49 protein-coding genes and 2 tRNA genes (1 of these 51 running past the window's edge) are annotated in these 57,671 nt (G+C 60.9%); 46 read left to right on the forward strand and 5 right to left on the reverse strand.

Annotated elements, in window-relative coordinates; translation table 11 throughout:
* The first annotated feature begins 347 nt into the window (after positions 1-347).
* Positions 348-2,924, forward strand: coding sequence for a leucine--tRNA ligase (leuS, locus tag NBH09_RS03515; RefSeq protein WP_250787070.1), 2,577 nt, complete (start codon positions 348-350; stop codon positions 2,922-2,924).
* A 104-nt stretch (positions 2,925-3,028) separates the two neighbouring features.
* On the opposite strand, the gene NBH09_RS03520 is transcribed toward leuS, so the two are convergent.
* Positions 3,029-3,601 carry a hypothetical protein gene (locus NBH09_RS03520; protein ID WP_250787071.1) on the reverse strand — a complete coding sequence of 191 codons (573 nt, stop codon included), beginning with the start codon at positions 3,599-3,601 and terminating at the stop codon, positions 3,029-3,031.
* A 369-nt stretch (positions 3,602-3,970) separates the two neighbouring features.
* On the opposite strand from NBH09_RS03520, the gene rimP reads away from it, so the two are divergent.
* From rimP to ffh, 25 genes are all read left to right on the forward strand, one after another.
* Positions 3,971-4,465 carry a ribosome maturation factor RimP gene (gene rimP, locus NBH09_RS03525; RefSeq protein WP_250787072.1) on the forward strand — a complete coding sequence of 165 codons (495 nt, stop codon included), beginning with the start codon at positions 3,971-3,973 and terminating at the stop codon, positions 4,463-4,465.
* Between the two features lies 1 nt (position 4,466).
* The gene (nusA, locus tag NBH09_RS03530; RefSeq protein WP_118080522.1) at positions 4,467-5,714 is read left to right on the forward strand and encodes a transcription termination factor NusA; all 1,248 of its coding nucleotides are present in this window, start codon (positions 4,467-4,469) and stop codon (positions 5,712-5,714) included.
* Between the two features lie 91 nt (positions 5,715-5,805).
* Positions 5,806-8,520 carry a translation initiation factor IF-2 gene (gene infB / locus NBH09_RS03535; RefSeq protein WP_250787073.1) on the forward strand — a complete coding sequence of 905 codons (2,715 nt, stop codon included), beginning with the start codon at positions 5,806-5,808 and terminating at the stop codon, positions 8,518-8,520.
* A gap of 11 nt (positions 8,521-8,531) precedes the next feature.
* A complete protein-coding gene (gene rbfA, locus NBH09_RS03540) occupies positions 8,532-8,942 on the forward strand; it encodes a 30S ribosome-binding factor RbfA (RefSeq protein WP_250787074.1) in 411 nt (136 codons plus the stop codon).
* Positions 8,935-9,978, forward strand: coding sequence for a DHH family phosphoesterase (locus tag NBH09_RS03545; protein WP_117746005.1), 1,044 nt, complete (start codon positions 8,935-8,937; stop codon positions 9,976-9,978). The genes rbfA and NBH09_RS03545 overlap by 8 nt, the downstream gene beginning before the upstream one ends.
* 15 nt (positions 9,979-9,993) lie before the next feature.
* Positions 9,994-10,926 carry a tRNA pseudouridine(55) synthase TruB gene (truB, locus tag NBH09_RS03550; protein WP_250787075.1) on the forward strand — a complete coding sequence of 311 codons (933 nt, stop codon included), beginning with the start codon at positions 9,994-9,996 and terminating at the stop codon, positions 10,924-10,926.
* A complete protein-coding gene (ribF, locus tag NBH09_RS03555) occupies positions 10,923-11,930 on the forward strand; it encodes a riboflavin biosynthesis protein RibF (RefSeq protein ID WP_250787076.1) in 1,008 nt (335 codons plus the stop codon). The genes truB and ribF overlap by 4 nt, the downstream gene beginning before the upstream one ends.
* The gene (dnaG, locus tag NBH09_RS03560; RefSeq protein ID WP_161116075.1) at positions 11,923-14,031 is read left to right on the forward strand and encodes a DNA primase; all 2,109 of its coding nucleotides are present in this window, start codon (positions 11,923-11,925) and stop codon (positions 14,029-14,031) included. The genes ribF and dnaG overlap by 8 nt, the downstream gene beginning before the upstream one ends.
* 110 nt (positions 14,032-14,141) lie before the next feature.
* On the forward strand, positions 14,142-15,491 hold the full coding sequence (gene rpoD, locus NBH09_RS03565) for an RNA polymerase sigma factor RpoD (RefSeq protein ID WP_055286388.1): 1,350 nt from the start codon (positions 14,142-14,144) through the stop codon (positions 15,489-15,491).
* 188 nt (positions 15,492-15,679) lie between these two features.
* A tRNA-Asn gene (locus tag NBH09_RS03570) sits at positions 15,680-15,754 on the forward strand.
* 33 nt (positions 15,755-15,787) lie between these two features.
* A tRNA-Asn gene (locus tag NBH09_RS03575) sits at positions 15,788-15,862 on the forward strand.
* A gap of 195 nt (positions 15,863-16,057) precedes the next feature.
* On the forward strand, positions 16,058-16,414 hold the full coding sequence (locus NBH09_RS03580; RefSeq protein ID WP_022093773.1) for an Asp23/Gls24 family envelope stress response protein: 357 nt from the start codon (positions 16,058-16,060) through the stop codon (positions 16,412-16,414).
* Between the two features lie 27 nt (positions 16,415-16,441).
* A complete protein-coding gene (locus NBH09_RS03585) occupies positions 16,442-18,103 on the forward strand; it encodes a DAK2 domain-containing protein (RefSeq protein WP_006234030.1) in 1,662 nt (553 codons plus the stop codon).
* Between the two features lie 9 nt (positions 18,104-18,112).
* On the forward strand, positions 18,113-20,290 hold the full coding sequence (recG, locus tag NBH09_RS03590) for an ATP-dependent DNA helicase RecG (RefSeq protein ID WP_250787077.1): 2,178 nt from the start codon (positions 18,113-18,115) through the stop codon (positions 20,288-20,290).
* Positions 20,287-20,943 carry a 16S rRNA (guanine(966)-N(2))-methyltransferase RsmD gene (gene rsmD, locus NBH09_RS03595; protein WP_250787078.1) on the forward strand — a complete coding sequence of 219 codons (657 nt, stop codon included), beginning with the start codon at positions 20,287-20,289 and terminating at the stop codon, positions 20,941-20,943. The genes recG and rsmD overlap by 4 nt, the downstream gene beginning before the upstream one ends.
* Positions 20,936-21,433, forward strand: a complete 498-nt coding sequence (coaD, locus tag NBH09_RS03600) for a pantetheine-phosphate adenylyltransferase (RefSeq protein ID WP_250787079.1) — start codon at positions 20,936-20,938, stop codon at positions 21,431-21,433. Before rsmD ends, coaD begins: the two co-directional genes overlap by 8 nt.
* A 68-nt stretch (positions 21,434-21,501) precedes the next feature.
* Entirely contained in the window at positions 21,502-21,999 is a 498-nt protein-coding gene (locus NBH09_RS03605; RefSeq protein ID WP_040358176.1) for an ATP synthase subunit B family protein, read from the forward strand.
* Positions 21,999-22,553: a YceD family protein gene (locus NBH09_RS03610; protein ID WP_117837204.1), complete on the forward strand. Its 555-nt coding sequence runs from the start codon at positions 21,999-22,001 to the stop codon at positions 22,551-22,553. Before NBH09_RS03605 ends, NBH09_RS03610 begins: the two co-directional genes overlap by 1 nt.
* Positions 22,554-22,617: 64 nt before the next feature.
* Positions 22,618-22,797 carry a 50S ribosomal protein L32 gene (gene rpmF / locus NBH09_RS03615; protein WP_250787080.1) on the forward strand — a complete coding sequence of 60 codons (180 nt, stop codon included), beginning with the start codon at positions 22,618-22,620 and terminating at the stop codon, positions 22,795-22,797.
* Between the two features lie 87 nt (positions 22,798-22,884).
* Entirely contained in the window at positions 22,885-23,904 is a 1,020-nt protein-coding gene (gene plsX, locus NBH09_RS03620; protein ID WP_250787081.1) for a phosphate acyltransferase PlsX, read from the forward strand.
* Positions 23,905-24,028: 124 nt separating this feature from the next.
* Positions 24,029-24,271, forward strand: coding sequence for an acyl carrier protein (locus NBH09_RS03625; protein ID WP_055286398.1), 243 nt, complete (start codon positions 24,029-24,031; stop codon positions 24,269-24,271).
* 3 nt (positions 24,272-24,274) lie between these two features.
* On the forward strand, positions 24,275-25,000 hold the full coding sequence (gene rnc / locus NBH09_RS03630) for a ribonuclease III (RefSeq protein WP_195503185.1): 726 nt from the start codon (positions 24,275-24,277) through the stop codon (positions 24,998-25,000).
* Positions 25,001-25,010: 10 nt separating this feature from the next.
* Positions 25,011-28,547: a chromosome segregation protein SMC gene (gene smc, locus NBH09_RS03635; RefSeq protein ID WP_250787082.1), complete on the forward strand. Its 3,537-nt coding sequence runs from the start codon at positions 25,011-25,013 to the stop codon at positions 28,545-28,547.
* On the forward strand, positions 28,547-29,464 hold the full coding sequence (gene ftsY, locus NBH09_RS03640) for a signal recognition particle-docking protein FtsY (RefSeq protein WP_154515458.1): 918 nt from the start codon (positions 28,547-28,549) through the stop codon (positions 29,462-29,464). The genes smc and ftsY overlap by 1 nt, the downstream gene beginning before the upstream one ends.
* 10 nt (positions 29,465-29,474) lie before the next feature.
* Positions 29,475-30,950, forward strand: a complete 1,476-nt coding sequence (gene ffh, locus NBH09_RS03645) for a signal recognition particle protein (protein ID WP_250787083.1) — start codon at positions 29,475-29,477, stop codon at positions 30,948-30,950.
* A 114-nt stretch (positions 30,951-31,064) separates the two neighbouring features.
* Here the strand turns inward: ffh and NBH09_RS03650 are convergent, their stop codons facing one another.
* Positions 31,065-31,829, reverse strand: coding sequence for a DUF134 domain-containing protein (locus NBH09_RS03650; protein ID WP_250787084.1), 765 nt, complete (start codon positions 31,827-31,829; stop codon positions 31,065-31,067).
* Between the two features lie 166 nt (positions 31,830-31,995).
* On the opposite strand from NBH09_RS03650, the gene thyA reads away from it, so the two are divergent.
* From thyA to NBH09_RS03670, 4 genes are all read left to right on the forward strand, one after another.
* On the forward strand, positions 31,996-32,844 hold the full coding sequence (gene thyA / locus NBH09_RS03655; RefSeq protein WP_138374835.1) for a thymidylate synthase: 849 nt from the start codon (positions 31,996-31,998) through the stop codon (positions 32,842-32,844).
* A 9-nt stretch (positions 32,845-32,853) separates the two neighbouring features.
* Complete coding sequence (locus NBH09_RS03660; protein ID WP_250787085.1) at positions 32,854-33,372, forward strand: dihydrofolate reductase; 519 nt, start codon at positions 32,854-32,856, stop codon at positions 33,370-33,372.
* A gap of 109 nt (positions 33,373-33,481) precedes the next feature.
* Positions 33,482-34,396: a TrmH family RNA methyltransferase gene (locus NBH09_RS03665; protein WP_152068073.1), complete on the forward strand. Its 915-nt coding sequence runs from the start codon at positions 33,482-33,484 to the stop codon at positions 34,394-34,396.
* A 125-nt stretch (positions 34,397-34,521) separates the two neighbouring features.
* On the forward strand, positions 34,522-35,871 hold the full coding sequence (locus NBH09_RS03670) for an MATE family efflux transporter (protein WP_250787086.1): 1,350 nt from the start codon (positions 34,522-34,524) through the stop codon (positions 35,869-35,871).
* Positions 35,872-35,893: 22 nt separating this feature from the next.
* Here the strand turns inward: NBH09_RS03670 and NBH09_RS03675 are convergent, their stop codons facing one another.
* A complete protein-coding gene (locus NBH09_RS03675) occupies positions 35,894-36,379 on the reverse strand; it encodes a cob(I)yrinic acid a,c-diamide adenosyltransferase (protein ID WP_250787087.1) in 486 nt (161 codons plus the stop codon).
* 92 nt (positions 36,380-36,471) lie between these two features.
* Between NBH09_RS03675 and ftsH the strand changes: the two genes are divergently transcribed.
* Together ftsH and NBH09_RS03685 are read left to right on the forward strand one after the other, a co-directional pair.
* Positions 36,472-38,364, forward strand: coding sequence for an ATP-dependent zinc metalloprotease FtsH (gene ftsH / locus NBH09_RS03680; RefSeq protein WP_195245805.1), 1,893 nt, complete (start codon positions 36,472-36,474; stop codon positions 38,362-38,364).
* 75 nt (positions 38,365-38,439) lie between these two features.
* Positions 38,440-38,892 (forward strand): 2-thiouracil desulfurase family protein, encoded by a 453-nt coding sequence (locus NBH09_RS03685; protein ID WP_250787088.1) that lies wholly within the window; start codon positions 38,440-38,442, stop codon positions 38,890-38,892.
* Positions 38,893-39,022: 130 nt separating this feature from the next.
* On the opposite strand, the gene NBH09_RS03690 is transcribed toward NBH09_RS03685, so the two are convergent.
* The gene (locus NBH09_RS03690) at positions 39,023-40,111 is read right to left on the reverse strand and encodes an iron-containing alcohol dehydrogenase family protein (RefSeq protein ID WP_250787089.1); all 1,089 of its coding nucleotides are present in this window, start codon (positions 40,109-40,111) and stop codon (positions 39,023-39,025) included.
* 510 nt (positions 40,112-40,621) lie between these two features.
* On the opposite strand from NBH09_RS03690, the gene ileS reads away from it, so the two are divergent.
* From ileS to NBH09_RS03745, 11 genes are all read left to right on the forward strand, one after another.
* Positions 40,622-43,402, forward strand: coding sequence for an isoleucine--tRNA ligase (ileS, locus tag NBH09_RS03695; RefSeq protein WP_284703094.1), 2,781 nt, complete (start codon positions 40,622-40,624; stop codon positions 43,400-43,402).
* A 289-nt stretch (positions 43,403-43,691) separates the two neighbouring features.
* On the forward strand, positions 43,692-44,219 hold the full coding sequence (gene lspA, locus NBH09_RS03700) for a signal peptidase II (protein WP_250787091.1): 528 nt from the start codon (positions 43,692-43,694) through the stop codon (positions 44,217-44,219).
* Positions 44,219-45,232 (forward strand): RluA family pseudouridine synthase, encoded by a 1,014-nt coding sequence (locus NBH09_RS03705; protein ID WP_250787092.1) that lies wholly within the window; start codon positions 44,219-44,221, stop codon positions 45,230-45,232. The genes lspA and NBH09_RS03705 overlap by 1 nt, the downstream gene beginning before the upstream one ends.
* A gap of 82 nt (positions 45,233-45,314) precedes the next feature.
* Positions 45,315-46,610, forward strand: a complete 1,296-nt coding sequence (locus NBH09_RS03710) for a glycosyltransferase family 2 protein (protein WP_250787093.1) — start codon at positions 45,315-45,317, stop codon at positions 46,608-46,610.
* An 81-nt stretch (positions 46,611-46,691) separates the two neighbouring features.
* Complete coding sequence (locus NBH09_RS03715) at positions 46,692-47,114, forward strand: prepilin peptidase (protein WP_161144951.1); 423 nt, start codon at positions 46,692-46,694, stop codon at positions 47,112-47,114.
* Positions 47,115-47,145: 31 nt separating this feature from the next.
* Positions 47,146-48,393 (forward strand): deoxyguanosinetriphosphate triphosphohydrolase family protein, encoded by a 1,248-nt coding sequence (locus NBH09_RS03720; RefSeq protein WP_250787094.1) that lies wholly within the window; start codon positions 47,146-47,148, stop codon positions 48,391-48,393.
* Positions 48,394-48,453: 60 nt separating this feature from the next.
* Positions 48,454-49,803, forward strand: a complete 1,350-nt coding sequence (locus NBH09_RS03725; protein WP_152068063.1) for a replication-associated recombination protein A — start codon at positions 48,454-48,456, stop codon at positions 49,801-49,803.
* A 100-nt stretch (positions 49,804-49,903) separates the two neighbouring features.
* Positions 49,904-50,494, forward strand: a complete 591-nt coding sequence (locus NBH09_RS03730) for a hypothetical protein (RefSeq protein ID WP_161160184.1) — start codon at positions 49,904-49,906, stop codon at positions 50,492-50,494.
* Entirely contained in the window at positions 50,487-50,864 is a 378-nt protein-coding gene (locus NBH09_RS03735; RefSeq protein WP_022094590.1) for a hypothetical protein, read from the forward strand. The genes NBH09_RS03730 and NBH09_RS03735 overlap by 8 nt, the downstream gene beginning before the upstream one ends.
* A gap of 1 nt (position 50,865) precedes the next feature.
* A complete protein-coding gene (locus NBH09_RS03740; protein ID WP_118237452.1) occupies positions 50,866-51,657 on the forward strand; it encodes an RNA polymerase sigma factor SigF in 792 nt (263 codons plus the stop codon).
* A complete protein-coding gene (locus tag NBH09_RS03745) occupies positions 51,654-53,066 on the forward strand; it encodes an AI-2E family transporter (RefSeq protein ID WP_118237450.1) in 1,413 nt (470 codons plus the stop codon). The genes NBH09_RS03740 and NBH09_RS03745 overlap by 4 nt, the downstream gene beginning before the upstream one ends.
* Before the next feature lie 6 nt (positions 53,067-53,072).
* Here the strand turns inward: NBH09_RS03745 and NBH09_RS03750 are convergent, their stop codons facing one another.
* Entirely contained in the window at positions 53,073-53,312 is a 240-nt protein-coding gene (locus tag NBH09_RS03750) for a hypothetical protein (protein ID WP_250787095.1), read from the reverse strand.
* 194 nt (positions 53,313-53,506) lie between these two features.
* Here NBH09_RS03750 and alaS point away from each other — a divergent pair, with 194 nt between their 5' ends.
* The 3 genes in view from alaS to mltG are tightly spaced (at most 17 nt apart) and all read left to right on the forward strand, a layout consistent with a single transcriptional unit that may run on beyond the window.
* Complete coding sequence (gene alaS, locus NBH09_RS03755) at positions 53,507-56,164, forward strand: alanine--tRNA ligase (protein WP_250787096.1); 2,658 nt, start codon at positions 53,507-53,509, stop codon at positions 56,162-56,164.
* 17 nt (positions 56,165-56,181) lie between these two features.
* Positions 56,182-56,610, forward strand: coding sequence for a Holliday junction resolvase RuvX (ruvX, locus tag NBH09_RS03760; RefSeq protein WP_035138185.1), 429 nt, complete (start codon positions 56,182-56,184; stop codon positions 56,608-56,610).
* On the forward strand, positions 56,603-57,671 hold the 5' portion of the coding sequence (gene mltG, locus NBH09_RS03765) for an endolytic transglycosylase MltG (protein WP_250787097.1). Its footprint extends 365 nt past the window's final position; the window shows 1,069 of its 1,434 coding nt (coding positions 1-1,069); the start codon lies at positions 56,603-56,605; its stop codon lies off the right edge, out of view. The genes ruvX and mltG overlap by 8 nt, the downstream gene beginning before the upstream one ends.

Here is a 57,671-nt window from a genome sequence, read left to right on the forward strand (position 1 = left end):
GACATGCCGTCCTCCGATCTCCCGGGGCCGACCGATCCGGCCCTCAGGGTATCGGGTTCCCACATTCATCCGTACATGTGCGGATGAATGTGGGAGGTGTTCGGATAAAGTCGATAATCAAGGCGTTATTTAGATAAAGCGAGATGCCCGCAAGTCGCAGGCATCTCGCTTGTTGTATTTGCTATTATCAGTCGAGTCAACCTTAGGGTCGGGCGGCTTAGCTTTGTTCGCTACAAGTTCCGCACGCAAAGAAGAGCACTAAATGTGCTCTTCGTCTTGCGCAGGACTGTCCGCAGTAGCGAATAAAGCTAAGCCGACCGACCCCAGCTAAGATTAAAGGAGCTGATATGTGCGATTGCACAGATCATAAGGACGAGATTCCTGCCTACGACGCGCAGGCCATTGAGTCCAAGTGGATGAAGGCCTGGGAGGACTCCAACCTCTTTGCCGTCGACACCGACGACAGTAAGCCCAAGAAGTACGTGCTCGAGATGTTCCCGTATCCGTCGGGCGACCTGCACATGGGCCACGCTCGCAACTATACCATTGGCGATGCCATGGCCCGTCAGGCCCGCATGCGCGGCTACGACGTGCTGCATCCCATCGGCTTTGACGCCTTTGGTCTGCCTGCCGAGAACGCCGCCATCAAGCACAATACGCAGGCTGCCGCCTGGACGTATAAGAATATGGACCAGGCGCTCGCCACGATGAAGCGCATGGGCTTCTCCTACGATCTGGATCGCATGGTCAAGACCTGCAGCCCCGACTACTACCGCTGGGGTCAGTGGATCTTTGAGAAGCTGTGGGAAAAGGGCCTGGTCTACCGCAAGAAGAACCCGGTCAACTGGTGCCCCAACTGCAAGACCGTTCTGGCCAACGAGCAGGTCACCGAGGGCAAGTGCTGGCGCTGCGGCACCGAGCCCGAGAAGCGCGATCTTGAGCAGTGGTACTTCAAGATTACCGAGTACTCCCAGGAGCTGCTCGACGATCTGGAGAAGCTCCCCGGCTGGCCTGAGCGCGTCAAGCAGATGCAGGCCAACTGGATTGGCCGCTCCGAGGGCGCCGAGGTCGACTTTACCCTGTGCGACCAGGATGGCGAGCCCATCGAGGGCGACGAGGGCAAGATCACCGTCTTCACCACGCGTGCCGATACGCTCTTTGGCGTCTCCTTCTTTGTCCTGGCTCCCGAGTACGCCCGTCTGCACGAGCTCGTCGAGGGCACGGAGTACGAGGAGGCCGTGACCAAGATCGTCGAGGACTCCAAGCATATCTCTGCCGTCGAGCGCGCCCAGGGCGCTCTCGAGAAGCACGGTGCCTTTACCGGACGCTACGTGGTGAACCCCGTCAACGGCGAGAAGGTCCCCGTGTGGGTTGCCGATTATGTCGTTGCCGACTACGGCACCGGCGCCGTCATGGCCGTTCCCTGCGGCGACCAGCGCGACTTTGAGTTTGCCCGCAAGTACGACCTGCCGATCGTGCCGATTATCCTGGACGATGACGATCGCGCTGTCGTCGAGGCCAGCGGCGAGACCATCGATACCTTCCATGCCGAGACCGTCGACTGGGATTGCGCCCACGCTGCCGAGGGTACGCTGGTCCAGTCCGGCAAGTACACTGGCATGCGCGGCGGTAAGCACTCCGAGGGTGAGGCTGCCATCGTGGCCGACCTCGAGGCCATGGGCTGCGGCCGTCGCAAGGTCGAGTTCCGCCTGCGCGACTGGCTCATCAGCCGCCAGCGCTATTGGGGCAACCCCATCCCGGCCATCCACTGCGAGCACTGCGGTATTGTGCCCGTGCCCGAGGATCAACTGCCGGTGACGCTGCCCGAGAACCTGGACCTGGGCGCCGGCGAGACCCTCGCCGAGTGCAAGGACTTCTACGAGACCACTTGCCCGGTCTGCGGTCGCCCGGCCAAGCGCGAGACCGATACCATGGACACCTTCACCTGCTCCAGCTGGTATTACCTGCGCTATACCGACCCGCACAACACCGAGCTGCCCTTCTCCCGCGAGGCCGCCGACCGTTGGATGCCCGTCGATAACTACATCGGCGGCATCGAGCACGCCATTCTTCACCTGCTCTACAGCCGCTTCTTTACCAAGGCGCTGCGCGACCTGGGCCTGCTGAGCGTGGACGAGCCCTTCACCAACCTGCTGTGCCAGGGCATGGTCAAGGACGAGAACGGCGACACCATGTCCAAGTCTAAGGGCAATGTGGTGCCCCCGAGCTCGGTTATCGAGCCCTACGGCGCCGACACCATGCGTCTGGCGATCCTGTTTATCGCCCCGCCCGAGAAGGACTTCGACTGGGATCCCAAGGCCGTCGAGGGCGCCAACCGCTTTATTAAGCGCGCCTGGCGTATCGTGTGGCAGCTCGTCCAGTCGGGTGACGCCAACGTAGCCTTCGACAAGTCCGTGCTCGACGAGACCGCGATGAAGCTCTACCGCGAGCGTCACCGCACCATTGCCAAGTGCACCGAGGACTTCGATCGCGGCCAGTTCAACACCGCCATCTCGGCCGTCATGGAGCTCGTCAACGCGGCGAGCGCCTACCTCAACGCCACCGAGGGCGCTGAGCGTGACAAGGCTCTGTGCTACGGCGTGGCCAAGGACATCGTGAGCGTCCTGGCGCCCATCTGCCCGTTCTGGGCCGACGAGCTGTGGCACGAGGCCCTCGGCTGTGAGGGCAACGCCTACACCGCCGCCTGGCCCGAGTTCGACCTGGCCGAGTCCATCGAGGACACGGTGCAGATCGTCGTCCAGGTACTCGGCAAGGTCCGTGGCCGCATCGACGTGCCCCGCGATGCCTCCAACGAGGAAATGCAGGCTGCCGCCGAGGCTGCTGTCGCCAAGTGGACCGAGGGCAAGACGGTCGTCAAGGCTATCTGTGTACCCGGCAAGCTGGTCAACCTGGTGGTTAAGTAATCACTGCGAGCATAACTGACGCATAAAAGACGAGGGGCGATTCGGTTGGGTCGTCCCTCGTTTAGCGCTGTGTGTATTGTTTGGCTGGTGCCTAGCGCCACCCTCTACGGAATGTGCACCAGGTCCCTAAAGTAGACATTGCCCGTCTGCTCCTCAAACATCCAGATGTTGAGGTAGATGTCGTTGAGGTCGTTGTTCACGTCAAAGTCCGGGTCGTCGAAGGTGCCTACAAAGGTGAGCATCGCGGTCGCTTCTGCGCCTGCGGCGACGGGCTGGCGCATGCGCACGTCGCGGACGACACCGTTGACGTAGGCATAAGCATCAACATCGCCAAACATCATGTCGACATCGGTGTTGTTTGTCACCGCAAAGACCAACACGGCGTCGCCGTAGCCATCTGTGTCCTTGCCCACGCAGGTAACATGGACGTTCTCGTCTGCCTCTAGGTCGATGGGGAACTGTTCTTGAGGGTCGGGATCCAAACCCTGGGGGTCGACGATGTCTTCGTCTATTTTGTCGAAACGCTCCGAAGGCGTCGTTTTCTCGATGGCTTTGGTGCTGCCAAGATCCGGCTCACATGGTCTAGTTTTACCATCGATGTTGCTACAGCCCGTCAGAGCGAACGAGCAGGCAGTGACGACGAGCGCGGTTGCGCAGAGGGTGCCTAGGCGTTTCATGGTGACTCCTTGCCGTAGAGGATTTGGAAGGTTGTGCGGTCAATGCGTGCGGCAGGCTTTCTCGCTACAGTATGCCTCTCAGCTCCAGTCTGACCGGTGTGTGCTCAGGGATGGAATGCCCAGAGGGCCCGATTCGACCGGTGCGCTGGGACGCATGGCCCGTTTTGAGGCTTTTGGGGAGCACCGCATAGGGGCCCTCGCCTAATTGTTGTATTCTTGTGGAGATGCTGTGGGCACGCTGACCTGTGGGTTTGCGTTGTGCTTGCACGTATTCGCAGGTATTGGTATAGTTTGCTTGCAAATGAAGTTGTAAATGAAAGAAGTGGGGTTTCGGCCCCGCTTCTTTTTTGTATGGATGGAGGTGCCGCAATGGTCAAGACCAAGACCGAGCAGGCGATTATCGATGCGCTCGAGGCCGTCGCTCCCCAGCACGATGTCGACATCGTCGACGTTGAGCTCGTGGGTGCCACCAAGGCCCCCTGCGTGCGCGTGCGTATCGAGGGTGCCGAGGGTCAGAGCCTGTCGCTCAACGACGTCACGGCCAACACGAAGTGGGTCGGCGACGTGATTGAGGAGCTCGACCCCATCTCTTCGAGCTATACGCTCGAGGTGTCGAGCCCGGGCATGGCGCGCCCGCTGCGCCGCCCGCGCGACTTTGCCCGCTTTGTGGGCGAGGACTGCGAGCTCACCTCCACCGCCACCGAGGGCCGTCGCAAGTACACCGGCAAGATTGCCGCCGCGACCGAGACGAACGTGACCCTCGAGCTCGAGGACGGCGAGTCCGTCACCCTCGATTTCTCTGATGTTAAAAAGTGCAAGTTGAAGCCCACCTACGACTTCAAGCCCGCGAAGGAAGGAAACTAACATGGCAGCATCCGACATGATGTCCGCCCTGATGGAGCTTTGCCAGGAGAGGCACATCGACCAGCTCTACCTGATCGACCGCCTGGAGCAGTCGCTCGCCAAGAGCTATGCCGAGATCCTGCATCTTGAGTGGGGCGCCAAGGTGACCATCGACCGCACCACCGGCAAGATCTACGTTTACCGTCTGGAGCCGATCGACGATTCCATGGACGAGGAGGGCAACTTCACCGAGTTCGAGGAGATCGACGTCACCCCCAAGAACACGAGCCGCATCGCCGCCCAGCATGCCAAGGCCGAGATCAACGCCATCGTGCGCAACTCCGCCCGCGAGCAGATCTACGAGGAGTTCTCCGGCCGTATCGGTGACCTCATCAGCGGTACCGTGCTGCAGTCCACGCCCGACTTCACGATCGTCAAGATCCGCGATGGCGTCGAGGCCGAGCTGCCACATTTTGACCAGCGTCGTTACGAGAACGAGCGCAACGAGCGTCCGATGGGCGAGCGCTATCTGCACAACCAGCACATCAAGGCCGTGATCATCGACGTCCGCGATCCCAACTCCAACCTGCAGCCGGTTCGCGGCGAGCACAGCCGTCCGCCGATTGTCATCTCCCGTACCCACCCCGAGCTCATGCGTCGTCTGTTTGAGCAGGAGGTGCCCGAGATCTATGAGGGCACCGTCCAGATTAAGTCGATCGCCCGCGAGCCCGGCCAGCGCTCCAAGGTCGCCGTCCACTCGCTCGACGACCGCCTGGATCCCGTGGGCGCTTGCGTCGGCCCCAAGGGCAGCCGTGTCCGTGCCGTCGTGGGCGAGCTCCGCGGAGAGCGTGTCGACGTCATCCTGTGGGATGCCGATCCGGCCGTCTACGTCGCCAACGCCCTGTCGCCCGCCAAGGTCACCCGCGTCCTCATCGACGAGGAGAAGGCCTATGCCGGCGTCATCGTGCCCGACGACCAGCTTTCGCTCGCCATCGGCAAGGAGGGCCAGAATGCCCGTCTCGCCGCTCGCCTGACCGGCTGGCACATCGACATCAAGTCCGAGACCCTTGCCGCCGACATCCTCAAGAACGTCCCCGTTCACGAGGAGCCCGCCGCCGACCTGATCGGTGACGAGGAGGACGATGACGTCCGTCGCTGCGAGTACGTGTCCGAGGACGGCGTCCAGTGCCGCAACCAGGCCCGCCCCGGCTCCCGTTTCTGCGGTGTCCACGACACCGACGCCTTCGATGATGCGGAGGACCTGATCTAGCGCGCGGTCGCGTCGGGCGGGTCCCGGCGCATCTCCCACGCTCGTTCAGTCTCTAGGCACCCAAGGTGCCAGAAAGGGTAGGTGAAGTCATATGGCAAAAGTCCGTGTGTCCACCCTGGCCAAAGAGTTCGGCATGACCTCCAAGGAACTGATGGGTCATCTCGCCGAAATGAAGATTCCCGCTAAGTCCGCTTCCTCCGCCCTGGAGGACGCTTACGTCGCCATGGTCCGCAAGCAGCTCGCCTCGGTGATCGAGGCCCGCGCCAAGGAAGTCGAGGCCGCCAAGCAGGCCGAGGAGGAGGCAGCCGCCGCCGAGGAGGCAGCGCGCGCTGCCGAGGCCGAGCGCGAGCGCATCGCCGCCGAGAAGGCACGCGAGGAGGAGCGCCGCCAGTTCGCCGCGGCCCAGGCTGCCGAGGAGGCTGCCCGCGCCGAGGCCGAGGCCAAGAAGAAGGCCGAGCAGGAGCGCCTTGCCCGCGAGAAGGAGGAGGCTGCCCGTGAGGCCCAGCGCCGCGCCGTCCCCGCTTCCGACTCCGGTTCGCGCTTCCGTTCGCTGCTCGACCAGATCGCCGCACAGGAGACCGTGCTTAAGGAGAAGAAGGACGCCGAGGAGAAGGCCAAGGCCGAGCGCGCCTCCGAGCGCGGCAACCGTCGTGGCGGCAACAACGACCGTCGCGGTGGCCGTCGTAACGATCGCAACGCCTCCGAAAACAACTCCGATCGCAACGCTTCCGAGAGCCGTCCGCATAGCCATCGCACCAACGCCAGCAACAACGTCGCTGCCGGCATGGACTTCCCCAACCCCGATAAGCAGGGCAAGGGCAAGAAGCGCAAAGGCGGTCACGGTAACGATGAGGACCACTACAGCCGCATGGCTCGTGAGGCCGAGGAGTACAGCCGCGAGAAGGTGCTCGAGGAGGCCCGCGCCGCCGTCGAGGAGGCCTCTCGCGAGTCCACCGGTCGCCGCAAGAAGCGCAAGGAGAAGCGCGAGCGCGAGGCTGCTAAGGCTCAGGAGGAGCGCAAGATAGAGGAGGCGCTGGCCCAGGGCGTGAACCCCGAGGACCTCGACGCCATCAAGGTCTCCCAGGGCGTTACCGTCCAGGAGCTTGCCGAGGCGCTCGACGTTCCGGCCAACGACATCATTAAGCGCCTGTTCCTGCTGGGTACGCCGCTCACCATGACGCAGTCCATGTCCGACGACCTCGTCGAGCTCGTTGCCGACGACCTGGGCCGTCAGATCAAGATCATCACCCCCGAGGAGGAGAACACCTTCTCGTTCTACGACGATCCCGCCGACCTTAAGCCGCGTGCCCCGGTCGTCACCGTCATGGGCCACGTCGACCACGGCAAGACGTCGCTGCTCGATGCCATCCGTCACACCGGCGTTGCTGCCGGCGAGGCGGGCGGCATTACGCAGGCCATCGGCGCTTCGCAGGTCATGATCAACGACCGCAAGATCACCTTCATCGATACCCCGGGTCACGCTACCTTTACGGCCATGCGTGCCCGTGGCGCCAAGGTGACCGACATCGTCATCCTGATCGTCGCCGCCGACGACGGCGTCATGCCCCAGACGGTCGAGTCGATCAACCACGCCAAGGCCGCCGGCGTACCCATCGTCGTTGCCGTCAACAAGATCGATAAGCCGGGCGCCAACCCCGACCGCGTGCGCCAGGAGCTCACCGAGTACGGCGTCATCCCCGAGGAGTGGGGCGGACAGAACATGTTCGTCAACATCTCGGCCAAGCAGAAGATCGGTATCGATGACCTTCTGGAGACCGTGCTGCTCCAGGCCGACGTGCTCGAGCTTAAGGCCAACCCGGACACCTTTGCCTCCGGCAATGTCCTCGAGGCCAAGCTCGACAAGGGCCGCGGCTCGGTCGCTACCGTGCTCGTGACCCGCGGTACCTTGCACGTGGGCGATACGCTGGTCGCCGGCCTTACCTACGGCCGCGTCCGTGCTATGCTCGACCCCAAGGGTCGCGCCGTCACCGAGGCCGGTCCCTCCGACGCCGTCGAGATTTTGGGCCTGCAGTCTGTGCCCAACGCCGGCGACGAGTTCCGCGTGTTCGAGGACGAGCGCGAGGCTCGCGCCCTTGCCGACGAGCGTTCGCTCAAGGCCCGTATCGAGGAGCAGAGCCGCGTCAAGCACGTCACGCTCGAGAACCTCTTCGAGACCATTGCCGACGCCGAGGTCAAGGAGCTCAACCTGATCATCAAGGCCGACGTCCAGGGTTCCATCGAGGCCCTTCAGGACTCGCTCGACAAGATGGATCAGTCCGAGGTTCGCATCAACACGATCCACTCCGCCGTTGGCGCCATCAACGAGACCGACGTCGTCCTGGCCGACGCCTCTAACGCCATCATCATCGGCTTTGGCGTCCGTCCCGACGGTAAGGCCCGCTCCGCCGCCGAGCGCGAGGGCGTCGAGATCCGTTGCTACGACGTCATCTACAAGTGCCTCGAGGAGCTCGACGCCGCCCGTATCGGCATGCTCAAGCCCACCGAGGTCGAGGTCGCCACGGGTACCGCGACCGTCCTGGACACCTTCAAGGTGCCCAAAGTCGGTATCGCCGCCGGTGTCCGCGTCGAAGAGGGCGAGATCGCCGCGACCGATTCCGTGCGTCTGGTGCGCGACGGTATCGTGGTCTTCAACGGCAAGATCGCCTCGATGCGCCACTACAAGGACGAGGCCAAGAGCCTCAAGAGCGGTTCCGAGGGCGGCATTGGCCTGGAGAACTTCCAGGACATCAAGCCCGGCGACCAGATCGAGGGTTACCGCATCGACCAGGTTGCCCGTACCGAGTAGGGGGTAGCGCTATGAAGCAAACGCAGGCAACCCGCCGTCTGGGCGAGCAGCTTCGCGAGAAGCTCGGTTATATCCTGCTCTTTGAGGTTTCCGATCCGCGTCTCGACCTGGTTACTTTGACCGCGGTCGAGGTCGCGGTGGACCGTTCCTTCGCGCGCGTGTACGTGTCGTGCGATGCGAGCCGCTACGACGAGGTCATGGAGGCGCTCGCAATCGCCAAGGGCCGTATTCGCAGCCTGTTGGCTCGCTCGCTCGATTGGCGTGTCACGCCCGAGCTCGATTTTCGCATCGATCGCTCGACCGATGAGGCCGAGCGCATCACGCGTGCGCTGGAAAACGTTCCCGCCACGCTTGCGATCGAAAAGGACGAGGACGGCTATCCGATAGCGGATGCCGCCCAGGAGGCAGCTTTAGATGACTAATTCCGCCGACCTCGCCTCGTGCGAGTCTGCAGATATTCAGCGACGCATCCTCGAGCTCATCGAGGGTGCGTCCTCCATTGCGATTTCGGGACATACTTCTCCCGATGGCGATGCCTTGGGCTCCGTATTGGGTCTGGGCCTTTCGCTCATGAAGTTTTTCCCCAACAAGGACATTGCGCTGCTGCTGGCAGACGATGACCCGGTTCCTCGCATTTACCGCTTTATGGAAGGCTCCGATCGCCTGGTGCCGGCATCTGCGTACGCCGGCAATCCGGACCTGTTCATCTCGGTGGACGTACCGGTCGTCGAGCGCCTCAATAATTCCGCCGAGGTGCTTCGTCGCTCCAAGCATGTGGTGTGCTTCGATCATCATCCGGCGCGCGAGGAGTTTGCCGAGCTGAGCCTGAGGCGCGTCGATGCCGCGGCCTGTGCCATGATCATCGACCGCTTCTTGGACAATTGCGGCATTGTCGCACGTGATGGCGTTGCGACCTGCCTGCTGTGCGGCTTGGTTACCGATACCGGCCGTTTTCAGTACCAAAACGCCGATGCGGCCGCGTTCCATGCAGCCTCGCGCCTGGTGGCGCACGGTGCCGATCCGGCGCGCGTTGCGCTCGAGGTCTACCAGAGCATGCGCGTTGAGTTTTTGCACCTCAAGTCCATCGTTATGGGTCGCATTAAGACGGTGGCCCACGGGCGCGTCGCGTATAGCTATGCGTACCAGAGTGACCTTGAGGCTTGCGGTGTCACCTCGGATGAGTGCGACGGCCTGGTTGACGTGGTGCGTTCGGTGATGGGCGTCGAGGTCTGCATGTTCTTAAAGGGCATTGAGGGCGATACCAAGGTGCGTGGCAACCTGCGCTCCAAGGGCGACCTCGATGTGTCCGAGATTGCTGCCAACTTTGGCGGTGGCGGGCATCATGCCGCCGCCGGTTTCTCCAACAACGGAACAATTCGCGAGACGCTCGCCGTGGCACTTCCCATGCTGGCCGAGCTGGTGGGGGAGGATCCCGCTTCGGTGACCGTCGAGCTCTAACTAATTGGATGGTACATGGCTCGTCGAACGCCTTCTCAATTGAATATGCTGCTCGCCGTCGATAAGCCGGTGGGCTGCACGTCCCACGATGTGGTCTCGCAATGCCGACGCGCCCTCCATGAGCGGCGCGTCGGCCATGCCGGTACGCTCGACCCCATGGCATCCGGCGTCATGGTGGTGGGCGTGGGCCAGGCCACCCGTCTGCTGGGCATGCTAACCCTCGATACCAAAAGCTACGTCGCCGACATCTCGTTTGGCGCCGAGACGAATACCGATGATGCGGAGGGCGAGGCGGTCCGCACGGTAGCTGTTGCCAACGAGCTCCGCGATTCTGCCTATGCCAGTGAGCGCTTGGCTGCCATGCTTGGTCCGCAGATGCAGGTGCCGCCGGCGTTTTCGGCTATCTCGGTCAATGGCGTTCGCGCCTACAAGTCTGCTCGCGCGGGTAATGCGGTGGACCTACCTCCGCGCCCCGTCGAGGTCTATGCCGCCGACCTGATCGCCGTGGGTGGCGAAGGTGATACATGTGTGTGGACGGTGGCGTTCTCGGTGAGCAAGGGCACCTATATCCGTGCGCTCGCTCGCGACCTGGGCCGTGCTTGTGATAGCGCCGCGCATATTTCCGCGCTTCGTCGCACCGCATCCGGTGTTGTTTCCATTGGCGCCTGTCATGCGGTGGAGGAGCTTTCTCCCGAGTCCGCCGCTGGCTTTGCCCTGGATCCCATTGCAGCCCTGGGCGCCACGCGTGTTGACTTGCCGGGCAATCTTGCCGACGACCTGCTCTGCGGCCGACGCATTCCCGTTGAGCGTGCGCTTGCCGATTTCGATGCCTCGAAGGCGCCGTTTGCGTTGGTGCTCGATGGGGGGCTCAAGGCGCTCGCCCGCATTGAGGGTGGCCGCTTTGTCATGGAGCACGTGTTTCCGCAGGCCATCGGCGGTGTTCGATGATGCTGGCCGCTCGCGAGCTCGCGCGTATCTTTTTCGCCGGCGAGTCGGAAGAGGCCCGCATCGTTGCTGCTGATGCGTTTGATGAGTGCGAGCACTTGGGTGCCGCATCGATTGCCATCGGCGTGTTCGACGGCGTTCACCTTGGACACCAGGAGCTCATTGCGGCGCTTGTCCGTGATGCCCGTGCCCATGGCTGTAAGGCGGTCGTGGTTACCTTCGATCCCGACCCGGATGTTGTGGTGAGCCCTTCGCCCGCTCAAAAATTGATGACGACGGCCGACCGTCTGCACGCCTTGGCTCAGACCGGGGTCGATGCGGTGGTGGCCGTTCCCTTTACGCCTGAGGTTGCGGCGCTTGACCATGTTGATTTTCTCTTGCTGGTGTCGCGTCTGGTCGACATTCGATCGATTCGCGTTGGCAGTGACTTTAGGCTGGGTCGTGGCGGTGCTTCTGGTGTTGCCGAGATGCGCGCCTGGGGTTCCGAGCACGGCGTTGACGTGTACGGTCACGACCTGCTTTGCGAGGGCGGTGAGGCCATTTGCGCCACCCGTATCCGTCATGAGCTCGGACAGGGCCATGTGGAGCTGGCTGCTGGGTTACTCGGCCGTCCGTATGTGGTGCGTGGCGGTGTTATTCGCGGCCGTCACGAGGGTTCTGGCATGGGCTTTCCCACGGCAAACTTGCAGGTTCCCGACGGCATTCAGGTGCCAGCCGATGGCGTGTATGAGGGTCTGGTGCTGGTCGATGACACCGCGTGGCCCGCTGCCGTGAACGTCGGACTGCCGCCGACGTATGCCGACGATGCGGCATCTGCGCATCTCGAGGCTAATTTAATTGGTTATACGGGCGACCTGTACGGCGCCTCCGTTTCGCTGGCGTTTACGCGCTGGCTGCGCCCGTCGCGCGTGTTCGATTCGCTGGATGAGTTGATCGCGACCGTCGAGGGTAATATCGAAGATATTCGTCACAACTTGGGTGAGCAGGGGGTGAGCATCCGTGATTAGCGATGAAGAAAAAGACCAGGTACGCGCTGCGTCCGATTTAGTCGCCATCGTGCAGGAAACGGTTGAGCTCAAGCCTCGCGGCCATGAGTTTTGGGGCTGCTGCCCCTTTCATGGCGAAAAGACGCCGTCCTTCCACATTATTCCCGCCACGCAGGTGTGGCATTGCTTTGGCTGCGGCGAGGGTGGCGACGTCTTCACTTATATCATGAAGCGCGAGAACCTGAGCTTTCCCGAGTCAATCCGTTATTTGGCCGACCGCGCGGGTATTGAGCTGCATGACACCGGAGATCGCCGCGAGCGCGGTACTAAGCGTGCGAGAATCTACGATCTGTGCGCCGAGACTGCTCAGTTCTACCACACCATGCTTATGCGTGGTAAGGACGGCCGTCCGCGTGAGTACTTTGCCAGCCGCGGCATGGGTGGCGACGTCTGCCGCCGCTACTGCCTGGGCTTTGCGCCGGGCCGCAACGCGCTGGTGTTGCACCTGTCCCAGGCGGGTTTTACCCCGCAGGAGATGATCGACGCCAACGTGGCCGTGAGCCGCGGGCGCGGGCAGCTCGCCGACCGCTTCTACGACCGCGTGATGTTCCCCATCTTTGACGAGCAGGGTCACAACATTGCCTTTGGCGGTCGCATCATGGGTGACGGCCAGCCTAAGTACCTCAATACCGCCGAGACGAGCGTATTTCATAAAAAGCGAAACCTCTACGGCTTTAATTGGGCCAAGGAGTTTATCGTCGCGCAGGATACCGCCATCGTGGTGGAGGGCTATACCGACTGCATCGCCTGTTGGGAGGTGGGGATTAAAAACGTTGTCGCCACGCTGGGCACTGCGCTCACGGAGCATCACGTCAAGACGCTCACTCGCTTTGCCAAGCGCATTGTGTATATGTTCGATGGCGACGCTGCCGGTCAAAAGGCCGCGCGCCGCGCGATTCAGTTTATCGAGCAGGATTCGATGGACCTGCGCTGCGTGGTGCTGCCCGACGGCAACGATCCCATGGAGTTCATCACGGCGCACGGCGGCCAGGAGCTGCAGGAGCGCATCGACGCGGCCGAGCCGCTTATGGATTTTGTTTACCGTTCGCTGCAGGAGTCGAGCGACATCACCACGCCGGGCGGTCGTGCCAAGGCGCTGGAGGATGCGCTGACGCTTATCTATCCGCTGCACGACAGCTATATGATCGATACGTACTTTATCCAGATTGCCGATCTGCTGGGTTTGGATCTGGAGACCGTGCGTGCGAGCTCGGGTCGTGTGTTTCGCGATGTCGCCAAGCGCGAAGATGCGGAACGACGTCGTGAGCAGAACTATGAGCGCCAGCGGGCACAGGCTGAGCGGTCCGGTAGCGCGGGCGGTCGGGCGTCGGGCTCTCGCGATGCCGGTCGCGGTGCTTGGGCGTCGGGCGCGACGCCGCCGGTGTCCGCGCCGGTCGAAGAAGAGCCGTACGACTATGTCCCGCTCGATGCCTACGGTGCCGCGCCCGTAGAGGTCGTCGATGATCTGCCGCCGATCGATGTGCCTGATGGTATGGGCGCTGTGCCTGTGCCTGATGGTTCGAACGCACCGGCTGCGGCGGCGCCGATGGTTTTGACCGATCTAGAGCGCAAGTCCTTGGCAGGGGAGCGCGAGCTGTTGACGATGCTCACGAGCTACCCCGACCTGTTCCGCACGTATGCCGACCGCATCTGCTCCATCGAGTGGGTTGACCCACGTCACGAGTCCATCGCATGGGCCGTTCTGGCAACGCCGCCGGGAACCGATCCTGCAGCCTGCATGGATGCGGCACGCTCGGTGTGTCCCGAGGCGGCAACGCTTGTGAGTGCCGGGCGCATCTCGGCGACGAGCAAGCACCCCACCGAGACGAACATCGTGTTTATGCTCGATACGCTCGAGCTCTACACCATCAAACGCCGCATGCGTGCCGCACAGGCCAAGCTGCGCCAGGACCGTTCGCTCGATGATGAGGCCCGTCGCGCGCTGACCGTTCAGGCCGCGCAGGATTCGCAGCGTCAACGCGAACTGCAAAAGTCGATCGGCGGCGTGGCGGACCCCTTCCGTTTGATCGGCCTGGAGGCCGCAGGCACCGAACAAGCCTAGATGTTGTGGTCAACCAGCGTATTCTCGCCTATATCCAGTTCTCTTTTTGGGTATAGACGTCAATGTGTGTGCTAAAGTATTGAGTCCTGTGGACTATGAAGGGAGAATCTGTGCCAAAAAAGACTGAGAGCACGGGTACTGGGCTGGAATCCTACGTTGCAAAGCTCATGGGCAACGGCTCAAACAGGACTTCGGTAACCGAGGACGAGATTCAGGTCGCCCTGAAGGATATCGATGTTTCTGACGAGCAGCTCACCGCGGTGTATTCCGCGCTGCGCAACAGCGGCATCCAGATTATCTCCGCGAGCGGTAACGACGACGCCCCCATGGACGTCGACGATGACGATAACGATACCGATACCGACGATTTCGATGACGACGACGAGCACGATTCCGGCTCGCTCGACGATCACGAGCTCAAGATGGCCCGTCAGGCCGACGCCGAGATGGGTTCTTCCAAGAGCAAGAAGAAGCGCACCGTGCGCACGTCTCGTTCACGCTCGCGCGTGCGTGGCATCGATGCCTCCACGGTGATGCTGACCGGCGACCCGGTCCGTATGTACCTCAAGGAGATCGGCAAGGTCGACCTGCTGACCGCCTCCGAAGAGGTTGATCTGGCCATGAAGATCGAGGCCGGTCTTGAGGCCACCGAGAAGCTCGAGGCTGCCGATGCTGGTGAGCTCGAACTCACGCGTGCCGAGATGCGTCGCCTTACGCGCATTGAGAACGTGGGCCTCGAAGCCAAGCAGGCGCTCATCAGCGCAAACCTGCGTCTGGTCGTCTCCATCGCCAAGCGCTATGTCGGTCGCGGCATGCTGTTCCTGGACCTGATCCAGGAGGGCAACCTCGGTCTGATCCGCGCCGTCGAGAAGTTCGACTACCAGAAGGGCTTTAAGTTCTCCACGTACGCCACGTGGTGGATCCGTCAGGCCATCACGCGCGCTATCGCCGACCAGGCCCGTACCATCCGTATTCCCGTGCACATGGTCGAGACCATCAACAAACTCGTCCGCGTGCAGCGCCAGCTCCTTCAGGACCTGGGCCGCGACCCGACCCCCGAGGAGATCGGTGCCGAGATGGACATGAGCGCCGACCGCGTCCGCGAGATCCAGAAGATCTCGCAGGAGCCCGTGTCGCTCGAGACCCCCATCGGCGAGGAAGAGGATTCTCAGCTGGGCGACTTCATCGAGGACTCCCAGGCCATCGTTCCGCCCGATGCGGCCAGCTTCTCCATGCTGCAGGAGCAGCTCACCCAAGTGCTCGATTCGCTTGCCGATCGTGAGCGCAAGGTTATCGAGCTGCGCTTTGGCCTTGTCGACGGACATCCCCGTACGCTCGAGGAAGTCGGCCGCGAGTTTGGCGTCACGCGCGAGCGCATCCGCCAGATCGAGTCCAAGACCCTGGCCAAGCTTCGTCACCCGAGCCGCAGCAGCAAGCTCAAGGACTATATCGAAAGCTAGTCAAGCAAGAGGCGCCCTCAAGCACATCCGCTTGAGGGCGCTTTTATGTAGTCGTTGGGGACGTTCTTGAATGACTGGTCGTTTAAGAACGTCCCCAATGACTGGGTCGGAAAATTTCTTAAAAAAGTTCTTGCCCTGAGCTGATTCGTCCGTATAATAAACTTCGTTGCTTGAGAGCACGCACCTATTCCTCGGTAGCTCAATGGTAGAGCACGCGGCTGTTAACCGCGCTGTTGTAGGTTCGAGTCCTACCCGGGGAGCCAGAATTTTCCAGCCCTTTCCGTTGGGCTTTAAATTCCTCGGTAGCTCAATGGTAGAGCACGCGGCTGTTAACCGCGCTGTTGTAGGTTCGAGTCCTACCCGGGGAGCCAGGTTGTAAAACCCGTCGCTTATGCGGCGGGTTTTTTCATGCCGCGATCGCCGTTCGCGAACGTTACCATATCAACATTTCGTGTCGAGGATGTAATCCCGAGGCCCGCCACCTCAACATGCCGCGGTCGTTGTAGAATATTGCAATGATTGCTCCCACGACATGGTGCCGCGAGCACCAAGAAAAGGAGATTCTTGTGTCTGAGACCATTAACGGCAGCCTGAGCGTCTCGAACGACGTTATTGCCGATATTGCCGGTTATGCCGCGATGACGTGCTATGGCGTTGTCGGTATGGCTGAGCAGCTCCAGGGCGCCGAGAGCGTGCGCCTGCTTGCCGGTCAGCGCCTCCGCAAGGGCGTGCTTGTCTCCGCCGACGAGAACGGCCTTACGGTCGATCTTCACGTCGTGCTCGAGAACGGCGTCAACATGAAGTCCGTCTGCCACAATCTTTCGAGCTCCGTTGCCTTTACCCTGCAGGAGATCGCCCAGATCGATCCCGCCAGCCTTAAGATCGGCATCCATATCGACGCGCTCAAGAGCCGTCTGAACTAGCATCCGAAAACGGAGATTCAAATACCCATGATTGCAAAGACCATTCGCACCTGTTTTCCGATCGCTGCGGCTGCCGTTTCCGACAAGGCCGAGGAGATCAACAAGCTCAACGTCTTCCCCGTACCCGACGGCGACACCGGCACCAACATGTCGCTCACGCTCGCCTCGGTGACCAAGGAGCTTTCCGCCCTTCCCGCCGATGCCGATATGGAGGCCATCGCCGGCGCCATCACCCACGGCTCCCTGATGGGTGCCCGCGGTAACTCCGGAGTCATCACCTCGCAGATTCTGCGCGGCGTGGCCGAGGGTCTTGTCTCTGCCGACGAGCCTATTACGTCCGCCAACATTGCCTTCGCCTTCCGTCGTGCCGTCAAGGTTGCCTTCCAGGCTGTCCGCAAGCCCATCGAGGGCACGATCCTCACGGTCCTGCGCGATGTCTCGACCAAGGCCGATGAGTGCGAGAAGAAGAAGTTCTCGGCCGAGGATGCGCTCGATGCTATCGTCGTCGAGGCGTACCAGTCCGTCGCCCGCACGCCCGACCTGCTGCCCGTTCTGAAGGAGAACGGCGTGGTCGACTCCGGCGCCTTTGGCTTTGCCATCTTCCTGGAGAACTTTGTGGCTGCAGCACTTGGCCGCAGCACCGTTGTCGAGGATTTCTCCGCCACGTTTGATTCCGCTGGCTCTGCCCGCGACGCGGCCCTTGGTCGCGTTGAGATCGAGGCCAACGACGATTGGGAGGGCTCGGAGTTCCGCTACTGCAACGAGTTCCTGTTTAAGGCCGACGCCCCGTTTGACGAGGACGAGTGCCTTAAGTTCCTGGGTTCCATGGGCGACTGCGAGCTACTCGTGGGCGCCTATCCCGACTACAAGATCCATGTGCACTCCAACACCCCCAACCTGGTGCTCGAGCACATGCTGCAGCTCGGTCAGATCTATGAGGTCTTTATCCACAACATGGAGATGGAGGCCCACGACCGTACCGCCAAGATTCACGAGGACCAGGAGAAGGCCGCCGAGCCCGCGAAGGCCCTGGGCTTTGTCGCCGTTGCCGCCGGTTCCGGCGAGGCCGACATCCTTAAGTCCCTCGGCGTCGATGTGATCGTGTCGGGTGGCCAGACCATGAACCCCTCGACTGCAGACCTGCTGGGCGCCGTTGACCAGGTCAACGCGACCTCGGTTATCATCCTGCCCAATAACGGCAACATCCGCATGGCTGCCGAGGCCGCAGCCTCTGCCTGCACCGACAAGAAGGTCGCCGTCGTTCCCACCAAGACCGTTCCGCAGGCCTTCTCCGCGCTGTTCGCGGTCCTGCCCGATTCCGAGCTCGAGGACGCCGTCGCCGCCATGGTCGACGCCATCAGCGAGGTCCGCGATGGCGAGGTCACCCGCGCCGTGCGCGATTCCAGCGCTTCTGACGGCTCTCCGATTCACTCCGGTGACGTCATGGGTATCATCGCCGGCTCCATCGACGTGGTCGGCTCCGACGTGAAGCAGGTCACGCTCGACTGCATCAACCGCATGCAGGAGGAAGAGGAGGGCGACGCGCTGACGATTCTGGCCGGCGAGGAGCTGTCCGATGAGGCCTTCCAGGAGATCGTCGACGCTATCGAGGAGGCTCAGCCCGATCTGGAGATCGACGCCCATCGTGGCGAGCAGCCGCTCTATCCCGTGATTTTCTCGATCGAGTAGGCTCTGCCCATGTCCGAGCTGTGCTCCGTGCCGCGCGTCTCGGAGCGCTTTGCCCAGAGCAATGCGCTCGACGAGGATATCGCGCGACTCAAATATGTTTCGGGTAAACGTGAGGAGGCCCTTCGCCGTCTGGGAATTCGGACGGTGGGGGACCTCCTTCTCCATATCCCTCATCGATACCTCGACTTTACCCGTTCGTGGTCCATTGAGATGGCGCCCATCGGTACCGTGTGCACCATCATCGCCACGGTCGACCGTATCGTCCAAAAGCAGCCGCGTCCGCGCATGCAGGTGACTGAGGTCTCACTTGTTGACGAGACGGGCGTGCTGCAGGTCGCCTTTTTCCGCCAGCCCTGGATTGCCCAGCAGCTTAAGCAGGGCGACCGCCTAGCCGTGATGGGCAAGGTCGAGTTTGCCTACGGTTTTAAGCAGATGGCCTCGCCGCACTTTGAAAAGCTCGAGGACGGGCGCGCCGCAGGCACCATCCTGCCGGTCCATTACGTGAGTGATGGCGTGAGCCAGGCGTGGATGCGCCGCATCGTAAGCGGCGCACTCGAGGTCGTCGGCAATCCCTTCGACCCGATTCCCGCACGCTTGCGCGTCAAGCGCCGCCTGATGAGCAATGCCCGCGCGCTGCGCTCAATTCACTTTCCATCGAGCATGGCCGAGCGCGATATCGCGCGTCGTCGCCTTGCCTATGAGGAGTGCCTCTGCCTTCAGTTGGCGCTGCGTTTGCGCAACGACGGCGGCCTGGTCGATGTGGTGCCCTATGCTCACACCGCGGGCGAGCACCTGGCCGCGCTCAAGCAAGCCCTGCCGTTTTCGCTGAGCGACGAGCAGGAGGCCGCATTCCAAGACATCCTGCATGACATGTGCGATGGCGTGCGCGTGATGAACCGTCTGCTGCTGGGCGATGTCGGTACCGGTAAGACCGCCGTTGCCGCCTGCGCGCTGGCTGTGGCTGCCGATAGCGGCACGCAGGCCTGCGTTATGGCGCCCACGGGCGTGCTGGCGCGCCAATATGCCGATAAGACCGGCCCTCTGCTCTCGCAGGCCGGCATGTCCTGGGCGCTTCTGACGGGGGCCACGCCGGCGGCTGAGCGTGAGCAGATCCATGCGCAGCTGAAATCGGGCGAGCTCGACGTGCTCTTTGGCACCCACGCGGTGCTTTCGGATAACGTTGCGTTCAAGCAACTGTCCCTCGTGGTCATCGATGAACAGCACCGCTTTGGTGTGGGCCAGCGCAACGCCCTACGCGCGAAGGGCCCCGGTGCCGATCTGCTCGTTATGACGGCAACGCCCATCCCGCGTACGCTGGCGCTTTCGGTCTACGGCGATCTGGACACGAGTATCATCCGCCATCGGCCAGTCCCTGGCGCTGGCGTGACGACGCGTGTTCTCACCGAGTCGAGCCGCGACCTCGCCTATGGCGCCATCCGCGAGGCACACGAAAAGGGTCAGCAGGCCTACGTGATTTGCCCGCTTGTGGAGCCGAGCGACTCGGCCGATGAACTGGAAGACGTGCCCGGTATTGCCCGCGACGATGAGGGCCGCGCAACCGTCCCCGTGCCGCTGCACGATACGGCAACCGAGCTCGACCGCCTGCGCCTGGCGTTGCCGGGGCTTGCCATCGAGCGCCTTCACGGCCGCATGCCAGCGGGGGAGAAGGACCAGGTTATCGATGCCTTCAAGCGTGGCGAGATCGATGTGCTCGTCTCGACTACGGTGGTCGAGGTGGGCGTCGACGTGCCCAACGCCACGGTCATGGTCATCGAGAACGGTGAGCGCTTTGGCTTGGCGGCTCTACACCAGCTGCGCGGCCGCGTGGGCCGCGGCAGCGTGTCGGGCACCTGCCTGGTCATGACGCACTCCAAGGGCAACGGCGGCGCGTCGGCGGCGCAAGACCGTCTCCAGTCGCTCGAAAAGACCTCGGACGGTTTTACGCTCGCCCAGATGGACCTGCGCCTGCGCCATGAAGGCGAAATCCTGGGGTACCGTCAGCATGGTGGTGTGACCCTGCGCTTTGTCGACCTGGATGCCGACGAGGAACTGATTGAATGGGCCCATTTGGACGCGGTCGAGCTCTTGCGGTATGCTTGCAACCTTGACTCTGTGGCGACGCGTCCCTTGCGCGACGTGGTCGCCATGCGTTATCGACATATCTTTAAGGAGGTCAGCGGAGGATGAGAATCATCGGCGGCGAATGGCGCGGTCGTAAGATCGAGGAGCCCCGTGGTCGCGATGTCACCCGCCCCACGACTGATCGCGTGCGCGAGGCGTGCGCTTCTATGGTCATGTCGGCATTCGATTTCGATTTGGACGAGGTTCGTGTGCTGGACGCTTTTGGCGGCTCCGGTGCCTTAGGGTTAGAGATACTCTCTCGTGGGGCCCGCTCGCTCACGACGTTTGAGATCGATCGCAACGCCGCGCGGCTCATTACCAAGAATATCGAGTCGCTCTGCCGTGACCGTGCGCGTTGGCGCGTGGTCACGGGCGACATGCTGGCGAGTGCCTCGCGCGGTCGTGTACCGGGCGGCCCCTTTGATCTGGTCCTGCTCGACCCGCCCTATGCTTTTGGTGCCGAGCCGGTCGAGGAACTGCTGCAGAATCTGGCCCAGCAGGGTCTGCTTGCGTCTGGCGCTTACGCCCTGTTTGAGCATGCCGCCGCCGATGCGGGCGCGCATCCGGCAGGCTTTGAGACTGTACGTGAGAAACGCTACGGCATTACCTCGGTCGACCTGCTTCGTTGGGTCGACGATAACGATGGTGAAGGCGTCAGCGCCGGCGCAAATGCCGAGAACAACGATGCCACGACGTTTCAGGAGGACGCCCATGAATGACACCATCAACCGCGTGATCGTCCCGGGCACCTTTGATCCCATCACGTTTGGCCATATCGATGTGATCCGCCGCGCCCGCCGCATCTTTCCCAGCGTGATCGTCGCTGTTGCCGAGTCGCAGGGTAAAAACGGTGTGGGCACCACGTTTACGCTCGATGAGCGCGTGGCGCTGGCCCGCGAGGCGCTTGGTGATATCGACGGCGTCGAGGTCCTGCCCTTTACCGGCCTCTTGGTCGACTTCGCTCGCGAGCAGGGGGCGGGGGCCGTGGTCAAGGGCCTGCGCGCCATGACCGACTTTGAGTACGAGCTGCAGCAGGCCGACCTCAACTATCGCTTGGATAACGAGCTGGAGTCCATCTTTGTCATGAGCGCGCCGCAGTACGGCTATATCTCGAGCTCGGTTGTTCGCCAGATCGCCTCGCTCGGTAGTGACGTATCGACGTTTGTCCCGCCCAACGTGGTCGAATCGCTCAAACATCGCTTTTCGTGACGTTTCTTATTGCCTGGTGGCATGTGGTAAACTAGCACGATGATATGTTACCTATGAAAGGAGACCGGATGCCGGGCGAGAATTTTCCTGGCGATAGGATCGTCAGCTTGGTCGATGAGCTCGAAGGGCTGATCGAGGAAGCCAAGCCGCCTTTCGGCAAGAACGCTCAGTTCAAGGTCATCGACGCCGACGTGTTCTTCAACATCCTCGACGAGATCCGCATGAGCTATCCCGAGGAGTGGCAGAAGTCCCGCCGTATCCTTAAGGAGCGCGAGGAGCTCATGGCTTCCGCCGCCGCCCAGGCCGATTCCATCATCGCTGACGCTCAGCAGCAGGCCCTCACCATTGCCGGTGAGCAGGAAATCGTCCGCCTTGCGCAGCAGCAGGCCGACGACATCCGCGATCGTGCCCAGCAGTACGAGCGCGAGACGCGTTATGCTGCCGAGGACTATGCAGAGCAGGTCTTTACGCACCTGGAGGAGAACCTCAAGAGCCTGACCGGCACCGTTACCCGTTGCCGTCAGCAGCTCAACGAGGGTGCCGCCCAACAGAATGGTCAGTGGTAATGGCTGAGTTCCCGAGCGTTACCGTCGATCTTTCCGAGCAGCTCGAGTTTCCTGGAGATTCGTATCCGCTGACCGGTAAGGTCGATGTCGCCACCTACACGGTGGGCGAGAAGGAGTACCAGCTTCAGGACGGCATCGACTACGATGTTGTCTTTACCAATGCCGGTACCGGTGTCTTGCTCACGGGCATGGTCCGCGCGCACGCCACCGGCGAGTGCGACCGTTGCCTGGAGCCTGCCTCGTTTGATATCGCCGGCGAAATCGAGGAGTTCTACCTCTTTGAGGAGCCCGAGGATCCCGAGGCCTACGAGGACGGCTACGAGCTCCTGGGTGAGGACCGTCTCGTCGATCTGGGCGAGCCCATCAATGACGCGGTCGTTATGGACACGCCGTTTGTGGTGCTCTGCAAGCCCGATTGCCGTGGTCTGTGCCCCACATGCGGTTGCAATCTCAACGTCGAGCAATGCGATTGCGCCGCCCAGGCAGAGGCGGAATGGGCCGCTGCCACGGAAAATCCATTTGCAGCATTGAAGAATCTCAAGCTCGATGAGTAAAACTGTGGTAGTATCGCTACTTGCGCGTAATCGCCACACTGGATAGTTCATAAGGAAGGTCACTATGCCCGTACCTAAACAAAAGCAGGGTCGTATCCGCACTCACACCCGTCGTTCCGCCAACATGAAGATTACGGCTGCGGCTCAGTCCACGTGCCCCCGTTGCGGCGCTGTCAAGCTTCCGCACCATGTGTGCCCCAGCTGCGGTTTCTACAAGGACCGCGAGGTTATCGTTACCGAGTAACGGTATACTCTGGATGCGATGCCGTTCCAAATGGAACCACAATGGCCGGCTCAATGAGTCGGCCATTTTTGTATAAGGAGTATGTTTATGAGTAACGTTCGCGTTTGTGTAGACGTTGTGGGCGGAGACGAGAAACCTCAGGTTGTTCTCGATGGTATCGAGGCTGCACTTGCCGCCGATCCCGATATCGAGGTCTTGGCAGCTGGCCCCGCCGAAATCGTCAATCCCTTTGCCGCTTCCCATGCACGTGTTGAGGCCCTTGAGGCACCCGACGTTATCGCCATGGATGACGATCCCATTCGCGCCGTGATGACCAAACGCAAGTCGTCGATCGTGCTGTCGTGCCGCGCCATCAAGAAGGGAAATGCGGACGCGTTCTTCTCCGCCGGCTCCACCGGCGCCATGACCGCTGCCGCCACCGCCTATGTGACGCCGTTTAGGTATCAGGCCGAAGGCAAGAAGCAGCCGGTGCGCCCCTGTCTGACCAATGCGCTGCCCAATCGTGCCGGCGGTCTGACGGTGCTGTGCGACATGGGTGCCAACCCCGATGTCGAGGTTGACGATATGGTGCGTTTTGCCCAGATGGGCAGCGCCTATGCCCGCGTCGTCCTGGGCATCGAGCATCCTCACGTGGGCCTGCTCGCCAACGGCACCGAGGACGAGAAGGGCTCCAACTTTACCAAGGCCTGTTTCCCTGCTATGAAGGCCGCCGTTCCCGGCTTTGTTGGTAACTGCGAGGGCACCGACCTCACCTCAGGTAACTTCGATGTCATCGTTGCCGATGGCATGTCGGGCAATATTGCGCTCAAGGCCACCGAGGGCGCTGCCAAGTTTTTGCTGCAGGAGCTCAAGGGCGCCTTTATGGCCTCGCTCGGCACCAAGATCGCCGCGCTGCTCATTAAAAAGCAGATGCGCGAGATCAAGGCCAAGCTCTCTGGCGACGCCAAGGGCGGCGCGATTCTTCTGGGCCTGCGCGGCGTGGTCCTGATCGGCCATGGTGCCACCTCAGTCGAGGCTGTCAAAAACGGTACGCTCGCGGCGGCCGAAGCCGTGCGCGCCGGGCTGGTCGAGAATGTCGCCAACTCTATGGATGGTATCGTTTTATAAGAGCGAGTTAGAGCGCTGTTATGTGCTTCGCGGTGCACGCCGTGGGGTAGAATCAGAACCGTGTCTTGGTACCGCCCGGGCGGTACCATTCTTTTGGTATTCATGCACTATGAGAGGAAGCGCTATGGACCGCTCCGAAATCTTCGACAAGATCGCCGAGGTCGCTGCTGACGTTCTGGGCGTCGATGTTGCCGAAATTAGCGAGGAGACCACCTTTGACGACCTCGATGCCAACTCGCTCGAGCGCCTGCAGCTGGTTACGGCTATCGAGGACGAGTTCAACCTCGAGATCGATGACGAGACCCTGCTCTCGCTCAACTCTGTCGCCGACGCCGTCGACGCTATCGAAGCTGCCAAGGAGGCCTAAGTCTTGGCTTTATCCGACCGACTTACGCGCGCCCAGGAAATCCTGGGCCACGAGTTCAACAATAAGGTGCTGCTGCGCGCGGCCCTTACGCATCCCTCGGCAGTCGAGGGACAGCCGGTTTCTGCCAGCTATGAGCGCCTTGAGTTCTTGGGCGATTCCATTTTGGGCGCTGTGGTCGCACGCTCCCTGTTTGAGTCCTATCCGGAGTTTGACGAGGGCAAGCTCACGCGCCTGAAGGTGTCGCTTGTCTCGGGTGCTACGCTGTCCGAGGTTTCTCACGAGCTGGGCATCGACGACATCATCATCTTTGGTGCCTCTGAGACCGGTACTGGTGCGCGCGGCCTGCATTCGGCCCTCGAGAACGTCTATGAGTCGCTCGTGGGTGCGCTGTACCTGGATGCCGGCTGGGATGCGGCGGCGGAGTTCATTCACCGTACGCTTAAGCCGCATTTGGCTTCCGAGCGTGCCGAGCATCCTGCGAACCCCAAGTCGTTTTTGCAGGAGTGCGTGCAGGCCGACGGTCACGAGCCCCCAGCGTATAAGCTCGTTGGCTCCGAGGGCCCGGCGCATGCGCCCACCTTTACCGCCGTGGTGTTGATCGATGGTATTCGCCAGGGTCGCGGCTCCGGCTCCTCAAAGAAGGAAGCCGAGGGAGCCGCCGCGCTCGAAGCGCTCGACCGCATGGGTTACACCACCAACGGCGTGATTCTGAACAAGAAGCACGTGTAAGCGAGGAACCGTGTATCTCAAGTCCCTCACGCTCAAAGGGTTCAAGTCGTTTGCCGACCGCGCCCATATGACGTTTGAGCCGGGCCTGACCGTCATCGTCGGTCCCAACGGCTCGGGAAAATCGAACATCTCCGACTCGATTCTGTGGGTCCTGGGCGAGCAGAGTGCCAAGCAGCTGCGCGGCCAGGCCATGGAGGATGTCATCTTCTCGGGCTCGTCGGCGCGCAAGCCGGTGGGTGTCGCCGAGGTCACGCTGGTGCTCGATAACTCGGACCATATGCTGCCCGTCGACTTTGACGAGGTCGCTATTACCCGTCGCATGTACCGCTCGGGCGAAAGCGAGTACCTCATCAACTCGAGCCCGTGCCGCCTGATGGACATTCAGGACATCCTGCACGATTCGGGCCTGGGCAAGGATACGCATTCCATCATCAGCCAGGGCAAGCTCGACGCCATTTTGCAGAGCCGCCCCGAGGAGCGCCGCGCCCTGATCGAGGAGGCTGCCGGCATCTCCAAGCATAAGCGCCGCAAGGAGCGTGCGCTCAAAAAGATTAAATCGATGGACGAGCACCTGACCCGTGCCCGCGACATCAATAAGGAGATCGCCCGCCAGCTGCGGCCGCTGGAGCGTCAGGTCGATCGCGCGCGCAAGTACAAAGAGCTGTCCTCGCGTGCGAACGAGCTTACGCAGATGCTGGCCGTCGACGAGCTCCGTTCGCTGCAGTCGCAGTGGAACGACCTGGAGAGCCGCTCCAAGGAGGGCGCTGCCGAGCTTGAGCTTGCGCAGTACCGCCTGGGCGAAAAGGAGCGCGAGCTCGAGAAGCTCCAGGTCATGCTCGAGGAAAAGGGCCTTTTTGTGGGCGATCTGGGCGAGCAGCGCCGCCATATGCAAGACGTGGTCGGCCGCATTAACTCCGATATGCGCCTGCTCGAGGAAAAAGGCCACAACATGGTGTCGCGCCTGTCCGACATGCGCGGCCAGATTTCGAGCTCCGAACATCAGCGTCGTCGCGTGGTCGAGGAGCTCGAGGATGCGCGTGCCCAGCTTGAGGAAGTTACCGGTGCGCACATGCAGGCCCAGGACGACGTTGACGCCGCTGCTCCTGCCGCCGCCCAGCTCCACGAGCGTCGCGTTGCGCTCGACAATCAGATTTCGCAGCTTACGCGCGAGCAGCGCGATGTGCAGCGTGCGGCCGATAACGCCGCGCTCGAGCTTGCCAAGGTGAAGGACTCGCTGAGCAACGCCGAGGTCGAGGACAACATGTACGCCTCGCGCCTGGAGCAGATCGACGAGCAGCTCGAGGAGGTCACGGCCTCGCTCGAGAGCCGTCGCGACCGCGCTGAGGAGCTCGAAGGTGCGCTCGATCAGGCTCGCCAAGCCCAGGTCGATGCGCGTGAGGCCACCGAGGTCGCCCGTGCGGCGTTGAAGGACCTGCGTAATCGCGAGAGCGAGGCGCGCAATAAACTGTCCGAGGTTCGCTCTGAGCTCGCGAGCCAAAAGAAGCTCGATGCCCGCATGGCTGACAGCTCGCCGCTTGTGAGCCGTCTGATGGGCGCGTTGGGCGATGATGTCTCGGGTCGTCTGGGCGATGTGCTCGAGGCCCCTCGTGAGCTCGAGGGTCTGGTCGAGCAGCTGCTTGCCGGCGATATCGATGCCCTGCTGTTTGATGACGCCGCCACGCTTGAGCGTGCCGGCCGTGCGGCTCTGGACCAAAAGAAGGCCTCAGGTGAGGCGCTGCTGATGGCGCGCGGCGTGAGCGGCGGTGCTGCTGCTAAGGGCGCTGCCGGTTCGCGTTTGGTCGATCGTCTGTCCGTGCGTTCCGGTTATGGCCCGGTTGTCGAGGCCCTGCTTGGCGGCTATTACGTGGTCGATGACTTGGCTGCCGCGCTGGCGGCACCAGTCGTTGACGGTGTGACCTATGTGACTCCCGATGGCGCCCGCGTGAGCTGTGGCGGCCTGGTGCGCGTTGGACTCGATGCCGGCGAGGCCTCGGGTGCCCTGGAGCGCAAGCGTCGTATTCGCGAGTTAGAGGGTCTGGAGCCCGATCTGGCTGCCGTGTTTGAGCATGTGTCGGATCAGGTCGTCGAGGTCAATGCGGCCGTCGAGGAGGCGCGTGCCGCCGAGGGCGATGCCGCCGGCGAGATTGCCCGTCTTGAGGGCGAGCGCCGCTCGCTGCTTTCCGAGATCGGCCGCCTGGAGCAAAGCGCCAACAATGCCGAGGTCGAGCGCGTGCGTATCTCCAAGCGCCGCGAGCAGGCCGCCGAGGCCGTTCGCGCTGCGCGTCCGCGCGTTGACGAGCTCACCCGTTCGCGCGACGAGGCCCGTGCGCAGACAAGCGACCTGGGTCTCCAGATTGCCGAAGCCAACGACGAACTCGATCGCGTGCGCCGTGACGATTCCGAGGCTGCCGGCAAGCTCGCCGATGCCAAGGTGCGCCTGGCCCAGACGAGCGAGCGCCTGCGTTCGCTGAAGGGCCGTGTGCCCGATCTGGAGCATCGCCTGGAGGGCATCGACCGCCGTATCCGCGGAACACGCCAGGCCTCGCGCTCGCTCGAATTGCTGCGCCTGCGCGTCGATCCCATGCACGAGCGCTATTCGGCCCTGCTGGAGCGCGCGTCGGATTGGGCCTCGCGTCTGCGTGACCAGGCTTCGCTCGAGGAGGCTGACTCGGCCTCGCTTAAGAAGACCATTGAGGACGCCAAGGCCGAGGTCTCCCGCGCCAAGGAGCGGGTCGATGCCGCCACCGCGACGCAAAACGAGTTCAAGGTCGCTCGCGGCAAGCTTGAGGTGCAGGTAGAGGCGGCTATCAAGGCCATTACCGCCGATGGCACCACGGTGCTCGAGGAGGCGCTCATGCTTCCTGCGCCCACCGACCGTGACGCTGCCGAGCGTGAGCTCAACCAGCTCGTGCGCCAGATCAACAACCTGGGCCCTGTGAACCAGGTTGCCATGGAGGAGTACGAGCAGCTCAAGCGCCGCGCCGATTACATCGAGGAGCAGCTGGCCGATCTGGAGAGCGCGCGCAAGGCGCTCACCAAGATCACCGTGGCCATCGACCGTAAGATGCGCAAGGCCTTCCTGGTGACCTTCGAGAAGGTCGATGCGAACTTCCGCGAGATCTTCGCCATGCTGTTCCCGGGCGGTCAGGCGCATCTGGAGATGACCGACCCTGAGCATCCGGCCGAGACGGGCATCGAGGTCGTGGCGCAGCCGCGTGGCAAGCGCATCACCAAGATGATGCTCATGTCGGGCGGCGAGAAGAGCCTGACGGCGCTCGCCTTGCTCTTTGCTGTCTATCGCACGCGTACGGTGCCGTTCTATGTGCTGGACGAGGTCGAGGCGGCGCTCGATGACGCCAACCTGTCCAAGCTCATCGGCGCACTCGACGTGTTGCGTTCCGATACGCAGCTCTTGGTTATCTCGCATCAGCGCCGTACTATGGAGGACGCTGACGTCCTCTACGGCGTCTCGATGCAAGCCGACGGCGTCAGTCGCGTCGTCTCGCAAAAACTCGATCGCGAAACCGGAAAGGTCGTGAATGCATAATGGGATTCTTCGATGCTCTCTCGCGCGGACTTGAGCGCAGCCGCGAGGCCCTCAACGAGGTCTTTTACTTTGGCGGCGAGGTCGACGAGGATTTTTGGGAGGACCTAGAGGACACCCTCGTCATGGGTGACATGGGTGCCGAGGTCGCGATCCAGGTGTCCGATGACCTGCGCGATGCCGCGGCCAAGAAGAACCTTAAGACCGCCCCGCAGCTCCGTCGCGCCCTGGCCGAGCAGCTCGAGCAGCATTTTGTGCCCGTCGAGCGCGATCCGTTCGCCGACACGCCGAGTTGCGTGCTGTTTGTGGGCATTAACGGTGCCGGCAAGACCACGACGGTCGGCAAGATCGCGAGCGCCATGTCTGCCCGCGGCAAGAACGTCGTGATCGGCTCAGCCGACACCTTCCGCGCCGCCGCCATTGAGCAGCTCGATGTGTGGGGCCAGCGCGCCGGTGTCCCCGTCATCAAGCGCGACCGCGGCTCCGATCCGGCGAGCGTTTGCTACGACGTGCTCGACGAGGCCGACAAGCGCGGCAGCGACCTGGTACTTATCGACACCGCCGGTCGTCTGCACACGAGCCCCGAGCTCATGCGCGAGCTTGCCAAGGTGGTCAACGTGACGCGTAAGCGCGCCGCCAATATGGCCGCCGGCCCCATGCCCGTCTCGGTCGTCCTCGTAATCGATGCCGCAACAGGCCAAAACGGTCTGAACCAGGCGCTCGAGTTTAACGAGGCGCTGGGCCTGGACGGTATTATCATGACTAAGCTCGACGGCACGGCTAAGGGCGGCATCGCCATGGCTGTGGCCGAGAAGCTCAAGCTCCCGATCCTGCGCGTGGGCGTGGGCGAGCAGGTTGATGACCTGCAGGAGTTCAATGCCAAAGATTTCTGCCGCGCCCTGGTGGGCGAGTCCAACTAAGGAGTGACTAGTGTTTGATTCTCTGAGCGATCGCCTCAACGACACATTTGACCGCCTGCGTGGCAAGGGCAAGCTGACCGAGGCCGATATTACTTCTGCCATGCGCGACATTCGCATGGCGCTGCTCGAGGCCGACGTCAACTTCAAGGTCGTCAAGGAGTTCGTCGCCAAGACCAAGGAGCGCTGCATGACCGCCGAGGTCATGGAGTCGCTGTCGCCGGCGCAAAACGTCGTCAAGATCGTGCTCGACCAGCTCACCGAGATGCTCGGCTCCACCGAGAGCAAGCTCGTCTTTAGCAACCGCATTCCCAATGTCATCATGCTCGTGGGCCTTCAGGGCTCCGGTAAAACCACGGCAGCTGTAAAGCTGGCCTACCTGCTCAAGAAGCAGGGCCGCTCGCCGCTGCTCGCCGCGTGCGACGTCTACCGTCCCGCCGCCGCCGACCAGCTGGCCACGCTCGGTGGAGAGATCGGCGTACCGGTCTTCCGTGGTGACGGCGAGCACCCGGTTGATATCGCCAAGGGCGCCATCCAGGAGGCCGTCGACCACCTGCGCGACGTGGTCATCGTCGATACCGCCGGTCGTCTGCAGATCGACGAGCAGATGATGCAGGAGGCCGTGAACATCAAGAAGGCCGTCAAGCCCGATCAGGTGCTGATGGTCGTCGATGCCATGACCGGCCAGGATATCGTCAACGTCGTCTCGACCTTCGCCGAGCGCACCGATTTTGACGGCGTGATCATCTCCAAGCTCGACGGCGATGCTCGTGGCGGCGGTGCGCTTTCCGTGCGCCAGGTGACCGGCAAGCCCATCAAGTTCGTGAGCATGGGCGAGAAGCCCGATTCGCTTGAGCCGTTCTATCCCGACCGCATGGCCAAGCGAATCTTAGGCATGGGCGACGTCGTCGGCATCATCGAGAAGGCCCAGGAGGCCGCCGATGCCGAGCAGCTCGAGGCCGCCGAGCGCATGCTGCGCGAGGGCTTTACCATGAACGACATGCTCGACCAGATGAAGGCTGTCAAGAAGATGGGCGGCATGAAGGGCATCCTGGGTATGCTCCCCGGCGGCCAGCGCGCGCTCAACCAGATGGGCGGTAACCTGGACGAGGGCATCTTCGACAAGAACGAGGCCATCATCATGTCGATGACCAAGGAGGAGCGCCTGCGTCCCTCCATCATCAACGGTCAGCGTCGCGCCCGTATCGCCAAGGGCGCCGGCGTGACTCCCACCGAGGTCAACAGCCTTATGAAGCAGTGGGGCGAGATGAATAAGATGATGGGCCGCATGCGCACGATGGCCAATCAGGCGCAGGCCGGCGGCAAGAAGGGTAAGAAGGGCAAGAAGGGCAAAAAGATGCGCATGCCCAATATTCCCGGTCTGGATGCCATGGGCCTGGGCGGCATGGGCGGCCTGGGTACGGGCGGTCCCAAGTCCGATATGGAGCTACTGCGCCAGATGGAAGCGCAGATGCGCAATAAGAAGTAACGACTGCTTGAGTCGTGTATGGCGAAGGCCGCCTGGATGGTACTCCAGGCGGCCTTTGCCGTTCGTTCGCAGGTTGTTGCAAGCGTTGAAGCGTGCTGACGCGCAGTTTTGTCGTTAGTGGCAGCCACAGCCCTCGTGGCCCTCGTGCTCGTGATGACCGTGGCAGCTGCAGGACTCGCCATGCTCGTGGGTGTGCTCGTGGTCGTGGCCGTGGCAGCCGCACGTGGCCTCGCCGTTCTGTGCGAGCGTGCCGGCGATAAGGGCCTCGACGCAAGCGTCGCTGTTGCCCTGGGCACCTGCGTATACCGTGATGCCGGCTTGGGCAAGCGCGTTGATAGCGCCACCGCCGATGCCGCCGCAGATGAGCGCGTCCACGCCACCGTTGGCGAGCAGGCCCGCAAGGGCACCGTGGCCGGTGCCGCCGGTGCCCACGACCTGTTCGTTGAGCACCTTGCCGTCCTGAATGTCGTAGATCTTGAACTGCTCGCTGCGGCCAAAGTGCATAAAGATGTTGCCGTTGTCGTACGTGGTTGCCACCCTCATGGTGTCGACCTCCTTTGCTGGCCATGCGGCCGTCGTTGTGGTGATGGGGGAGTACATGATATTGCCGCCTTTGATGATGAGCGCTCGTCCGTTGACCAGCGCATTTGCTACCTTGCGATGCGCACGGCTGCAGATTGCCGCCACCGTGGCGCGCGCGATGCCCATCTGCTGTGCGACTGCCTCTTGGTTAAGGCCTTCCAGGTCGCACAGGCGCAGCACCTCGAGTTCGTCGATCGTCATGTCGATGGCGTCTCCGCTCGCCAGGCCATCGGGGGTAAAGCCGCGGTATTCGGGGATGATCCCGACGCGGCGCAGTTTCTCGCGTCTTCCTGCCATGCACCCTCCTTATCTGACATATGTCAACAATAGAATAACGAAACTGTAGATTTGCGCAAGGAATTTCTGGCATATGTCAGAATATGAGGGCTTATGTTTGGGCTGTGGGGCCGCGTGCGCCTGGGCTACAATGAATCTCGTTTATAGGCGACTGACAGGAGGGTCAATGAGCAAGGCTGATCAGCAGTTTGTAGCTATGTGCCGCGACATCTTGGACCATGGCACCACGACCGAGGGCCAAAAGGTCCGCCCGGTGTGGGAGGACGGCACCCCTGCCTATACCATTAAAAACTTTGGAGTTACGGCACGCTACGACCTGCGCGAGGAGTTCCCCGCGCTCACCCTGCGTCGCACGGCGCTTAAGTCTGCGATGGATGAGATCCTGTGGATCTATCAGAAGAAGTCCAATAACGTGCATGACCTCAACAGCCATATTTGGGATGAGTGGGCCGACGAGACCGGCTCTATCGGCAAAGCCTACGGCTACCAGATTGGGCAGAAGAGCCATTATGCCGAGGGTGACTTTGATCAGATGGACCGCGTGCTGTACGACCTCAAGCACACGCCGTACAGCCGCCGCATTATGACGAACACCTATGTGTTTAGCGACCTGTCCGAGATGCACCTGTATCCGTGCGCCTACAGCGTGACGTATAACGTGACGCAGCGCCCGCAGGACGACAAGCCGACGCTCAACATGATTCTCAACCAGCGTAGCCAGGATATTTTGGCCGCGAACAACTGGAATGTGTGCCAGTACGCCATTTTGCTGATGATGGTCGCGCAGTCGGTCGATATGATCGCTGGCGAGCTGCTGCACGTGATTGCCGATGCCCACATTTACGACCGTCATGTCGATATCATCCGCGAACTTATCGAGCGTCCGCAGTTTGCCGCGCCCAAGGTAACGCTCAACCCCGATGTGCATGACTTCTATGCGTTTACGACCGATGACCTGATCGTCGAGGGCTATGAGCACGGCCCGCAGGTCAAGAACATCCCCATCGCGGTGTAGGTGACGCGCATGACGTGTAAGCTTTCTGCCATTGTCGCCGTGTGCGATGACTGGGGTATTGGGTGCGAGGGCGACATGGTGGTGTCCAATCGCGCCGACATGCGCCATTTTGTGGCGTGCACCAAAGGTTGCCCGGTCATTATGGGGCGCAAGACGCTGCTGAGTTTTCCCGGTGGGCGTCCGCTCAGGAATCGCCGCAACATTGTGCTCACGCGCGACGAGGGCTTTGCCCCCGAGGGCGTTGACGTGGTGCATGGCATTGACGAAGCGCTCGCCGCGGTTGCCGATGAACCCGTTGCGTGGGTGATCGGTGGCGGCGATGTCTATCGGCAGTTTTTGCCGTATTGCGCGGAGGCCGAGGTTACGCATGACCACTGCGTGCATGACGTGGATACGTACTTTCCCGATCTGGATGCCGATCCCGCGTGGGAGATTGCGCGGCGTGGCGGTGTTGCCACGATTGCCGCGGGCGAGGGTGACGAGGGTCTCGATTATGAGTTCGTGACGTATCGTCGCGTTGAGGCGTAAACCCGATTATCCCTTCGGTATTATCGGGTTGGAATGAGTGGCGGGGCAGCGCATGGCGTTGCCCCGATATTTGTATAGGTGCTGCAAAGAAAGGTGCGGGCAGGCTGCTATGACTGATGCCGTTGAGGTGCTGCGAATCGATTCGCTCGAGGACGAGCGGCTTGATGCCTACGTGCGACTGACCGAGCGTGAGCTGCGCTGCGTGCTGGAGCCGCAAAAGGGCATCTTTATCGCCGAGAGTGCCAAGGTTATCGAGCGCGCAGTGCGTGCCGGATACGAGCCGGTGAGCTTTCTTTTGGGCGAACGCTGGCTCGACCAGATGATGCCGCTGTTTGAGCGCCTGGCGGTACGCGAAGGTGCGGGCCCGGTTCCCGTGTTCGTGGCCTCGATGGAGCTTATGGAGCAGCTGACGGGCTTTAACGTGACGCGCGGTGCGCTCGCGGCGTTCCGTCGCCCGCGTCAGATTCCGGTAGCCGAGTTCTTGGGTGGCGTCGTCGAGGCGGCGGGGGAGCGCCCGGTGCGCGTGTGCGTGCTCGAGGGCATTGTCGACCACACCAACGTCGGCGCGATTTTCCGCTCGGCGGCTGCGCTCAATGTCGACGGTATTTTGGTCAGTCCGACGTGCTGCGATCCGCTGTACCGTCGCTCGGCCCGCGTGAGCATGGGCACGGTGTTCCAGGTGCCCTGGACACGCATTGGCAGCGAGGCGCGCGTATGGCCGCATGATGGGCTGGCGGCGCTGCACGATGCCGGCTTTTCGTGTGCCGCGATGGCGTTGACGGATGATTCGGTGTCGTTGGACGATCCCGCGCTGCAGGAGATTGACCGCCTGGCAATCTTTATGGGCACCGAGGGTGCTGGCTTAGGCGCCAAGACCATTGCTGGCTGCGACCGAGCCGTGCGCATTCCGATGGCGCACGGGGTCGATTCGCTTAACGTGGCCGCGGCAAGTGCTGTCGCCTTTTGGCAGCTGTGCCCGCATGTGAGCAACGAGTACCACTACCAGCCGGGGCTGTATCACTAAACAGATATTTCGCACCGGGCTGTGGTTCGGGGCGTTTCGGCCGACGCTGGTCGGTGCTAAGCTGGTGTCGGCTTTGGTCTTAAATTGCCGTTTTGTTGTATGACGTACGCTAGTGGGGAGGGCGTGTGGCTAAGAAATCTACGGCTATCGATGTAACGCAGGGTGTCATTTGGCAGCAGCTGCTGTCGCTGTGCGTTCCCATCTTCTTTAGTTCGTTCTTTCAGCAGGCATACACGCTTATCGGTACCTATATCGTCGGTCAGTTTGGCGGCAAGCTCGCGCTGGGTGGCATTCAGGCCACGATGGTGCTCACCGAGCTCTGCATTGGCTTTTGCGTTGGCGTCGGTGCCGGCTGCGCGGTCATTACGGGCCAGTTTTTTGGCCAGCACGATGACGAGCGCCTGAGCCAATCGGTCCATACGGCCATGACGCTCGCGCTGGTGGGCGGAATCGTTTTCTCGATTCTTGGCATAGTGTTCGTTGAGCCCATGCTGGTGCTTATGAATACGCCGCATGAACTATTGGCCGAGGGCGTGGCCTATGCCCGTTGCTATTTTGCCGCCATGGTTGCGGCGCTGCTGCTCAATATGGGAACGGCATTGCTGCGCGCCGTGGGCGACACGCGCGGGCCCGCTGTGATCATCGCTTCCGGCTGCCTTGTTAATGCGGTGCTGGATGTCATCTTCGTTGCCGTACTTCATATGGAGGCTCTGGGCTGCGGCATCGCGGTGGCGCTGACCATTTGCTCCAATGCCACGATGATCGTGATTCGTATGATGCACGCACCGGGTGCGTGGCGGCTTTCACTGTCCAAACTCGGCATTGATCCTGGTATTTGTAAGAGCATGATTTCGTGTGGTCTGCCGCTTGGCTTTCAGTCTGCTGCGTATTCGATTTCCAACGTTTTGATTCAGGTGTCGGTCAACTCGTTTGGTGCCGATGTCACCACGGCTTGGGGTCTTTCGGGCCGCCTGGATGGCATTGTCTGGATGGTTACCGAGGCGCTTGGCGTGTCGATTACCACGTTCTCGGCACAGAACTTTGGCGCGCGCAACTACGAGCGCATGCGAAAGGGCTACCACACGTCGCTCGTGCTGTCGTTTATGCTCATTGGTGGCCTGTCTGCCGTGCTGCTGGTGTTCTCGGGTCCGTTGTCGCGCCTGTTTGTCGACGATGCTTCGATTTCGGCGTACACCACGACCATCCTCCATTTCATTGCGCCGTTCTATGCGATTTTCTCGATTATCGAGAACGCCTCGGGTTCCATCCGCGGCGCCGGCGTGAGCTTGCAGCCCATGCTGCTCACGATTTTTGGCACCGTCGTGCTCAGGGTGATCTGGGTGTTTGCGATTATGCCGTTCGATCCGTCGCTTGAGCACCTGCTGCTGGTCTACCCCGTAACCTGGCTCATCACCGCCATAATGTTCACCATCTACCACCACAGCGGCAACTGGCTCGGCCGCGCCACTGCCTAGCCATTGGGGACGTCCGCAATGGCTAGTATTCGATGCCTTGGCGGGCTAGGAGGCCTTCGTCGAAGTAGTGTTTGACGGGGCGCATTTCGGTTACTAGGTCGGCAAGGTCGGCGAGGGGCAGCAAGCCACGGCCGGTGAGCACGAGCTCCGTGGTGGCGGGCTTCATTGCGATTAACGCTTCGACATCTTCGCGCGTCACAAAGCCCCGTCGCATGGCTTCTCCCAGCTCATCCAAGATCAGCACGTCGACCTGGCTAATCTGCTCGCGCGCCAGCTCCATGATCTGTGCGGCACAGGCTTCGGGCGTGTCGCGGTCGGCTTGTACGATGCGTAGCCCCAATCGAGGTGCTGCGTCATGTTCGGCACAGTGCAGCTTCTTGGCAAACTGAAGCATGAGCACGTTAAGTCCATAGCCCGTGGCGCGCAGCGCGAGGCCCAGCGCAGCCGTCGTCTTGCCCTTGCCGTCGCCCGTATAGATTTGAACCTTGCCGACTTCCAGTGATGCCATCTCTGTTCTTTCGTGCCCGGCGTCGGTTTATCGCCGTCCGGGTTGGGTATTCTAGAAAACATTATCAACCCCAGTAGATGGAGTTCAAGCAGATGGAGATGGATGACCACAAACGTAGACGGAATATGATCCTCTACGTGCTCATCGCCTTCGTCGTCTACCTCGTGCTCTCGACCGTACTGTTCCCCAACATCGGTCACACGCAGCAGATTACGAAGACCGATTACTCGACGTTTGTCAAAGCGCTCGATAAGAAGAGTGTCGACAAGGTCGAGTACAACACGGACGATTACACGATTTATTACACCAAGAAGGGCGAGGACGAGAACATCGCCTACAAGACGACCGGTGTGCCGAATGACGCGGGCTTTACCGATCGCGTGCTTGAATCTGGCGCCTCGCTTGAGTCGGTCGTTCCCGATAAGAACTCGGGTCTGATGACCTACTACCTGCTCACCCTCATTCTTCCCATAGCCATCTTCTTCCTGATCGGCTGGTGGCTCAACCGCCGCATGAAGAAGGCCATGGGCGATGACGGTCCGTCGATGAACTTTGGCGGCGGTGGTTTTGGCGGCGGCGGACTGGGTAAGTCCGGCGCGCGCGTGATCGCCTCCAAGGACGTGGGCGTGACCTTTAAGGATGTCGCCGGCCAGGAAGAGGCCAAGGAGTCCCTCAAGGAGGTCGTCGACTTTCTGGAGAAGCCGCAGCGCTACGAGGAAATCGGCGCCAAGCTGCCGCGCGGTGCTCTTCTTGTCGGCCCTCCGGGTACCGGTAAGACCCTGCTTGCCAAGGCCGTTGCCGGCGAGGCGGGCGTGCCGTTCTTTAGTATTTCGGGTTCTGAGTTTGTTGAGATGTTCGTCGGCCGCGGCGCCGCCAAGGTGCGCGATCTGTTTAAGCAGGCCAAGGAAAAGGCCCCGTGTATCGTGTTCATCGACGAGATCGATACCATCGGCAAGAAGCGCGATGGCGGTGGCTTTAGCGGCAACGATGAGCGTGAGCAGACGCTCAACCAGTTGCTGACCGAGATGGACGGCTTCGATAACCACAAGGGTATTGTCGTTCTCGCTGCTACCAACCGTCCCGACAGCCTTGATCCGGCCCTGTTGCGCCCCGGTCGTTTTGACCGCCGCATCCCCGTCGAGTTGCCCGATCTGACCGGCCGTAAGAACATCCTCGAGCTCCACGCCAAGAGTGTGAAGACCGAGCCGCCGATCGATCTGACCGCGATTGCCCGCGCCACGCCCGGTGCCTCGGGCGCCGACCTGGCCAATATCATCAACGAGGGCGCCCTGCGTGCTGTCCGCGAGGGCCGCAAGCGCGCCACGCAGGACGATTTTGAGGAGTCGGTGGAGGTCGTCATCGCGGGTCAGCAGCGTAAGTCCACGGTGCTGTCCGACCACGAGAAGCAGGTCGTTTCCTACCACGAGATCGGCCATGCCATCGTCGCTGCCCGCCAAAAGGGTTCCGCGCCGGTTACCAAGATCACCATCGTGCCGCGCACGAGCGGTGCTCTTGGCTATACCATGCAGGTCGAGGAGGACGAGCGCTTCCTGACGACACGCCAGGAGGTCTTGGACAAGCTTGCCGTCTACTGCGGTGGTCGCGCGGCCGAGGAACTCATCTTTGGCGAGATGACGACCGGTGCCGCCAACGATATCGAACAGGCCACCAAGCTCGCCCGCAACATGGTGACGCGCTTTGGTATGTCCGACGAGTTTGGCATGATGGCGCTCGGTACCGTGCAGAATGCGTACCTCAACCAGGACACGTCGCTCACCTGCGCTCCCGGTACGGCCGAGCGCGTGGACGCGATTGTCGCCAAGCTGATCGAGGATGCGCACGACCGCGCTTTGCAGATCCTGAAGGAGAACAAGTTCAAGCTCCACGAGCTGGCTCGTTACCTGTACAAGAAGGAGACGATCACGGGCGAGGAGTTTATGAATCTCCTCACGCGCGAGAATCCGCTGATGCCAAAGCAGCAGTAAGGCTGGTTGCACATTGTTGAACGCCCCATTTGAGTCTCTATCTCAAATGGGGCGTTTTACGTGGGAGGGATATGTATGAAGATCGTGGTGAGCGCCTGCTTGATGGGCGAGAGCTGCAAGTATAACGGGCTCGACAATTGCCTTCGCGAACTGGTCGAGGCCTGCGAGCGTACGGGGACCGAGGTCCTCTTGGTGTGTCCTGAGGTCTTTGGGGGTCTTCCCACGCCGCGCAAGCCGTCCGAGATTGTGAACGGCGAGGTTCGTACCTGCGAGGGCGCCTCGGTCGATCGTGAGTTTCGCCTGGGTGCCCAACGTGCGCTCGATATGTGTGAGCAGGCGGGCGGACCGGAAGAGATAGTCGCGTGCATCCTTCAGGACCGCAGCCCCTCGTGCGGTGCGGGTCACATCTACGACGGCACCTTTAGCGGTACGCTCACCGCGGGTAACGGTGTTTTCGTCGACCTGCTGCTGCGTCACGGGTACCGCGTGATTCCGGCCAGCGAATTTGACCCCAGTATGTTGGAATAGCAAATGAAAGGGGGAGGCCATCGAGTAGATGGTCGCCCCCTTTACTGGCAAGCTAAACTATTTCAACAGATGTTCAATGGCGTTTGCCCAGATAAAACCTGCCAAAATAAACCTGTCCCTTTTTGGTAGGTTAGGCGAGGAGGGTGTGGCCGTAGGCGTCGGCGGCCTTGATGGCGGCGGCGAATTTTTCGTCGGTGAAGGGCTCGGGGTTTCCCTGCTTCCACTCGTTGGTGGCGTGGGCAAACTCACACAGCGCCGGAATGTCGGCCTCGGTAAGGCCGACCTGCTCAAGCGTCACGGGCAGCCCCATCTGCTTGTTAAAGGTGGCGTAGCGCTCAAGGTTCTCGGTGTCGCCCGTGTAGGCGAACAACACGAGCACGCCCAGGCTCACGACCTCGCCGTGCAGGTAGGTGCCCTCACGCGGAATGCTGCAGGTGGCATTGTAGAACGCGTGCGCCACGCTCGAGTTGTAGTAGTAATCGTTCTGGTTGGTCAGGTTCGAGACATAGCCCGTGTTGACCACGATATCGAGCGCGATCTGCTTGACGGCCTCGCTCGACAGGTCCTGGCGCACGTCCTCAAGACCCTGGACGCCATAGGTAAACAGCGGCTCGGAGCAGGTGTGGGCGAGTGCCAGGCCAAGACCGGCGGTGTGCTCCAAATCACCGGCGCTCGTGGCGTACTCGACCTCGGGCTGCTTAGAGAGGGCATCGCCTACGCCGGCCCAGAAGTACTCTGCCGGTGCCTCGGCGATGATCTTGGGGTTGATGAAGATGTGCGCCGGTCGGTTGGGGTACGAATAGCCCTCGAGCGAGCCGTCGTCGTTGTACACGACGGCAATGGCGGTCGCAGCGGAGCAGTTGGAGCAAATCGTCGGCACCGTAAAGACGATCTTCTTGAGCTCGATGGCTGCGGTCTTCACGGTGTCGAGCGCCTTGCCGCCGCCGCATGCGATAAGCACGTCAGCTTCCTGGCAGGCAGGGGTATTCACGACCTTGGCGATATTGGCACGCGTACTGTTGGTGCCGTAGACGCGCGTCTCGAGAATTTCGACGTCGGTACCCGCCAGCGCAGCTTCGATACCGGGAAGTGCTGCGGCCAGTGCCCGCTTGCCACCGATGATCGCGACCTTCTTCGCGCCGTACTCGGCCAGCGCGCCGGGCAGCTCGTCAAAGCAATCCTCGCCAACGGTGTAGTCGCTCATTCCAATCGTGCGCATAGCAACCTTCTTTCGTTCGATAAAGTGCTTTCAGGTATTTTGCTCCAAGAGAAGGTCCACAGCCGCGAGAAATTTCGAACGTATAAAACCAGTGTTGAGGGTTTTTCGCCGGCGCGGAACGTGCTAGCATACTCCGCATAAGCGTTGATGGGGACGAGTAGTCGGCCGTCCGCATGCTACAGAGAGCGGGAAGCGCTGAGAACCCGTGCATGCGACCGATGAAAATCACCCCGGAGCTGCGGTCCCAACGGACGTGCCGCGCAGGTTCGTCTTAGTAGACATCGCCGAGATGGTCGTCGATACAGACCAGCCGAGTAACGGATGCGAGCGCGCGGCGACGCGAGCGAGGGCATCTAAGCTGGGTGGTTAAGCGAAGAGCTTTTACGGGCAGACTGCCCGTTTTGTGGCGCTTCGTCCCAGCTTGTAGGGACGGGCGCTTTTTTGGTGCCCAGAGGGCGTGCGCGCCCATGACAAGAAAGGGGTACCGTGGCAAACGAGTACAAGCAGACGATGAATCTGCCCAAAACCGGATTTCCCATGCGTGCCGGTCTTTCCAAGTCCGAGCCCAAGCGACTTAAGGACTGGCAGGACAACAAGGTCTACGAGCAAGTTCTAAAGAAGAACGCGGGTCACAAGAAGTTCGTGCTGCACGACGGCCCTCCGTACGCCAACGGCCCGATCCACATCGGCCACGCCATGAACAAGATCTCTAAGGACATGATCAACCGTTACTGGATGATGCAGGGCTGCGAAGTTCCCTATGTCCCCGGTTGGGACTGCCACGGTCAGCCGATTGAGCATAAGGTCGAGGAGAAGCTCGGCACCGAGAAGTTCAACCAGACTTCCACTGCCAAGATTCGCGAGCTGTGCAACAAGTTCGCTGTCGAGAACATCGAGCTGCAGAAGGCCGGCTTCCGTCGCCTGGGCGTGCTCGGCGATTGGGACAACCCGTATCTGACGCTCTATCACCAGCATGACGCCGCCGACATCGAGGTCTTCAAGGCCATGTTCGACAAGGGCATGATCTATCGCGGTCACAAGCCCGTCCACTGGTGCAAGCACTGCCACACCGCGCTCGCCGAGGCCGAGATTGAGTACTCCGACGAGACGAGCCCCTCCATCTTCGTGCGCTTCGAGATGACCTCCAAGCCCGCCGGTCTCGAGAACTTCGACGGCCCGGTCGACTTCATCATCTGGACGACCACGCCGTGGACCATCCCCTCCGACCAGGCAGTTTCCCTCAAGCCCGGTGCCGCCTACGTCGCCGTTGAGCACGACGGCCGCGCCGAGGTCATGCTCGAGGACCTGGCTCCCAAGTGCTGCGAGGAGTTTGGCTGGGAGTACACCCCGGTTATGGTCGACGGCAAGCCCTATGTGGTTCCCGCCGAGACCTTCCACCACATTCACTACAAGCAGCCGATCTTTGACGGTGTCGAGGGCGTGGCACTGCTGGCCGATTACGTCGGTGTCGATGACGGTACCGGTATCGTCCACAACTCGCCCGGCCACGGCGTCGACGACTACTTTGCCTGCCTCAAGGAGGGCATCACCGACATCTGCATGCCGGTCGATGACGACGGCAATTTCTATACCGGCGAGGAGTTTGGCACCGGTGGCCCCTTCAGCGGTATGGATACCGACGAGGCCAACCCGCACATCATCGAGTTCCTGCGCGAGCGCGGCACCCTGGTCCTCGAGAAGAAGATCACGCACAGCTATCCGCACTGCTGGCGCTGCAAGCACCCGGTGCTCTTCCGTGCTACTGACCAGTGGTTTGTCTCGATGGACAAGACCGGTTTGCGCGAGCAGGCTGGCAAAGAGGTCCGCGAGAACGTCAAGTGGTATCCGGCCCACGCGGCCAACCGCATCGGTGCCATGGTCGAGCAGCGTCCCGACTGGTGCATCAGCCGTCAGCGCAACTGGGGCGTGCCTATCCCCAGCTACACCTGCGCCGACTGCGGCGAGAAGGTCATGAATGATGCCACGCTCGACGCCGTCATCAAGCTCTTCCACGAGAAGGGCTCCGACGCCTGGTTCACCGACGCTCCCGAGAGCTACCTGGGTGAGGCCTGCGTCTGCCCCAAGTGCGGCGGCCATCACCTCAAGGCCGATAAGGACATCCTCGACGTGTGGTGGGATTCCGGCGTCTCCTGGAAGGCCGTCTGCGAGTATCGCCCCGAGCTTGAGTACCCGGCTGACGTGTATCTCGAAGGCTCCGACCAGCACCGCGGTTGGTTCCAGAGCTCGCTGCTCACCTCTGTGGGCGCCAACGGCCATGCTCCGTACAAGGCAGTCGTCTCGCAGGGCTTCACGCTCGACGGTCAGGGCCGCAAGATGTCCAAGTCGCTCGGCAACGTCATCGACCCCAACAAGGTCTGCGACGAGATGGGCGCCGACATCATCCGCCTGTGGGTCGCCTCGGTCGACACCAGCTCCGACGTTTCCATCGACCACGAGATTCTCGCTCGTACGTCCGATGCCTACCGCCGTTTCCGCAACACGCTGCGCTTCCTGCTCTCCGAGCTCGAGGGTCAGTTTGAGCCCGAGACTGACGGTGTCGCCTTTGCCGACCTGCTGCCGCTCGACAAGCTCATGGTTGCCCGCCTGACCCAGGTCCAGGCCGAGGTCGACGACGCTTACTCCTGCTACGAGTTTCCGCGCGCCTACCGTGCGCTTTACGACTTTGTGGTTACCGAGCTCTCCAACGTGTACCTCGACGCCCTGAAGGATCGTCTGTACTGCGAGAAGCCCGGCTCGCTCGAGCGCCGCAGCGCTCAGACCGTGCTCGCCGAGCTCTTCTCGATGCTCATGCGCGATCTGCAGCCGATCTTGTCCTACACCGTCGACGAGGCCATGGCCTATGCGCCCGCCGGCTGCGTCGATCACCAGAAGTACGCCGCGCTGCTCGATTGGTACAAGTCGCCTATCACGGTCGACGAGGCCAATGAGTTTGAGGGCGTGCTCGAGGCTTCGCTCGAGCTCCGTAGCGCCGTGACCAAGGCCCTTGAGGATGCCCGTTCTGCCGGCACCTTCACCAAGAGCCAGCAGGTTCGCGTCAAGGCGGTCGTTCCCGCCGAGATGTATGCGCTGTTGACCGGCGACAAAGCCGTCGACCTGGCCGAGTTCTACATCGTCTCCGATGTTGAGCTGACCCAGGGCGAGGAGCTTTCCGTTGCTATTGAGGCTGCCGAGGGCGAGTGCTGCGACCGTTGCTGGAACTATCGCACCACTGTCGGCGAGTACAACGGCCACGCGCATATCTGCAAGCGCTGCGCGGAGGCGCTGAACTAGCCGTTGGGGACGTTCTTAAACGACTGTCAAACAAGAACGTCCCCAACGTCAACTTTTGTCACGTCCAAGCGGCATTCTGTTTTTCGGAATGCCGCTTTCGTTTTTAGCTGGTTATTTCGCTAGCGTTGGTGAATATGCTGCGCGTTTGGCGTTTGTCACTATAAGATGATTACTTGCATTAAACGGAATTCGATGTTCTTGAGGGTAGGGGATTGATTTGGGTCGTACTGGGGATATGACGCCGCCTTTGCGCTGGCGGTTAGGTGTTGCTGGTGGGGTGGTGCTGGTTGTGCTGCTTTTTGATCAGCTGACCAAGCTTGCGGTTCGTGCCGTGGGCGACGCTTTGCATGTGACTGTTATCCCCGGTGTGATCGACTTCCTGTTTGTCCGCAATATCGGTGCTGCCTTTAGCATGGGCGAGGGGCATGGCGTTGCGTTTGCTTTGCTGGCGCTTGCGGTCATTGTCGCCATTGCCGTGTACTTGCTTCGCGCGCCCCAGCTTGCTCGCTTGGAGGTTGTGGGCATGGCGATGGTTGCGGGCGGTGCTATCGGCAACGCTATCGATCGTTTGGCCTTTGGCTTCGTGACCGATTTTATTGCCACCACCTTCGTCGACTTCCCCGTCTTTAATGTGGCCGATATCGGCATTACCTTGGGCGTCGTGCTCGCCCTCTTCGGTTACATGTTCTTGAGCCCCGCTGCCCGTGAGGTCGATGCGACCGCCGAGCTTAACGCCCGTGACGAGGCCCGCGCTAAGCGCAAGGCCCAGCAGCGTGGGGAGCGTGCCCGCAAGATTCGCGAAAGGAATGAGCGCTAATGGCCGACATCCATATCCTTGTTGCCGACGATGCCGCTGGTCAGCGTCTTGACGCCTATCTGGGCTCCAATGACGGCTGCCCTACGCGCTCTTCCTGCGCGCATCTGATTGAGGGAGGCGCCGTTGCCGTCAACGGTGAGACTTGTCTCTCTAAAAAGTACGCCGTACGCGCCGGCGATCGCATCTCGGTCGACTTGCCCGAGCCGCACGACCCGACCGACGTGATTCCCGAGGCCATTCCCCTCGATATCCGCTACGAGGACGACTACCTTATCGTGCTCTCCAAGCAGCGGGGCCTGGTGTGCCATCCCGCCCATGGCCACGAGAGCGGCACCCTTGCGAACGCTCTGGTCTACCACTGCGGCATCGATCATCTTGGTACTGTGCAGGGTGAGGACCGCCCCGGCATCGTGCATCGCCTGGATCGCGATACCTCGGGCCTTATGCTCGCGGCAAAAGATGACGACACCCAGCGCGCGCTTCAGAATCTCATCCGCACGCGCACGCTCGACCGCCGCTATATCACGCTTGTCCACGGGCACATCGCCATGGACGAGGGCACCATCAATACCGGTATCGCCCGTTCTACGCGCGACCGCGTCAAGATGGCGGTTTCGGATGACCCCTTTGCCCGTCAGGCCATTACGACCTTTAAGGTCCTCGAGCGCTTTGATTCCACGCGTTTTGACGACGGCTATACGCTCGTTGAGTGCCACCTGTTTACGGGCCGCACACATCAGATTCGCGTGCATATGCGCCATATCAACCACGCCTGCGTGGGCGATCCGCTCTACGGCAAGTGCGATGCGCGTGCCGATCAGGGCCTGACCAGGCAGTTCCTGCATTCTTGGCGCGTTGCGTTCGATCATCCCGTAACGGGGAAGCGCATTGAGTGCCGTGATGAGCTGCCGTGGGATTTTGCCGCGGTTCTGGACGATCTGGCCCCGCGTTCGCTTGGTCGCACTGCCGCCGGCGACGACATCGTTCCGCAGCTCGGTCTTCTCGAAGCCTAGCCAGTATTAGGTGGTTTCTTGAACTCGGTAAGCCTGCGGTAAGATATACGATTGTTTACGTTACACGTTGCTGGGAGCCTGCATGCTCGCCTTTTTACAAACCAACACACCCATCGTGATCTTCAACCAGATTGTCGTCACGCTGCTCACGGTCTGCTTTCTGTACCAGGTGGTCTTCTTTGTCATTGGCGCTCTTCGTGGCGAGGTCGCGCCTCCCAAGGCCAAAAAACTCCATCGCTATGCCTTCTTTATCGCGGCGCATAACGAGGAAGCCGTAATTGCCAATCTCGTACGCTCCATCAAGGACCAGGACTATCCGTCCGAGCTTATCGAGGTCTTTGTCGTTGCCGATGCCTGCACCGACAACACGGCGCAGCTCGCGCGCGAGGCCGGTGCCATTGTTTACGAGCGCAATGACCTGGCCCGCAAGGGCAAGAGCTGGGTCATGGACTTTGGCTTCGACCGCATTCTCAACGAGTATCCCGACACGTTTGAGGGCTACTTTATCTTCGATGCCGATAACGTTATCTCCCGCGATTACGTTTCCAAGATGAATGATGCCTTTGACCAGGGCTTCCATGTGGTCACGAGCTATCGCAATTCCAAGAACTTCGGCAGCTCGTGGATCTCGGCTGCTAATGCCACGTGGTATCTACGCGAGGCGCGCTTCCTCAACAACGCGCGTAATATCTGCAAGACGTCCTGCGCTGTTTCGGGTTCGGGCTACCTCATCTCCGCCAGCGTTATCGAGGGCATGCACGGTTGGCAGTTCCACACGCTGACCGAGGACATTCAGTTCACCACGTTCTGCGCCATTCACGGCATTCGCATTGGCTATGCGCCGGCGGAGTTCTTTGACGAACAACCCGTGACGTTTAAGGCGTCCTGGAAACAGCGCATGCGTTGGACCAAGGGCTTCTACCAGGTGTTCTTTACTTACGGTAAGCACCTGGTCAAGTCGACCTTCCGCTACCATCGCTTTGCCGCCTACGACATGTTCATGACGATCGCCCCGGGTATGCTGCTGTCGCTCATCTCGATGCTCGCCAATGCGACGTTCCTGATCGTGGGTGGACTCTCGCACGGCTTTTTGGCTACCGAAGTCGAGATGCAGGCCTGTGCCGCTTCGCTCATTATGACCTTCGCCATGATGTATCTGACTTTCTTTATCCTGGCGCTGCTCACGACTATCTTTGAGTACAAGCACATTCACTGCGCGCAAAAGTGGCGTCTGGTGACTAACCTGTTTACCTTCCCGATCTTTATGTTCAGCTATATCCCCATCACGGTGGCCGCGCTGTTCCTGAAGGTCGACTGGGTTCCTACCCAGCATGCCGTAAACGTCACCCTCGACGAGGTCATGCAAGGCGCCAAATAACCACCACCAAAACCACCGCAAAGGGGACAGGCACCTTTGTGGTGGTTTTTGCTTTTGCGATGCAGCTCGAGGAGGTACTCGATGTTTTATATCCCGTTTTGGATTTGCATCTTTGCCGGCGCGGCGATTGATGCCCGTCAGCGACGTTTTCCCAATGAACTTGCCGGTGCGTGTGCGGTGACGGCGTTAGTGGGCGTTTGGCTCGACAAAGGCGTTAACACAGCGCTTGACCACGCGGGTCTTGCCGTCATTGTGTATCTTGCTCTCGTGCTGACTGAGTCCCTCTGGCGTCGTCTTCGCCAAATCCCGGGCATCGGCATGGGGGATGCCAAGGCGCTCTTCGCGCTTTGCACGCTCGACCCTATGGGTGGCATCGTGGCATTTGCCGTCGCACTCCTGGCTCTGGCCCTTTCCTGCCTCTTCACAAAATCGCGCTCCCTGCCATTGCTCCCGTTTTTAGTGCCGATTTTTGCCATAATCGAGGTCGTGGGCTGCACTTTGTAACCGATTGCGCATCCTTCTTAAGGAGCATGCCATGGAATCTAATCAAGAAACGGCCGTCATTAAGGCGCGCATGGACCGTATTCCCTCAGCGTTGTCGCCCGAACTTGTCGAGCGCATTGCCGCCGATCGTGCTTCGGGCTATGTCAACCCGTATCGTTGCAACGACGATCAGGTCATTCGTCGTATTGATCGCGCCGCCGACAAAGGCACGCTTATGCGTCCGGCGTTTATGCGCGATACCGAAAAGATACTTCATCTTCCGGCGTACACCCGTTATGCAGGCAAAACGCAGGTCTTTAGCTTCCGTAGCAATGACGATCTGTCACGCCGCGGTTTGCACGTGCAGCTTGTCTCGCGCATTGCGCGCGATATCGGTCGCGCCCTGGGGCTCAATTGCGATCTGATCGAGGCGATTGGCCTGGGTCACGACTTGGGACACACGCCTTTCGGCCATGCCGGCGAGCGCTTCCTCAACGATATCTATCATGAGCGTACGGGGCGTTATTTTTTCCATAACGTGCAGTCGGTCCGCGTGCTCGACACACTGTACGGCCGCAACGTGTCGCTCCAGACGCTCGACGGCGTGCTATGCCATAACGGCGAGTACGAGCAGCGTGTGTTTGAGCTCTCGGACATGAGCTCCTTTGACCAGTTTGACCAGACGGTTGAGGATTGCATTGCCACGGGCTATAGCGCAATTGGGCATCTGCGTCCCATGACGCTCGAGGGCTGCGTCGTTCGCATCTCGGATATTCTTGCCTACGTCGGTCGTGACCGTCAGGATGCGATCGCGGCGGGCCTGCTGTCACCCGACGCTTTTGATGATGGCCGGGGCGGTGCCTACAACAGTTGGATCCTCACGCATGCCTCCATCGATATCGTTGAGCACAGCTATGGTAAGCCGCGCATCGAGATGAGCGAGGACCTGTTTGAGGAAATCCGCCGAGCCAAGCGCGAGAACTACGAGAAGATCTATAGCAAGGGCGGTATCGAAGGCGATTCCGAGGTGGAGCTGCGCGAAGCCTTCGAAAAGCTTTACGATCGTTGCCTGCAGGATATAAACGAAGGTGACGAGTCTTCGTATATCTTTAAGCACCACATTTCTCGCATCGAGCAGCAGCTTTCCTACTACGATCGCGCCTATGCCTGGCAGAACGATAAGGACCAGGCGGTCGTGGATTACATTGCGAGCATGACGGACGGTTATTTCTGCGAGCTCACGAGCAAGCTGTTTCCGGGATTGAAGTTTCCGCACCGTACCTATATTAACGAACGGTAGTTCGTATAAATTCGGTATACTGTTAGTGGAAAACGTTTTTGATTGATACACGGGATGGCTATGGACGACCTTTTTTCTGCTTCGACGCGCGAGCGTTCCTTTCAGAATGCGCCGCTTGCGGTGCGCATGCGCCCCAATTCGCTCGACGAGTACGTGGGCCAGCAAAAGGCCGTCGGTAAGGGTTCATGGCTGCGTGCCGCGATCGAGCACGACGTGCTTTCGAGCGTGATTCTGTACGGGCCTGCCGGTACGGGCAAGACGACGCTGGCCCACATTATCGCCAACCATACCAAGAGCGAGTTTGTCGAGGTCAGCGCCGTCACGGGTACCGTGAAGGACCTGCGTCGTGTGATTGATGAGGCCAAGACGCGCCTGAATACGTACGACCGCCGCACCATTCTATTCATCGATGAGATTCACCGCTTCTCTAAGTCGCAGCAGGATGCCTTGCTGCATGCAGTTGAGAACCGTACCGTCATTATGATTGGCGCTACGACAGAGAACCCGTACTTCGAGGTCAACTCGGCACTGCTCTCACGTGGTCGCGTCGTGGAGCTTGAGCATCTGAAGGATGAGGATATCGCCACGCTTATTGAACGTGCGCTTGAGGCACCGCAGGGTTTGAACGGTAAGTTCTCGGCCGATGAGGATACGGTCAAGACCATTTGCACGCTGGCAGCGGGTGACGCTCGCTCGGCGCTCACGACGCTTGAGCTTGCGAGCGAGATTGCCGTCACGCGTCCCGATACCGAGGGAACGCCAGCGCCTGCGGCGGGGGAGCGCTATCCCATCACCGTGGATGACGTGAAGATCGCCAACCCGCGTCGCGGCTTTACGTATGACAAAAACGGCGACATGCACTACGACATCATCAGTGCGTTTATTAAGTCTATGCGCGGTAGCGACCCCGATGCCACGATCTATTGGCTCGCGCGCATGATCGATGCTGGGGAGGATCCTAAGTTTATCGCTCGCCGCATTATGATTCACGCTTCTGAGGATGTTGGCAACGCCGACCCGCAGGCGCTTTTGGTGGCGCATGCTGCCTTTAAATCTGCTGAAGTTATTGGCTATCCTGAATGTCGCATTAACCTTGCACAAGCTGCGCTCTATGTGTGCTTGGCGCCCAAGTCCAATGCGTGCGAGGCCTCGATCGATGCGGCGCTAGCCGATATCCACAGCAGTGGTCTTCGCGAGGTGCCCAGCTACCTGCGCGATCGCCATCGCCCGGGCAGCGATGAATACGGTGTGTATAAGTATCCGCACGATTATCCCGAAGGCTGGGTCGATCAGCGCTATTTGCCCGAAGGCTTGGAACGCGGTGCATTTTGGCAGCCTGCCGGCCGCGGTTGGGAAGAATGGCGCGTAGAGCAAAGTGAACGCGACCGCAGCGGGAATGCACCGAAGTAGCTGCTGATAATTTTGTCCCACGTTGCTGCTCATGGCATGTTCGGTCCCCTTTGGGGTACCATGGAAACCGTCTGTATATCGATTCCTTTGGGAGGCTTGTATGAGTCCCATTCAAATCGCCCTGCTGCTGCTCGCTGTTGCCGGCGTGTGGGCCATCGTTGAGCTCGCGCTTACCCTGCGCAAGACCCGCACCGTTGTCGACTCGCTCGATAAGACCGTTAACGACCTCAACAACACCATCGCCGAGGCTCAGCCTGTGGTGGCAAAGCTCGATGGCGCTGTCGATGAGCTTACGCCGGCGCTTGCCCAGATGGAGCCGCTGCTTAAGTCGAGCAAGACGGCAGTTGATGCCCTTACCTCCAATCTCGTAGAGGTCGAAGCCGTGGTTCGCGACATTTCTGAGGTCACCGGTAGCATGGCCGAGGCCAGCAATGCTGTGTCGAGCGTGACTGATTCTGCGGCAGGTGCCGTGCAGAAACTCTTTAACAAGGTGAAGGCTCCCGCGGCCGACGCTGAGTGCAAGCTTTCCGCTGCCGAAGAAGCCGAGCAGCCGACCGAGCGTGTCCTGATTGGCGAAGCCGGGGACGATGTCGCTGCTGGTGACAATGATGCACAGAAGCCTGCTGCTAAAGCAGCCCAGTATTACACCTACACGCCCGCCGAGACCTCTGAGGAGTCCTGCGATGAGTAGCGAAGCAACTTGCCCCATTACGCTGACCGTTGCCGGCGACCCGCGTCTGGCGCGCCTTGTGCGCATGACGGCGGCAAATGTCGGTGCGCTCTGCTCCATGTCCGTCGATCGCATCGAGGACATTCGTATGGCTGCCGAGGAAGCATTTATTTTCGGCTGCACGGCTGTTGATTCCGATGACATCTCGATCAAATTCGATGTCGACGAATCTCACGTTGGCATGACCTTTACCTTTGGCGACCAGGCCACCGTCGACGAGGATGACCAGGCCGCTGTGTATGCCGAGCTCATTTTGGCGAGCGTGTGCGACTCCTACGAAAAGACTGCGGCGCCCCTGACGCTTTCCCTCGACCTCAAGGCGGATATCTAATATGACCGAACGTTCCCGGAGCGGTAAGACCGCTTGGGACAAGGAGAAAACCCGCGAGCTGTTTCGTCGCTATAAAGAGACCGGTGACCCGGACGCACGCGAGCAGCTCGTCATGTCCCACATGAACCTGGTAAGGTTTCTTGCCAACAAGTTTAAGAACCGCGGCGAGCCGCTCGATGACCTGATGCAGGTTGGTTATTTGGGCCTGCTCAAGGCTATCGACCGCTTTGACCCTGAGCGCGGACTCGAGTTCACCACGTTTGCCACGCCTACCATCCTGGGCGAGATCAAGCGTCACTTCCGTGATAAGGGCTGGAGCGTGCGCGTGCCGCGCCGTTTGCAGGAGCTTTCTGCCAAGGTCAACCAGGCCACCGACAAGCTCACCAATGAGTTGCAGCGCTCGCCTAAGGTTGAAGAAATCGCTGAGTACCTGGGTGTGACCGTCGACGAGGTGCTGGAGGCCATGGAATCGTCTTCGGCCTATACCTCGGTGCCCATCGAGGCTCCTGGCGCGTCCGATTCCGATGATGCCCCCTCGATTCTCGACCGCTATGCCGATGACGACAACGAGCTCGATTTTACCGATGACCGCCTGGTGATCGAGGAAGCCATCCGCGATTTCTCGCCGCGTGAGCGTGAGGTTATCGAGCTGCGCTTTGTGAAGGGCATGACCCAGATCGAGATCGCCAAGAAGCTGGGTATCTCGCAGGTGCAGGTTTCGCGCCTGCTGCGCCGTACCCTTAAGAAGATACAGGACAAGATCGACCCCGACGGAGTGATGGTTCGTTCATGATTGAGCACCCCCAACAAACCGACCGCACGCTGCGCGATACTCGTATTCTGACGCTTCGCATTTGGGCTGTCGTTGGCTGCATTGTCATCGCAGCCGTCATCTTTAACCTTATGGGTATCCTGGCGCCTGTTATCGAGTTTCTCGCTGTCGGTTCCATCATCGCTTTTGTGATGTCGCCGATCACTAACTGGCTCGAGCATCACGGCGTCGGTCGTGGCATCGGTTCGCTCATCGCGCTGATCGTGGTTGTGGCAGTGCTCGTTGGCGTCGTCTGCATCCTGTCGCCTATTTTGCTCGGTCAGATTATGGAAGTCCTGAGCCGTCTGCCTGAGCAGCTTCGCGTTGCGGGCGGTGATCTCAACGAGATGATTTCGCACGCTAAGACGCTCAACAACACGCCGCTCAAGGAGTACCTGGACGATAATCTGTCCTCGCTGGTTACTGTGGCGTCCAAGTACGTATCGCAAATCGCCGCTGAGCTCGGTCGCGGCGTGTTCCCGCTGATCACCAACACGGCCTCGCAGCTGTTCGTAATCTTCCTGGGTTTGGTGCTTGCCTACTGGCTTGCCTGCGATTATCCCCGTATGCACCACGAGGTCTGTACCATCATCGGACAGGAAAAAGAGACCTCGTACCGCTTTATGGTCGCGATTCTTTCGCGCTCGGTCGGCGGTTATATGCGCGGCATGGTCGTGACGTCCATCTGCGGTGGCATCCTCGCCTTTATCGGCTTTACGCTCATTGGCCATCCCTACGCGGCACTCATGGCCATCTTTACCGGCATCATGCACTTGGTCCCGGTTGTCGGTCCCTGGGTAAGCGCGGCTATCGCCACGGTGCTTGGCTTTATGTTCAGCCCCATGCTGGCGTTGTGGACGCTCGTTGTGACCATGGTGGCTCAAAACGTCACCGATAACGTCATTTCCCCCAAGGTCATGCAGAGTTCGGTGCAGGTGCATCCCATCATGAGCCTGACGGCCCTCGTTATTGGTTCGGCACTTATGGGTCCCATCGGCATGGTCATCGCCATTCCGCTGTGCGCGGCCCTCAAGGGCATTTTCGTCTACTACTTTGAGAACGAGACCGGTCGCCAGCTCGTGGCATACGACGGCGCTGTATTTAAGGGCACGCCATATCGCGATGCCGAGGGCAACCCGGTCGCCGCCTACGACGCGCTTGGAGACGATACGTTCATTTACGAGTCCGAGCTCATCGGCAACGAGACCGCGCCCGAGGCCCAGGCGATGCCCAAGCCCGAGCTCGAGAATCCCTGGATCAAGCTCTCGGGCCTGCAGCCCGATGCGACGAGCTTTTTCAAGAATCCCTTCGCCAAGGACGATGACTCCAACTCGGACGACGATACCAAAACCGGCATCGACGGCTCCATGGACGATTCGGATTCCAAATAGGCACCGCTAGCGTTTCTTGAAGTTGTAAATGACAAGAAACGCGAGAAAAGCGATTGATAAGGGGCCGGCTACATAGAAAAAGAGAACGTCAATTGCGCGTAGAGTGTAATAGGCTTTATCGCCGGACATTACTGCATACAATACGTAGCCAAATGCTGGTTGGTTTGCGTACCAGCAGGAGAAAGCCAAAAGCGCTAAAAGTGCTACAACCAGAAGTGCATTCAGGACAAATCGTTTGCTTTTCATCGATCGCTCCTTCCGGGTGAATCTTATATGTAATTCTATAGTAGCCTTTTTCAATGCATCGCATACTCCTAAATAACGTGCACTTTCGCTGTAGGGTCGGCTTTATGTCGGCCCTCTTTTTTGCACTTGCGCGGCGGGATGGTAATATCGTTACGTTTGAACTGTTTCGATGTGAAACCGAGGAGATTCCCTCTATGAGTGCTGACTACCCGTCAATGACTACGGCCGAGATCCGCTCCAAGTTCCTCAACTTCTTTGAGGAGCGCGGTCTTAAGCTCTATCCTTCTTCGTCCCTTGTTCCCGACGACCCCTCGCTGCTGCTTGCCAACGCCGGCATGAACCAGTTTAAGGAGTACTACCAGGGCAAGAAGACCATGAAGGAGATCGGCGCGATCTCCTGCCAGAAGTGTGTCCGCACCAACGACATCGACTGCATCGGCGAGGACGGCCGTCACCTGTCGTTCTTCGAGATGCTCGGTGACTTCTCCTTTGGCGGCGTCTCCAAGCAGCAGGCTTGCGCTTGGGCCTTCGAGCTCATCACCAAGGAGTTCAAGCTGCCGCTCGATCGCCTGTACTTTACCGTCTTTACCGAGGACGACGAGACCCACGACGTGTGGCGTTCTCTGGGCGTTGCCGAGGACCACATCTCCCGCCTGGGCGAGGACGACAACTTCTGGGCTGCCGGCCCCACCGGCCCCTGCGGTCCGTGCTCCGAGATCTACTTTGACATGGGCGAGGAGGTCGGTTGCGGCAGCCCCGACTGCAAGCCCGGCTGCGACTGCGACCGCTTCCTTGAGTTCTGGAACCTCGTGTTTACCCAGTACGACCGCCAGGAGGACGGCTCCATGCCGGAGCTGCCGCACCGCAACCTCGATACGGGCATGGGCCTGGAGCGCATGGCCGCCATCATGCAGCACAAGACCGCCAACTACGACGGCGATTTGATGCAGCACCTCATCAAGCTGGGCGAGGAGATCAGCGGCAAGACCTATGACGCCGACGATTACTCCGGTGCCAGCCGCTCCCTGCGCATCATCGCCGACCACTCCCGTGCCGTCGACTTTATGATCTCTGACGGCATCCTCCCCGGTAACGAGGGTCGCGAGTACGTCCTTCGCCGTCTGCTCCGCCGTGCCGTGTTCCACGGCCGCCTGCTGGGCATCGAGGGTGCCTTCCTAACCAAGTTCATCGACGAGGTCAACGCTCAGATGGGCGAGGCCTATCCCGAGCTGCTCAAGAACGTCGCACTCGTCAAGGGTATCGTCGCCTCTGAGGAGGAGCGCTTCTCCACGACGCTCGACAACGGCCGCGTCTACCTGGACGAGGCCCTGGCAGCGCTTGCCGATGGCGCCGTGCTCCCGGGTGATGTCGCCTTTAAGCTGCACGACACCTTTGGTTTCCCCATCGACCTGACCGTCGAGATTGCCGGCACCGCCGGCCACGACGTCGACATGGACGGCTTTACCGCTTGCATGGAGGACCAGAAGGCCCGTGCTCGCGCCAATGCCAAGGGCGACGCCTGGGGCAGCTTCAACGATGTGTGGGTCGAGCTTTCGGACAAGGTCGCTGCGACCGAGTTCGACGGCTATGACAACGATGTGATCGAAGGCGCCAAGGTTGTCGCCATCGTGCGCAACGGCGAGTCCGTCGAGTCCGCTGCCGCGGGCGATGATGTTGAGGTCGTGCTCGACCGCACCCCGTTCTATGCCGAGATGGGCGGCCAGCAGGGTGACGCCGGCGAGCTTTCCGCCGAGGGCGTTTCGCTGACCGTTTCCGATACCAAGATCCACAACGGCCTGTATGCCCACGTTGCGCACGCCGCCGAGGGCACGCTGACCGTCGGTGCTACCGTGACCGCCGCGCTCGACGCCGAGCGCCGTGGCTTCCTGCGCCGCAACCACACCGCCACGCACCTGCTCGACGCTGCCCTTAAGCAGGTCCTGGGCGAGCACGTCTCCCAGGCCGGCTCGCTGGTGACGCCCGAGCACCTGCGCTTTGACTTTACACACTTCGAGGCCCTGTCCTCCGAGCAGCTCAAGGCTGTCGAGGACCTGGTCAACCAGCAGATCTTCGCTTCCAAGCCGGTCGTGACCCGTGTCATGGGCATCGACGAGGCTAAGGCTGCCGGCGCTGTCGCCCTGTTTGGCGAGAAGTACGGTGACGTCGTCCGCGTTGTCTCCGTGGGCGCTGAGGACCAGCCGTTCTCCCGCGAACTCTGCGGTGGCACACACGCTGCCAACACCGCCGAGATCGGCCTGTTCAAGATCATTTCCGAGTCCTCCACGGGCTCCAATGTCCGCCGTATCGAGGCCGTGACCTCTAAGGGTGCCCTCGACTATATGGCCGACCGCCTGGCACTCTTTGACGCCGCTGCTACTGCGCTCAAGTGCCGCGTGGATGAGGTTCCCGCTCGCGTGGAGAACCTGCAGGCCGAGCTGCGCGAGACGTCCAATAAGCTCAAGAAGGCTCTGACCGGTGGCTCCTCCGACGCCATCTCCAGCGCCATCGAGGTCGCCGTCGAGCTCGACGGCTATAAGCTCGTTGTCGCTGAGCTCCAGGGCCTTGAGGCTGCCGACCTCCGCAACGTATGGGATACCGTGCATCAGAAGGTCGCCGGCCCTGTCGCTTGTGTCGTCGCCAGCGTGACTGAGAAGGGCACTCCGGCCCTGCTCGCTGCCGGCTCCGATGACGCCGTCAAGGCCGGTTTCCACGCCGGTAACGTGATCAAGCAGATCGCGGGCCTGGTTGACGGTCGCGGTGGTGGCCGTCCCAACATGGCCCAGGCCGGTGGCAAGAACGCTGCCGGTATCGCCGATGCCCTCGCGGCCGCTAAGACCGCACTCGGCGCCTAAGAATCTAAGAAGTCACTGTGGTCGCGCTTGCGCTGGACATAGGGGAGACCAGGATCGGCATTGCCGTCTCGAGCCGTGATGGCAAGATGGCGATGCCCGTCAAGGTGCTTCCGGCTGCCGAGGTCACCGGTATGGCCAAGACGTTCCGCTACCTGGTTGAGGACTATGAGCCCGACATCCTGGTAAGCGGACGTCCCCTGACCATGGCCGGTGAGCCCGGCCCTCAGGCCGAGCGCGTTGCCGCTGTGGCGCAAAAGATTGCCGACGAGCTCGATCTTCCGTTGGAGTTTGAGGACGAGCGTCTGTCCTCGCAAGAGGCCAAGCGTATCCTGCGCGAGCAGGGACTCAACGAAAAGCAGATGAGGGGCAAGATCGACATGATTGCCGCCAGCCTGTTTTTGCAGACGTGGCTCGATCGTAAAAACGAGGAGGTTTCGCATGCCTAGTGCTTCCGATCCGCGCCAGCCGAATCGTACACAGCAGCCGGCGTCGCGCCCTGCCCAGCCTGGCCAGCGTCCGGCACAGCCGACTCAGCGCGCAGCTCAGCCTGCCGCGCGCCCGGCGCAGTCCTTCTCTCGTTCGGCCCAACCTGTTCAACGGACGGGTCAGCAGCCTTCTGCTCGTTCGGTTCAGCATTCGGCTTCTCACGCGGCTCAGCAGCCCACTGCTCGTACGGCCCAGCCTGCAGGCGGCACCCGCTTTAAGCAGCAGGCACCTACCCAGCGAACGCAGGCCCCCCAATCGCATTCGCATCACGCTCGTGGTTCGCATGGCGTTGCTCCGGCGACCCGCTCGAGCTACAACACGCATGTTCGTCGCGGTGCTCAAAAGAAAAGCTCCCCGGTGCCTATGATTATCGGTGGCGTTGTTGCCGTGCTTGCGCTTGTCGCGATCGTTTTCTTTGTCGTGCCAGCCTTCAAGGGCTTCTTTGGCGGTGAGGGTGCGAAAGTCGTTGCAGGCCAGCAGGTTACTATCACGATTCCCGACGGTGCCTCGGGTGACAGCATCGCTTCGATTCTCTCCGAGAATCATATCGTCGAAAATCCCAAGGATTATTATGCGGCGGTGAAAAAGCTCAACGCCGATATGTCGCTCAAGCCTGGTGATTATTCGTTCACCACACTCATGGATGCGACCAAGGTTGTTCAGCAGCTCATGGAAGGCCCCAACGCGGGCTCCAATGCGCTGACTATCCCTGAGGGCCTGACGGTCGATCAAGTCGCCGACCGTGTGGCCCAGGCCTACGACAGCATCTCTAAGGAAGACTTCCTCAACCAGGCCAAGGCCTCCAACTACGTGGACGACTATAGCTTCCTTAAGGGCGCCGCTAACGACTCGCTCGAGGGTTTCTTGTTCCCCAAGACCTATTCGTTGGGTGATTCGCCGACGGCCGATGGCGTGATTCGCGCTATGCTCGATCAGTTTAAGACCGAGTACAAGTCGCTTGACTTTGCGAACTGCGAAGCCAAGATTAAGGAGCGCTATGGCGTGGAGATGTCCGACTACG

Origin of the sequence: Collinsella sp. BG-O-102 (assembly GCF_023656745.1) — a bacterium.
Lineage (GTDB): Bacteria > Actinomycetota > Coriobacteriia > Coriobacteriales > Coriobacteriaceae > Collinsella.

Coding starts and splice junctions, on each gene's coding strand:
- NBH09_RS03605 (WP_040358176.1), top strand. CDS start 21,502: ATGCCGGGCGAGAATTTTCCTGGCGATAGGATCGTCAGCTTGGTCGAT.
- NBH09_RS03715 (WP_161144951.1), top strand. CDS start 46,692: ATGTTTTATATCCCGTTTTGGATTTGCATCTTTGCCGGCGCGGCGATT.
- NBH09_RS03685 (WP_250787088.1), top strand. CDS start 38,440: ATGAAGATCGTGGTGAGCGCCTGCTTGATGGGCGAGAGCTGCAAGTAT.
- NBH09_RS03710 (WP_250787093.1), top strand. CDS start 45,315: ATGCTCGCCTTTTTACAAACCAACACACCCATCGTGATCTTCAACCAG.
- thyA (WP_138374835.1), top strand. CDS start 31,996: ATGAGCAAGGCTGATCAGCAGTTTGTAGCTATGTGCCGCGACATCTTG.
- leuS (WP_250787070.1), top strand. CDS start 348: ATGTGCGATTGCACAGATCATAAGGACGAGATTCCTGCCTACGACGCG.
- NBH09_RS03725 (WP_152068063.1), top strand. CDS start 48,454: ATGGACGACCTTTTTTCTGCTTCGACGCGCGAGCGTTCCTTTCAGAAT.
- NBH09_RS03740 (WP_118237452.1), top strand. CDS start 50,866: ATGACCGAACGTTCCCGGAGCGGTAAGACCGCTTGGGACAAGGAGAAA.
- alaS (WP_250787096.1), top strand. CDS start 53,507: ATGAGTGCTGACTACCCGTCAATGACTACGGCCGAGATCCGCTCCAAG.
- NBH09_RS03745 (WP_118237450.1), top strand. CDS start 51,654: ATGATTGAGCACCCCCAACAAACCGACCGCACGCTGCGCGATACTCGT.
- NBH09_RS03730 (WP_161160184.1), top strand. CDS start 49,904: ATGAGTCCCATTCAAATCGCCCTGCTGCTGCTCGCTGTTGCCGGCGTG.
- recG (WP_250787077.1), top strand. CDS start 18,113: ATGTCCGAGCTGTGCTCCGTGCCGCGCGTCTCGGAGCGCTTTGCCCAG.
- NBH09_RS03610 (WP_117837204.1), top strand. CDS start 21,999: ATGGCTGAGTTCCCGAGCGTTACCGTCGATCTTTCCGAGCAGCTCGAG.
- NBH09_RS03675 (WP_250787087.1), bottom strand. CDS start 36,379: ATGGCATCACTGGAAGTCGGCAAGGTTCAAATCTATACGGGCGACGGC.
- NBH09_RS03650 (WP_250787084.1), bottom strand. CDS start 31,829: ATGGCAGGAAGACGCGAGAAACTGCGCCGCGTCGGGATCATCCCCGAA.
- NBH09_RS03690 (WP_250787089.1), bottom strand. CDS start 40,111: ATGCGCACGATTGGAATGAGCGACTACACCGTTGGCGAGGATTGCTTT.
- plsX (WP_250787081.1), top strand. CDS start 22,885: ATGAGTAACGTTCGCGTTTGTGTAGACGTTGTGGGCGGAGACGAGAAA.
- ftsH (WP_195245805.1), top strand. CDS start 36,472: ATGGAGATGGATGACCACAAACGTAGACGGAATATGATCCTCTACGTG.
- nusA (WP_118080522.1), top strand. CDS start 4,467: ATGGCAGCATCCGACATGATGTCCGCCCTGATGGAGCTTTGCCAGGAG.
- NBH09_RS03705 (WP_250787092.1), top strand. CDS start 44,219: ATGGCCGACATCCATATCCTTGTTGCCGACGATGCCGCTGGTCAGCGT.
- NBH09_RS03750 (WP_250787095.1), bottom strand. CDS start 53,312: ATGAAAAGCAAACGATTTGTCCTGAATGCACTTCTGGTTGTAGCACTT.
- NBH09_RS03720 (WP_250787094.1), top strand. CDS start 47,146: ATGGAATCTAATCAAGAAACGGCCGTCATTAAGGCGCGCATGGACCGT.
- ftsY (WP_154515458.1), top strand. CDS start 28,547: ATGGGATTCTTCGATGCTCTCTCGCGCGGACTTGAGCGCAGCCGCGAG.
- rimP (WP_250787072.1), top strand. CDS start 3,971: ATGGTCAAGACCAAGACCGAGCAGGCGATTATCGATGCGCTCGAGGCC.
- NBH09_RS03545 (WP_117746005.1), top strand. CDS start 8,935: ATGACTAATTCCGCCGACCTCGCCTCGTGCGAGTCTGCAGATATTCAG.
- NBH09_RS03520 (WP_250787071.1), bottom strand. CDS start 3,601: ATGAAACGCCTAGGCACCCTCTGCGCAACCGCGCTCGTCGTCACTGCC.
- NBH09_RS03625 (WP_055286398.1), top strand. CDS start 24,029: ATGGACCGCTCCGAAATCTTCGACAAGATCGCCGAGGTCGCTGCTGAC.
- NBH09_RS03665 (WP_152068073.1), top strand. CDS start 33,482: ATGACTGATGCCGTTGAGGTGCTGCGAATCGATTCGCTCGAGGACGAG.
- infB (WP_250787073.1), top strand. CDS start 5,806: ATGGCAAAAGTCCGTGTGTCCACCCTGGCCAAAGAGTTCGGCATGACC.
- rsmD (WP_250787078.1), top strand. CDS start 20,287: ATGAGAATCATCGGCGGCGAATGGCGCGGTCGTAAGATCGAGGAGCCC.
- NBH09_RS03660 (WP_250787085.1), top strand. CDS start 32,854: ATGACGTGTAAGCTTTCTGCCATTGTCGCCGTGTGCGATGACTGGGGT.
- rpmF (WP_250787080.1), top strand. CDS start 22,618: ATGCCCGTACCTAAACAAAAGCAGGGTCGTATCCGCACTCACACCCGT.
- ribF (WP_250787076.1), top strand. CDS start 10,923: ATGATGCTGGCCGCTCGCGAGCTCGCGCGTATCTTTTTCGCCGGCGAG.
- coaD (WP_250787079.1), top strand. CDS start 20,936: ATGAATGACACCATCAACCGCGTGATCGTCCCGGGCACCTTTGATCCC.
- rbfA (WP_250787074.1), top strand. CDS start 8,532: ATGAAGCAAACGCAGGCAACCCGCCGTCTGGGCGAGCAGCTTCGCGAG.
- ileS (WP_284703094.1), top strand. CDS start 40,622: ATGAATCTGCCCAAAACCGGATTTCCCATGCGTGCCGGTCTTTCCAAG.
- NBH09_RS03735 (WP_022094590.1), top strand. CDS start 50,487: ATGAGTAGCGAAGCAACTTGCCCCATTACGCTGACCGTTGCCGGCGAC.
- NBH09_RS03585 (WP_006234030.1), top strand. CDS start 16,442: ATGATTGCAAAGACCATTCGCACCTGTTTTCCGATCGCTGCGGCTGCC.
- truB (WP_250787075.1), top strand. CDS start 9,994: ATGGCTCGTCGAACGCCTTCTCAATTGAATATGCTGCTCGCCGTCGAT.